Annotated in this window: 55 protein-coding genes and 1 pseudogene (2 of these 56 cut by a window edge); 16 read left to right on the forward strand and 40 right to left on the reverse strand. The window is 64.7% G+C overall.

From position 1 onward, the window contains the following. A protein-coding gene (locus AC1ROB_RS21655) for an RMD1 family protein (protein WP_492972992.1) crosses the window boundary here: on the reverse strand, positions 1-80 show its 5' portion. It extends 727 nt beyond the left edge of the window; 80 of the gene's 807 nt are visible here — the first part of the coding sequence; it begins with the start codon at positions 78-80; the stop codon falls past the left edge of the window. A gap of 154 nt (positions 81-234) precedes the next feature. Continuing rightward, entirely contained in the window at positions 235-2,124 is a 1,890-nt protein-coding gene (locus AC1ROB_RS21660; RefSeq protein WP_492972991.1) for an ABC transporter ATP-binding protein/permease, read from the reverse strand. A gap of 403 nt (positions 2,125-2,527) precedes the next feature. On the opposite strand from AC1ROB_RS21660, the gene AC1ROB_RS21665 reads away from it, so the two are divergent. Further along, complete coding sequence (locus tag AC1ROB_RS21665) at positions 2,528-4,183, forward strand: ABC transporter substrate-binding protein (RefSeq protein ID WP_492972990.1); 1,656 nt, start codon at positions 2,528-2,530, stop codon at positions 4,181-4,183. A gap of 6 nt (positions 4,184-4,189) precedes the next feature. Here the strand turns inward: AC1ROB_RS21665 and AC1ROB_RS21670 are convergent, their stop codons facing one another. From AC1ROB_RS21670 to AC1ROB_RS21730, 13 genes are all read right to left on the reverse strand, one after another. Then, on the reverse strand, positions 4,190-5,290 hold the full coding sequence (locus AC1ROB_RS21670) for a DUF1513 domain-containing protein (protein WP_492972988.1): 1,101 nt from the start codon (positions 5,288-5,290) through the stop codon (positions 4,190-4,192). A 1-nt stretch (position 5,291) separates the two neighbouring features. Further along, on the reverse strand, positions 5,292-6,374 hold the full coding sequence (locus AC1ROB_RS21675) for an imelysin family protein (protein ID WP_492972987.1): 1,083 nt from the start codon (positions 6,372-6,374) through the stop codon (positions 5,292-5,294). A 14-nt stretch (positions 6,375-6,388) separates the two neighbouring features. Further along, positions 6,389-7,735: a di-heme oxidoreductase family protein gene (locus tag AC1ROB_RS21680; protein ID WP_493031560.1), complete on the reverse strand. Its 1,347-nt coding sequence runs from the start codon at positions 7,733-7,735 to the stop codon at positions 6,389-6,391. A 49-nt stretch (positions 7,736-7,784) separates the two neighbouring features. After that, positions 7,785-9,056 carry an imelysin family protein gene (locus AC1ROB_RS21685; protein ID WP_492972985.1) on the reverse strand — a complete coding sequence of 424 codons (1,272 nt, stop codon included), beginning with the start codon at positions 9,054-9,056 and terminating at the stop codon, positions 7,785-7,787. A gap of 31 nt (positions 9,057-9,087) precedes the next feature. Continuing rightward, positions 9,088-9,834, reverse strand: coding sequence for an energy transducer TonB family protein (locus AC1ROB_RS21690; protein WP_492972984.1), 747 nt, complete (start codon positions 9,832-9,834; stop codon positions 9,088-9,090). 5 nt (positions 9,835-9,839) lie between these two features. Further along, entirely contained in the window at positions 9,840-10,313 is a 474-nt protein-coding gene (gene tolR / locus AC1ROB_RS21695; protein ID WP_492972983.1) for a protein TolR, read from the reverse strand. Positions 10,314-10,325: 12 nt separating this feature from the next. Next, positions 10,326-11,006, reverse strand: a complete 681-nt coding sequence (locus AC1ROB_RS21700) for a MotA/TolQ/ExbB proton channel family protein (RefSeq protein ID WP_492972982.1) — start codon at positions 11,004-11,006, stop codon at positions 10,326-10,328. 134 nt (positions 11,007-11,140) lie between these two features. Then, complete coding sequence (locus AC1ROB_RS21705) at positions 11,141-12,118, reverse strand: mitochondrial fission ELM1 family protein (protein WP_492972981.1); 978 nt, start codon at positions 12,116-12,118, stop codon at positions 11,141-11,143. Next, the gene (locus AC1ROB_RS21710; protein WP_492972980.1) at positions 12,112-12,867 is read right to left on the reverse strand and encodes an MBL fold metallo-hydrolase; all 756 of its coding nucleotides are present in this window, start codon (positions 12,865-12,867) and stop codon (positions 12,112-12,114) included. Before AC1ROB_RS21710 ends, AC1ROB_RS21705 begins: the two co-directional genes overlap by 7 nt. Positions 12,868-12,874: 7 nt before the next feature. Further along, on the reverse strand, positions 12,875-13,678 hold the full coding sequence (locus AC1ROB_RS21715; protein WP_492973284.1) for a TatD family hydrolase: 804 nt from the start codon (positions 13,676-13,678) through the stop codon (positions 12,875-12,877). Positions 13,679-13,685: 7 nt separating this feature from the next. Then, positions 13,686-15,242 (reverse strand): methionine--tRNA ligase, encoded by a 1,557-nt coding sequence (metG, locus tag AC1ROB_RS21720; RefSeq protein ID WP_492972979.1) that lies wholly within the window; start codon positions 15,240-15,242, stop codon positions 13,686-13,688. Between the two features lie 66 nt (positions 15,243-15,308). Further along, positions 15,309-17,087: a tetratricopeptide repeat protein gene (locus AC1ROB_RS21725; protein WP_492972978.1), complete on the reverse strand. Its 1,779-nt coding sequence runs from the start codon at positions 17,085-17,087 to the stop codon at positions 15,309-15,311. A 20-nt stretch (positions 17,088-17,107) separates the two neighbouring features. After that, positions 17,108-17,653, reverse strand: coding sequence for a hypothetical protein (locus AC1ROB_RS21730; protein ID WP_492972977.1), 546 nt, complete (start codon positions 17,651-17,653; stop codon positions 17,108-17,110). An 83-nt stretch (positions 17,654-17,736) separates the two neighbouring features. On the opposite strand from AC1ROB_RS21730, the gene AC1ROB_RS21735 reads away from it, so the two are divergent. From AC1ROB_RS21735 to chrA, 6 genes are all read left to right on the forward strand, one after another. After that, entirely contained in the window at positions 17,737-18,756 is a 1,020-nt protein-coding gene (locus tag AC1ROB_RS21735; protein WP_492973283.1) for an aspartate carbamoyltransferase catalytic subunit, read from the forward strand. Positions 18,757-18,765: 9 nt separating this feature from the next. Further along, on the forward strand, positions 18,766-20,070 hold the full coding sequence (gene pyrC, locus AC1ROB_RS21740; protein WP_492972976.1) for a dihydroorotase: 1,305 nt from the start codon (positions 18,766-18,768) through the stop codon (positions 20,068-20,070). A 5-nt stretch (positions 20,071-20,075) separates the two neighbouring features. Then, positions 20,076-20,714, forward strand: a complete 639-nt coding sequence (gene plsY, locus AC1ROB_RS21745) for a glycerol-3-phosphate 1-O-acyltransferase PlsY (protein WP_492972975.1) — start codon at positions 20,076-20,078, stop codon at positions 20,712-20,714. Then, positions 20,689-21,798 carry a DNA-processing protein DprA gene (dprA, locus tag AC1ROB_RS21750; RefSeq protein ID WP_492972974.1) on the forward strand — a complete coding sequence of 370 codons (1,110 nt, stop codon included), beginning with the start codon at positions 20,689-20,691 and terminating at the stop codon, positions 21,796-21,798. The genes plsY and dprA overlap by 26 nt, the downstream gene beginning before the upstream one ends. Positions 21,799-21,939: 141 nt before the next feature. Further along, positions 21,940-22,743, forward strand: coding sequence for a chromate resistance protein ChrB domain-containing protein (locus AC1ROB_RS21755; RefSeq protein WP_492972973.1), 804 nt, complete (start codon positions 21,940-21,942; stop codon positions 22,741-22,743). 16 nt (positions 22,744-22,759) lie between these two features. Next, a complete protein-coding gene (gene chrA, locus AC1ROB_RS21760; protein WP_492972972.1) occupies positions 22,760-24,109 on the forward strand; it encodes a chromate efflux transporter in 1,350 nt (449 codons plus the stop codon). Positions 24,110-24,156: 47 nt separating this feature from the next. Here the strand turns inward: chrA and AC1ROB_RS21765 are convergent, their stop codons facing one another. Continuing rightward, the gene (locus AC1ROB_RS21765; protein ID WP_492972971.1) at positions 24,157-25,590 is read right to left on the reverse strand and encodes an NAD-dependent succinate-semialdehyde dehydrogenase; all 1,434 of its coding nucleotides are present in this window, start codon (positions 25,588-25,590) and stop codon (positions 24,157-24,159) included. A gap of 142 nt (positions 25,591-25,732) precedes the next feature. On the opposite strand from AC1ROB_RS21765, the gene AC1ROB_RS21770 reads away from it, so the two are divergent. Further along, complete coding sequence (locus tag AC1ROB_RS21770) at positions 25,733-26,656, forward strand: ATP-binding protein (protein WP_492972970.1); 924 nt, start codon at positions 25,733-25,735, stop codon at positions 26,654-26,656. Positions 26,657-26,659: 3 nt separating this feature from the next. Here AC1ROB_RS21770 and AC1ROB_RS21775 read toward each other — a convergent pair whose 3' ends face one another. From AC1ROB_RS21775 to argS, 15 genes and pseudogenes are all read right to left on the reverse strand, one after another. Beyond that, positions 26,660-27,850, reverse strand: a complete 1,191-nt coding sequence (locus AC1ROB_RS21775) for a peptidoglycan DD-metalloendopeptidase family protein (protein ID WP_492972969.1) — start codon at positions 27,848-27,850, stop codon at positions 26,660-26,662. A gap of 57 nt (positions 27,851-27,907) precedes the next feature. Further along, positions 27,908-28,558 carry a protein-L-isoaspartate(D-aspartate) O-methyltransferase gene (locus tag AC1ROB_RS21780; protein ID WP_492972968.1) on the reverse strand — a complete coding sequence of 217 codons (651 nt, stop codon included), beginning with the start codon at positions 28,556-28,558 and terminating at the stop codon, positions 27,908-27,910. Positions 28,559-28,562: 4 nt separating this feature from the next. Beyond that, positions 28,563-29,318, reverse strand: a complete 756-nt coding sequence (surE, locus tag AC1ROB_RS21785; protein WP_492972967.1) for a 5'/3'-nucleotidase SurE — start codon at positions 29,316-29,318, stop codon at positions 28,563-28,565. Continuing rightward, the gene (serS, locus tag AC1ROB_RS21790) at positions 29,318-30,049 is read right to left on the reverse strand and encodes a serine--tRNA ligase (protein WP_493031568.1); all 732 of its coding nucleotides are present in this window, start codon (positions 30,047-30,049) and stop codon (positions 29,318-29,320) included. The genes surE and serS overlap by 1 nt, the downstream gene beginning before the upstream one ends. A 9-nt stretch (positions 30,050-30,058) precedes the next feature. Continuing rightward, positions 30,059-30,724: pseudogene (locus tag AC1ROB_RS21795) on the reverse strand (serine--tRNA ligase); the annotation flags it as partial. Positions 30,725-30,736: 12 nt separating this feature from the next. Beyond that, on the reverse strand, positions 30,737-31,597 hold the full coding sequence (gene tatC, locus AC1ROB_RS21800) for a twin-arginine translocase subunit TatC (protein ID WP_492972966.1): 861 nt from the start codon (positions 31,595-31,597) through the stop codon (positions 30,737-30,739). Further along, complete coding sequence (gene tatB / locus AC1ROB_RS21805) at positions 31,594-32,031, reverse strand: Sec-independent protein translocase protein TatB (RefSeq protein WP_492972965.1); 438 nt, start codon at positions 32,029-32,031, stop codon at positions 31,594-31,596. Before tatB ends, tatC begins: the two co-directional genes overlap by 4 nt. A 57-nt stretch (positions 32,032-32,088) precedes the next feature. Further along, complete coding sequence (locus AC1ROB_RS21810; RefSeq protein ID WP_492972964.1) at positions 32,089-32,352, reverse strand: twin-arginine translocase TatA/TatE family subunit; 264 nt, start codon at positions 32,350-32,352, stop codon at positions 32,089-32,091. A gap of 130 nt (positions 32,353-32,482) precedes the next feature. Beyond that, complete coding sequence (locus AC1ROB_RS21815; protein WP_492972963.1) at positions 32,483-33,550, reverse strand: ABC transporter ATP-binding protein; 1,068 nt, start codon at positions 33,548-33,550, stop codon at positions 32,483-32,485. Next, positions 33,543-34,619 (reverse strand): SMC-Scp complex subunit ScpB, encoded by a 1,077-nt coding sequence (gene scpB, locus AC1ROB_RS21820; protein WP_492972962.1) that lies wholly within the window; start codon positions 34,617-34,619, stop codon positions 33,543-33,545. The genes AC1ROB_RS21815 and scpB overlap by 8 nt, the downstream gene beginning before the upstream one ends. A 6-nt stretch (positions 34,620-34,625) precedes the next feature. After that, entirely contained in the window at positions 34,626-35,501 is an 876-nt protein-coding gene (locus AC1ROB_RS21825) for a segregation and condensation protein A (RefSeq protein ID WP_492972961.1), read from the reverse strand. Positions 35,502-35,546: 45 nt separating this feature from the next. Further along, positions 35,547-36,242: a site-2 protease family protein gene (locus AC1ROB_RS21830; protein ID WP_492972960.1), complete on the reverse strand. Its 696-nt coding sequence runs from the start codon at positions 36,240-36,242 to the stop codon at positions 35,547-35,549. Next, the gene (gene nagZ, locus AC1ROB_RS21835; protein ID WP_492972959.1) at positions 36,239-37,297 is read right to left on the reverse strand and encodes a beta-N-acetylhexosaminidase; all 1,059 of its coding nucleotides are present in this window, start codon (positions 37,295-37,297) and stop codon (positions 36,239-36,241) included. The genes AC1ROB_RS21830 and nagZ overlap by 4 nt, the downstream gene beginning before the upstream one ends. Continuing rightward, positions 37,284-38,150, reverse strand: coding sequence for an SPOR domain-containing protein (locus AC1ROB_RS21840; protein WP_492972958.1), 867 nt, complete (start codon positions 38,148-38,150; stop codon positions 37,284-37,286). Before AC1ROB_RS21840 ends, nagZ begins: the two co-directional genes overlap by 14 nt. Positions 38,151-38,153: 3 nt before the next feature. Then, entirely contained in the window at positions 38,154-39,893 is a 1,740-nt protein-coding gene (argS, locus tag AC1ROB_RS21845; protein ID WP_492972957.1) for an arginine--tRNA ligase, read from the reverse strand. Between the two features lie 185 nt (positions 39,894-40,078). Here argS and erpA point away from each other — a divergent pair, with 185 nt between their 5' ends. The 3 genes from erpA to AC1ROB_RS21860 are packed head-to-tail and all read left to right on the forward strand — an operon-like array spanning position 40,079 to position 41,679. Next, on the forward strand, positions 40,079-40,462 hold the full coding sequence (gene erpA / locus AC1ROB_RS21850; protein WP_492972955.1) for an iron-sulfur cluster insertion protein ErpA: 384 nt from the start codon (positions 40,079-40,081) through the stop codon (positions 40,460-40,462). Between the two features lie 46 nt (positions 40,463-40,508). Continuing rightward, positions 40,509-41,282, forward strand: a complete 774-nt coding sequence (gene xth, locus AC1ROB_RS21855; RefSeq protein ID WP_492972954.1) for an exodeoxyribonuclease III — start codon at positions 40,509-40,511, stop codon at positions 41,280-41,282. Continuing rightward, complete coding sequence (locus AC1ROB_RS21860) at positions 41,275-41,679, forward strand: response regulator (protein WP_492972953.1); 405 nt, start codon at positions 41,275-41,277, stop codon at positions 41,677-41,679. The genes xth and AC1ROB_RS21860 overlap by 8 nt, the downstream gene beginning before the upstream one ends. Before the next feature lie 4 nt (positions 41,680-41,683). Here the strand turns inward: AC1ROB_RS21860 and AC1ROB_RS21865 are convergent, their stop codons facing one another. From AC1ROB_RS21865 to AC1ROB_RS21875, 3 genes are all read right to left on the reverse strand, one after another. Further along, positions 41,684-42,304 (reverse strand): DsbA family protein, encoded by a 621-nt coding sequence (locus tag AC1ROB_RS21865; RefSeq protein WP_492972952.1) that lies wholly within the window; start codon positions 42,302-42,304, stop codon positions 41,684-41,686. 2 nt (positions 42,305-42,306) lie between these two features. Continuing rightward, positions 42,307-43,800 carry a cyclic nucleotide-binding domain-containing protein gene (locus AC1ROB_RS21870; RefSeq protein ID WP_492972951.1) on the reverse strand — a complete coding sequence of 498 codons (1,494 nt, stop codon included), beginning with the start codon at positions 43,798-43,800 and terminating at the stop codon, positions 42,307-42,309. Positions 43,801-43,935: 135 nt separating this feature from the next. Continuing rightward, positions 43,936-44,343, reverse strand: a complete 408-nt coding sequence (locus tag AC1ROB_RS21875; RefSeq protein WP_492972950.1) for a DUF427 domain-containing protein — start codon at positions 44,341-44,343, stop codon at positions 43,936-43,938. Between the two features lie 147 nt (positions 44,344-44,490). Between AC1ROB_RS21875 and AC1ROB_RS21880 the strand changes: the two genes are divergently transcribed. From AC1ROB_RS21880 to AC1ROB_RS21900, 5 genes are all read left to right on the forward strand, one after another. Beyond that, the gene (locus AC1ROB_RS21880; RefSeq protein WP_492972949.1) at positions 44,491-45,969 is read left to right on the forward strand and encodes an FAD-binding protein; all 1,479 of its coding nucleotides are present in this window, start codon (positions 44,491-44,493) and stop codon (positions 45,967-45,969) included. Between the two features lie 11 nt (positions 45,970-45,980). Beyond that, positions 45,981-46,403 carry a hypothetical protein gene (locus AC1ROB_RS21885; RefSeq protein WP_492972948.1) on the forward strand — a complete coding sequence of 141 codons (423 nt, stop codon included), beginning with the start codon at positions 45,981-45,983 and terminating at the stop codon, positions 46,401-46,403. After that, entirely contained in the window at positions 46,400-47,494 is a 1,095-nt protein-coding gene (locus AC1ROB_RS21890; RefSeq protein WP_492972947.1) for a hypothetical protein, read from the forward strand. Before AC1ROB_RS21885 ends, AC1ROB_RS21890 begins: the two co-directional genes overlap by 4 nt. Further along, entirely contained in the window at positions 47,478-47,834 is a 357-nt protein-coding gene (locus AC1ROB_RS21895; protein WP_492972946.1) for a hypothetical protein, read from the forward strand. Before AC1ROB_RS21890 ends, AC1ROB_RS21895 begins: the two co-directional genes overlap by 17 nt. A 223-nt stretch (positions 47,835-48,057) precedes the next feature. Beyond that, positions 48,058-48,855 carry an outer membrane protein gene (locus tag AC1ROB_RS21900; RefSeq protein WP_492972945.1) on the forward strand — a complete coding sequence of 266 codons (798 nt, stop codon included), beginning with the start codon at positions 48,058-48,060 and terminating at the stop codon, positions 48,853-48,855. A gap of 403 nt (positions 48,856-49,258) precedes the next feature. Here the strand turns inward: AC1ROB_RS21900 and AC1ROB_RS21905 are convergent, their stop codons facing one another. The 6 genes from AC1ROB_RS21905 to AC1ROB_RS21930 form a co-directional block, all read right to left on the reverse strand. Then, complete coding sequence (locus AC1ROB_RS21905) at positions 49,259-49,894, reverse strand: hypothetical protein (RefSeq protein ID WP_492972943.1); 636 nt, start codon at positions 49,892-49,894, stop codon at positions 49,259-49,261. Beyond that, positions 49,887-50,273: a hypothetical protein gene (locus tag AC1ROB_RS21910; RefSeq protein ID WP_492972942.1), complete on the reverse strand. Its 387-nt coding sequence runs from the start codon at positions 50,271-50,273 to the stop codon at positions 49,887-49,889. Before AC1ROB_RS21910 ends, AC1ROB_RS21905 begins: the two co-directional genes overlap by 8 nt. A 148-nt stretch (positions 50,274-50,421) precedes the next feature. Next, on the reverse strand, positions 50,422-51,948 hold the full coding sequence (locus AC1ROB_RS21915; RefSeq protein WP_492972941.1) for a M81 family metallopeptidase: 1,527 nt from the start codon (positions 51,946-51,948) through the stop codon (positions 50,422-50,424). A 70-nt stretch (positions 51,949-52,018) separates the two neighbouring features. After that, on the reverse strand, positions 52,019-53,806 hold the full coding sequence (gene ilvD, locus AC1ROB_RS21920) for a dihydroxy-acid dehydratase (protein WP_492972940.1): 1,788 nt from the start codon (positions 53,804-53,806) through the stop codon (positions 52,019-52,021). Positions 53,807-53,860: 54 nt separating this feature from the next. Next, positions 53,861-54,736: a YihY/virulence factor BrkB family protein gene (locus AC1ROB_RS21925; protein ID WP_492972939.1), complete on the reverse strand. Its 876-nt coding sequence runs from the start codon at positions 54,734-54,736 to the stop codon at positions 53,861-53,863. After that, on the reverse strand, positions 54,733-56,117 hold the 3' portion of the coding sequence (locus tag AC1ROB_RS21930) for an AsmA family protein (RefSeq protein WP_492972938.1). 616 nt of this gene lie beyond the right edge of the window; the window shows 1,385 of its 2,001 coding nt (coding positions 617-2,001); its start codon lies beyond the right edge, outside the window; the stop codon is at positions 54,733-54,735. The genes AC1ROB_RS21925 and AC1ROB_RS21930 overlap by 4 nt, the downstream gene beginning before the upstream one ends.

Raw genomic sequence — 56,117 nt, forward strand, 5'->3', positions numbered from 1 at the left:
GTATCCAGGCGTTCGCCGAGCAGCAGCGCACGGACGGTGAGGCGCCGAGCGACAGGAAGGGTAGCTTGCGTATTCGTCACGGCGTCAGACCGGTTGGGATCGTGGGGTGTCCGACATTATATATGACACTGTCGGAGGTGCTTTATGGCCTGCACAGAGGAGGGCGACAAGCGTGCCGGGGCTTCCGCGCGTGTGACAGTTTGAAGTACGCATGTCGGGATACGTATCCAGCGCTTATTCTGCGCCATAGCCAGCCCGGATCCAGTTGAGCAACTGATCGACCCGGCTTTGCTGAACCGGATGCGGGGCCGTTTCGATTTCGGTATCGACGGCCAGGACTTCGCTCTGCACGGATATGATCCCGTCGGCAGAGCGATCCACAATCAGCCGTCGGGTGTAGAACTCGCCACCGCGCGGCCTTGGATCGGCTGCCAGGATGGTCGCACCGGGCAGCCGCTCGATCAGGCGCTGCATGATTTCCTGTTCTGCCGGTTCGTCGAGCGTCGATGCCGCACGGTCGAGCAGGATCCAGTCGGGTTGATGGAACATCAGTCGGGCAAAGCTCAGTCGCTGCAGCTCGGCATTGCTCAATGCCTGGCCCCAGTCATCTGTTTCATCAAGGCGCGGAATCAGGCGCTCGAGGCCGGCATCGATCAGGCTTTGCCCGATCGATGCATGATGGTCCGGATTATCGGCCTCGGGATAGGCGATGACATGCCGCAGGCTGCCGGGTGGAATATACGGCAACTCGGGCGAGACGAAAATCGAACCCTCCGGGAGTTCGAGACGGCCACTGCCCCAGGGCCAGACGCCGGCGATGACTTTGCTGAGCACGATGATCGTTCGCATGTCGCCAGACAGCAGGACCCGTTCGCCCGGCGCGATATCCAGATCGAAGGGCGTGGATATCTGGCGACCATCCGGCTCGCACAACGCCAGCCCGCGTGCCGTCAATCCGGGGCCAGCCGTGCGGATAACGTCGATACGCCTTGCGGGGGCGAGAGCGGAAGGCTGGGAAACGGCCTTCAGCCCGGCATGCAGGGCAAGCACGCGTTCCATCGAAGCGCGGAGTTCGGCCAGACGGGCAAAATTATCGACGGGCCATGACAATGCAGATGTTGCCTGCTGGAAGGCCTGTGCCGTCTGCATCAGTCCACCGAGCGTGATGGCACCGGCCAGGAAGCGCGGCGTTGTGATCAGTATAGGAAAAAAGACGGCCAGTGTGCTGTAGGCGGATGTGAACAGGATCAGACGCTGCAGTCCGGTTGTCTGGCTGCGCCAGGCTGCGGCCACCAGGCCGAAGAGTCCGGTGAGAGCGCGCCGCTCATCGGCTTCACTGCGCGCCAGCGCTATGGTCTCTGCATTGTCGCGGCCGTGAACCAGGGCATAACGGAAATCAGCCTCCACGGTCTGGCGCCACTCGGCGGAGTAAATCAGCCGGCGGCCGATATACATGGCCAGCAGGGATCCGGTGCCGGCATAAAGAAAGGCCAGCCAGACCATATGGCCGGGGACGGCGATCTCGATGCCGTTCAAAGGGATGGCGATGACGCCTGACAGGCCCCAGAGGATGCCGACAAAGCTGAACAGCAATAGAGTGCAGTATAACAGAGAGTGGGTCAGGTCGACCGCAGCTTCGGTAGCAATACGGATATCCTCGGCGATCCGTCCATCGGGGTTGGTGAGCGTGCCGCCGGCCACATTGAGACGGAACTGGTTGCCGTCTTTCATCCATTCGCCGATCAGCCGGGTGGTGAGCCACTGGCGCCACTCCAGTTGCTGGACGCGTTTGACGTGAAGGTGCAGCGTGTTGACCAGCATTATGCCCAGTACGATGGCGGCGAAGATGCCGAGCTCCGCGAGGAAGCCTTTGCCGGACCGGCGTTCCAGGGCGTCGAACAGATCCGCGCTCCACAGATTGAGGCGGACAGCCAGCAGGACCTGCAGGATGGCAAAGACCAGGATGGCTCCGGTCAGGCTGCAGGCGCGCAAGCCGGTGGGGCCGCGCCAGTAAGGCGCAGAGAGCCGCAGGAAGGCCTTGAGAGTGGGTATGGCCCGGGCGGCAGGCATCGCCAGGACGGCTGGCGGATCGACGGCCGTCACGCCGTCCGACCGGCGAGACATGCTCTGCTGGCAGACCCAGACATTGAAGTGGCCTCATGTGAAGGGAATGCAGCCAGCATAGCTTGGCCGGGACCCGGGACGAAGCCCGCCGGGAAGGTATCCGTCCGTTGTCACATAATGCAACCCTTAAATCGGATAATGTATATTATGGAAAATATAGATTATTGGTTTTCGGCAGAAAACGGCTCCAGGACGCTCAAACCACGCCGCATTGGTTCGGCTATAGGTTCGCTCACTCTCGCCATTTTGCGTGCTGCCGCATGCCCTCTGCTTGGGCATGTCCGGCCATACCGCAGCATCTGGAGCGATGTATACGCCGAATTCCGCCCATGGCGCACTCTTTGCAATTTCAGGGCTGTCGCGCGCGGCATTCATCGCCGCGACCCATTTCCTGGAGAACCCCATGAGCCTCCCCAAGACCCTCCCGCAGACCTCCTGGCGGCGTTCGGTCATCCGGACCGTCGCCACGGCGACCCTCGGTCTGACCCTGCTGGCCGGCACGGCCCTCAGCTCCGGCACCACCGCCCAGGCCCAGAGCGTGATCCGGTACGGCATCTCGATGGCCGATATCCCGCTCACCGCCGGCCAGCCCAACAATGGCGCCGGCGGCTACCAGTTCACCGGCCACACCATTTATGACCCCCTGGTGGCGGTCGAGCTGAACATCTCCGACCGTCTGGGCAAGCTGACGCCCGGCCTGGCCGAAAGCTGGAAGGTCGACCCGACCGACCCGAAGAAATGGCTGTTCACCCTGCGCAAGGGCGTCAAATTCCATGACGGCTCGGAATTCACCGCCGATGCCGTGGTCTGGAACCTGGAAAAGGTGCTGAACGACAAGTCGCCCTGGTACGACATCAAGCAGGCATCCCAGGTCCGCCCGCGCATTCCGTCGGTCGCCAGCTGGCGCAAGGTCGACGACTACACCGTCGAGATCACCACCAAGACCCCGGATGCGCTGTTCCTGTGGCAGCTGTCATGGTTCCTGATCTCCAGCCCGGCCCAGTATGACAAGGTCGGCAAGGACTGGGACAAGTTCGCCGCCACACCCTCGGGCACCGGACCGTTCAAGCTGAGCCGGCTGGTGCCGCGCGAACTGGCTGAACTGAGCAAAAACCCCGACTACTGGAACAAGACGCGCATCGCCAAGGCCGACAAGATTGTGCTGGTGCCGATCCCGGAAGCCTCGGCGCGCACGGCCGCGCTGCTGTCGGGCCAGGTCGACATCATCGAGACGCCGGCGCCCGATGCGGTGCCGCAGCTGAAAAAAGCCAACATGAAGATCGTGCAGAATGTCACGCCGCATGTCTGGCCCTATCACTTCAGCCTGCTGCCGGGATCGCCCTGGGCCGATATCCGCGTGCGCAAGGCCGCTAATCTGGCGATCAACCGCGACGAGGTTGTCGCGCTGCTGAACGGCCTGGCCATGCCCGCCAAGGGCCAGGTCGATCCGACCAGCCCGTGGTTCGGCAAGCCGACCTTCGACATCAAGTACGATCAGGCGGCGGCCAAGAAGCTGATGGCCGAAGCCGGCTATTCGAAAGAAAAGCCGCTGAAGGCCACAGTGGTGATCGCAACGGGCGGCACTGGCCAGATGCTGTCGCTGCCGATGAACGAATATGTGCAGCAGGCGCTGGGCGAGATCGGCATCCAGCTTGAATTCAAGGTGGTCGAACTGGAAACGCTGTACACCCACTGGCGCAGCGGCGTGAAGTCGGACATCAACCAGGGCATCACGGCGATCAACCTGGCGTATGTGACCTCAGACCCCTTCTACGCCTTCGTGCGTTTCCTGCACAGCAAGTATACCTCGCCGAATGGCGTGAACTGGGGCTATTACGACAACCCCAAGGTTGATGCGCTGATCGAGGAAGCGCGCGCCACCTACGACATCTCGAAGCAGGATGCCATCATGGCGAAGCTGCACGAGATTTATGTCGACGAGGCGCATTACCTCTGGGTCGTGCATGACACCAATCCGCATGCCATGAACCCGAAGGTGAAGAGCTTCGTGCAGGCCCAGCACTGGTTCCAGGACCTGACGACCGTGGGTCTCGATTAAGACGCCTTAGGCGGCAACCACCATGTGGTTGTCCCACTGAAGCCTGCTGCGGGCGGCCAGATCCTCGATCGGGCCGCCCGTTTGCAGTTTATACAGCCGGCCAAGTCCATTCGAGGCCAGGAATCCGGCCGAGACTTGCGGCGCGATACCGCAGACATCACGCGCCTCGCCCACCTGCACCATGGCTTCGCGCTCCATATCCCAAACCAGCACGCGGTTGCCGCGCGGGCTGCTGACTGCCAGATAGCGCCTGCTGCTGTCCATCGTGGCCGATCCGCAATACTGCTGCAGGGCGGTCCGCTGCTCCTCCGGCATCGGCAGAAAGCGCAAAGCCTTGGCGCCAGCCGGCGCATCATGCAGGGCAACCAGCGGCACGTCGTCGTCTTCAGGCCCTTCATACTGCATGGCGATGGCCACGCGGCCGCGGCGGTCGATGGCGATATGGCGGATGCTGAGCTGGTGCAATTCCGTCTCAGGCCGGATCAGCGCCGCAAGGCTGCCATCGCGGCTGTCGATATAGGCCAGCGACGGATCCATTTCGGCGATGTTCAGCTTCAGCCGCGGCATGTCGGACCGCATCAGGATGCCGCCATTGGCGACCACCAGGGTGCGGCCATCGGGCATCAATTTCACCTCATGGGGATCGAGGCCATGGGTGCGGTATTCACCGACGCGGGCCCAGTTCTCGCGTGGCGCATAAATGCCGAGCACGCCCTCGCCTGTCGATGCAATCACCTCGGTGGCGAACAGCAGCCGGCCATCGCCGGTGAAGGCGCCATGGCCACAGAAACTGCGATCATCGGCGGCTGGGATCATGCGTCCGGTCTCGCCGCTCAGCGGATCGAAGGCGAAAGCGAAGTCGCCCGGCCGGCGCGAGAAGGCGACGGCAATGCGGCCATCGGGGCTGCGGGCGAAGCTGTGACCGCGCTGCGGCAACGGCCGGCGATACCGGATGTTGCCCTCGGCATCGAAAGCGGCAAAACCGAAACCGCCCTTCTCGCCATAGGCATTCAGATACAGGCGTTCCGGTGTGGCGGCACGCAAGGAGACGGGCAGCAGGGCTACCGCACCGAAAAGCGATAAGGCCGTGCGCCGGGTGATGCTCATCTCAGTCGCCATCCAGCGCATTGAAGCCGACCGGGATATCGAGGGCCGGCGGCAGCTTGTCGCCCAGCAGTTTTTTCAGCGCCAGTGTTTCGGCGGCCAGCCTCTCGGCCTGCGGTCGTGCCGCCTTGTCCTGCACGGCGGTTTCCAGCGGCAGTTTCAGGGCAGCGGCCGCCGCCAGCGACCGGGAGAAGGCCTCACGGATTGCGGCATCGAGCGCCTTGTCAGCCACGGCGGGCGCGAAGCCGGTCTGGTAGAGGTCGCGGGCCGCCTCCAGATCGCGCTGGATGTTGCGCAGCGAGCGCTCGCTGCGCCAGGATTCCGCCAGCCGCGGCCGCGCATCGTTCAGCGATCCGCCGAGCGGCCGGGCCAGCTTGTGGTCCGAGGCCAGTTCGACGGCCAGATACAGGGCCTTGAACAGTTCGAGCGTGGCTTCCTGTTCTTCGCGATAGGGCGCGTCGGCGGCTTTGGTATCCAGCATCACGGTGGCAAAGGCGTTTGTGCCGCCCTCGCGCCAGGCGTTGCGGGTTTCCTGCGCCATGCGCGACAGGTTGATGGCGATGGCTTCCACATAGCGGCAGCGATAGGCGGCATCCGTGCCGGCTTTCAGCTTGTTGGCATCTTCTCCGAAGAGCAGGCGCTCCAGCGCCGGCAGGCCCTGGGTGGCAACACTGCCCTTGGCCAGCAGGTCGACATCGACGGAACCGGCGGCATGCCTGGAAAGAAGTTCGGCCATCTGCTTGCCGATGGTGTTACGGGGATCGGGCCAGAAGGCGAACCGCTGGCTGCGGAAGAACCAGTCCGCCGGCCCGAAGCGCACATGCTGGATATCCTGCCAGGCATCCATGGTGGTGCCGAAGGCGGCCTGCAGTTCCGCAACCGGCTTGGCTGCCGGTGCGGCGCAATAGGATTTTGCCGCAGTCTCCAGTGCGGCCGTCGCTGTTACCAGGGCGTCATACCGCGGCAGGATATGCTTCTCGACAGAAGCGCGGTTGAGCGCGGCATAGGTCGCGGGCTCGACGGCATGGCCGGGAGACGCCATGAGACCGAACAGCAGGGCGAAGATCGGGGCGGCAATGAAACGCATGATGTGACTCCGGACTAAAGCGAATTGATGAAGGCAAGCAGATCGGCGCGTTCGCTGCCACTCATGCGCTGGACCCGGGCGCGCGCCGCTTCGGCTTCGCCGCCATGCCACAGGATCGCCTCAAGGGCACCGCGGGCGCGACCGTCATGCAGCATGAAGTCATGCCCGCTGACGGTTTTGGTCAGGCCCAGTCCCCAGAGCGGCGGTGTGCGCCAGTGCCGGCCGCTGGCCCTGCCCTCCGGCCGTTCGTCGGCCAGCCCCTCGCCCATATCGTGCAGCAGCAGGTCGGTATAGGGATGGATGGTCTGTTCTGAGAGTTCCGGGCGGGCCGGATCGCTGCCGGTGGTGAAGCTCGGTGTATGGCAACCGCTGCAGCCGGCCGCAGCGAACAGCGTCCTGCCGCGCAGCACGGCGGGATCTGCGGCATTACGGCGCGGCGGCACCGCGAGATGGCTAGCATAGAAGCCGACCAGATCGAACATCTTGCGCGGCACTTCCACCTGTTCGCGCGCGTCCTCACCGACCGGCATGGCCCGGCAATCCTTCTGCGCAGTCGTACAATCCCCATGGGAGCTGCGCACCAGATGCGTCGAAAGGCCGAGATCGGTGGCGAAAGCCTCCGCCACCTGGTCGGCCACCGTCGGCATCCCGGCCTTCCAGCCGAAGCGCCCCAGCATGACACGGCCTTCAGACGGGCTGAACACCTGATTGGGAATGCCGGCGATGCCGTCGCCGTTGCTGTCTTCCGGATCGGCCTGTTTCAGGATTGCGGCTTCCGGGATCAGCTCCAGCAGACCCAGCCCGATCATGGGCGGCGCCACCCGGGGCGACATCATCGCCTGCGGATGCAGCGGACCGTAATTGAGATCGGCGATGCCATAGTGCGGCTTGCGCAGGATCACGGTCTCGCCGCCGGCCAGTGTAATGGTCTGTGCGCTGTAGCGCACCGTCATGCGGCCTTCGGCCAGCAGGCCCTGCACCGAGAAGGGCTGCAACTGGTAGCCATAGACCGGTTCCGGTGTGGCGTTGCGCAGCAGGTCGTGCAATGCGCGATGATTGGCTTCCGTTTGCGGCGGGATGCTCAGCCGCAGCACCATCGACTGGGCCGCTGCGCCCGACACCAGCGGTTGGCCGCGTCCGTCACGGATATGACAGGACTGGCAGCTGCGCGCGTTATAGAGCGGTCCGAGCCCGTCGGAGGATTTCGTCGAGCTGGGCGACGGTACCCACAGCTTGCGGAAGATACCGTCGCCGATCTTGAAATCGAGCTGCCGCTCGAAACTCAGATTACCGGAGGGCTGCGAAAACGCCGTCGCGTCCAGCCGCCGGCCGGTGGCCGCACCGCCTGGCGGCTCATCCACCGCCAGCGCGGGCGCTCCTGTTGCCAGCAGCGCCAGTGCGACGGAAAAACTATTTCTTGCCGACCTTGTCAGGCGCATCGAGGCTGTCCGATCCTTCGAACGTCACCTTCAGCTTCAGCGCCGCAACCACGCGCTCCAGCGTCTTGGTCTGGTCGGTCAGGCGATCGATGGCGGCCTGCACCACGGCATTGCCATCGGCATTGCCCTCACCGATCATCTGGTCATAGGCCTCCTTGGTTTCGGCGCGCTGCTTGATCGCGGTCATCGCGTCGAAGGTCGCCTTGAGCTTGGCGCGCATCTCTGTATCGAGATCCGCCGACGCGGTCCGCACCAGCTGGGTCAGCGCCGGACCTTTGACCACGCTGCCATTCACGCGGGTATACTCGCCGCCATAAACGGCCAGCATGCCGACCACGTTGTAGTAATGCGAGTTATGGGTGTTGTCCGAGAAGCAGTCATGCTCCTCTTCCGGATCATGCAGCAGCAGGCCGAGCTTCATCCGCTCGCCGGCCAGTTCGCCATAGGACAGGCTGCCGATGCCGGTCAGCATGGCGCTGATGCCATTGTCCATGCCCTTCGCGGTGAGCACCTTGCGTGCGGCGCCCTCGGCGCCCCACTGCTTCACGATGAAGGCAAGGTCGTCGACCAGCATCTGGGTCGCGACTGTCAGATACTGGCCGCGGCGGTCGCAGTTGCCGTTGGTGCAGCCCTGTTTGGCATAGTCGGTCCAGGGCCGGTTGCCGGCGCCCGGTCCGGTGCCATTCAGATCCTGCCCCCAGAGCAGGAATTCGATGGCGTGATAGCCGGTCGCCACATTGGCTTCGACACCGCCCACTTCATGCAGTTTGCGCAGCAGCTTCCAGTCGATGACACGCGCATCCAGCGTCTTGCCACCGAACTTGAGCGTCTTGTTGGCGATCACATTGGCGGTATAGAGCGGGTTCTCATCCGACTCCGCGCCATACTTGCCGGCATCGACATAATCGATGAGGCCTTCGTCCAGCGGCCAGGCATTCACCTTGCCTTCCCACTCATCGACAACCGGGTTGCCGAAGCGGAAGACTTCCGACTGCTGGTAGGGCACACGGGCGGCAATCCATGCCGTACGGGCGGCCTTCAGGGTCGCTTCGGAGGGTTTCGCCACCAGGGCCGCGACAGCCTTGTGCAGGTTGCGCGCCGTGCTGAGCGAGTCTTCATACATCGCCTGCGCAATATCGCCGTAGGTCTTGATGGCCGCGGCCTTGGCCTTGTCCTGTGCGCCGGCCTGCTGGCCAACCAGCAGGCTCAGCATCACGGCGATAGTCGCGATCAGTCGCTTCATCGGTCTTCCCCGGAATTTATATGTCTTTGTCTTACTTCAAGAAGAACTGTACCGGCACCACGATATCCAGGCTCGACTTGTTGAGGCTGGCCGGGATCGGCGGCAATGGCGAAGCCTTGACGATCAGTCGCTCGACAGCCTCGTCCAGCATCTCGTGACCCGAACTGCGTTCGATCTTGTGCCGAACGACCCGGCCCTGGTCATCGATGGTGAAGCGCAGATGCGTCACGCCTTCCATGCGGCGCAGCTGGGCGCGACGCGGATATTCCTTGTTGCGCTCCAGATAAGCCAGCAGGGTGGCATAGTAATTGGCCTCGGCATCCGGGTTGGTTGCGACGCGCGGCGCGGAAACGGCCGGTGCCGGTGGCGCGACCGGTGCGGCAGCCACCTGCTGCGGGGCCGGTTCGGCTGCCGCTGCCGGCGGCGTCTCGACCGCAGGCTTGGGCGGCTCCGGTTTCGGTGGCTGCGGCTTGGGCTTCTGCACCACCACCGGCTTGGGCTTGGGCGGCGGTACCGGCTCCACGTCGGGCTCGGTGCTGTTGGAGGTGATCAGCTCGGGTTCTTTTTCCGGCGGCGGTGGCGGGGGCACATGCTCCACCACCGGCTGCGGCACGGCCTCGACCGGCGGCGCGCTGGCCAGCAGCAGCACTTCAATGCCCTGGAATTTTTCCTCGGCCTGGATCGGCTTCTGCCACAGCGGCAGGCCGAAGAACAGCAGAGCGATCGCGGCCAGATGCGCGCCGATCGATACCGTCCAGGAGGAAATCTTTGCCCGCATTGCCATCACCGTGCCGGTGCAACGGCCTGGGTTTTCTGCGTGGCGCCTTCGGCAACAAGCGAAATCTTGCCGAAGCCGGCCTGCCCGACCAGGCTCATCAGATCCATGATCTTGCCGTATTCCAGAGTCTTGTCGCCACGCACATAGACCACGGTATCCGGCTCGCTGCCGCGCAACTCCTGCAGGCGGGCAATCAGCCTGTCCTCTTCCACCGGATCCTTGCGGATAAACAGCTTGCCGTCCTTGTCGATGCTGACCACCAGCGGTTCCTTCGGCGGCGTCACCTTGGTGGCTGTCGTCTTGGGCAGCTGCAGCGGCACGCCGACCATCATCAGCGGCGCCGCCACCATGAAGATGATCAGCAGCACCAGCATGACATCGACGAACGGCGTCACGTTGATGTCGGACATCGGCTTGTAGCCGTCGAAACCGTCATTGCTGTAATCGCTGCCGCCGGTGCCGATGGGAGAGATTGCCATGATGCGTGATCCTTACTGACCGGCCTCTGCATGCGGGCGCGCCGCATGAGGCTGGACAGACGTACGCGAGAACTGGCGGGCTGCCTCGTTGATGGCATTGTTGAAGCGCGCGGCCAGACGGCCGAGATCGGTGCTGAACTTGTTGTAGAGCACGACGGCGGGAATGGCGGCAACCAGACCCAGCGCGGTGGCGAACAGCGCTTCGGCGATGCCGGGCGCGACGACCGCCAGGCTGGTATCGTTGGAGCCGGCGATCGCCGTGAAGCTGTTCATGATGCCCCAGACGGTGCCGAACAGACCGATGAAGGGCGCCGCCGAGCCGACCGTGGCGAGGAATGGCAAACCGGGTTCCAGCTGGCGCAGCTGCTGCGCCATGGCTTGACGCATCACCATCTCGAGGCGAACGCGGAATTCATAGCGGCTTTCACCGGGGTCGATGCCGTCGCGCTTCTCGCGCGCCGCAGCGGCGAGGATCGCGCCCTGGATGCCCTCGCCCGGCTTGGCCAGCATCACATCGGCTTTCACAGCGGCTTCGAAGGCGCGGGCGGCGCGGCGGGCGCGGCCGAAGCTGACCACTTTCTCGGCCACGATGGCCCAGCACGCCACCGAGCTGATCACCAGGATTCCCATCACGCCCTGAACAATCGGATCGGCATGCAGGACCAGCGCCATGAAGGAGAGGTCATGGTTCATCGAAAACACTCCATTTTGCCGCATCGTTGGCGGCGCACGTCTGAGAGGCGGTCTCAACTAATAATGAGAACCGCTCGCAAAATAAAGCGCTTAGACGCCGATTGTTATATTATAGCGTCAAATTGACGCAGAAATCAGTCCCAGCCGAACCGCCGGCGCACATCGCGCGCGATATGGTCCATGTCGTCCAGGCGGCCGTTTTCCCACTGCATCAGGCGACCGTCGAACCACTGGATCAGGCCCTGGCTCAGCAGGCTCTCGAAAAAGGCGTCGAACCGCTTCGACTGTCCGGGCAGACGGGCCACCAGGACGGGCTTACCGGTGGAGCAGGCTTCCGAGATCATCGACACGGAATCGCAGGTCACCACGATGACATCGGCCAGCGCCAGGAAGCCGAAATACGGGTTCGGCCCCTTCCCGTCCCATAAGGCCGCCGGCAGGCTGGCCAGGCCGCCGCGCAGGATATTGGTCTCGGCCTCTCCGGTGCGCCGCGAGATGCTGGTCAGCAGGCCGCAGCCCGAACGCTCGACCATATTGCGCAGCTGGGCGACAAAACCCTGCATCCATTCTTCGTCGAGCGTGTAGTAGCGGTTGTTGCCGCCGATCAGCACCGCGACGCGCGGCCTGGGCAGATGATCGTATTCCTGGCGGATCGCCTCGGCGCCGCTGTCGAGCTTGAACCGCGTCACCCGGTGCAGCGCACCCTTGGAGGTCATCACATTCAGGCCGCGTATCCGATCATGCTCCGGTACGATCAGCAGGTCCCAGTATGCGGGAGAAGATTTTGGATCCTGGATATGGATCAGCACCGTGCGGCCGCCGCTGGCCTGCTTGACCGCCAGCGCCCAGAGCGCCGACTTGCGGCCGCAGGTGATCAGCACATCGGGCCAGGGCTGGCCGCCAAAGGCCGCCATGCTTTCCGGCGTCATCGCCTTGAGGCTGGCAAACGCCGGCAGCATCGGCGACCAGGTGTAAGGCCAGCGATACTCGACCTCGAAACTCTGCGGCAGGGCGAAGCCGCCGCCATTGAACAGGGCTTCCGCCAGACCGAGCGCCTGGCTCATCATGCCGACAGCGCCCTTCTGCGACACCGCCCAGATCGACTTCAGCATTCGATCACCATGCCGTCATAGGCCGGTTCGACGCCGGCCGGCAGTTCCGCCTTCAGCCTGTTGTAATCGAGCTCGAAATTCAGGTTGGTCAGGATCGCACGCTCGGGTTTGAGACGGTCGATCCAGCCCAGCGTCTGTTCCAGATGGCTGTGGGTCGGATGCGGCTTGTAGCGCAGCGCATCGACAATCCAGACCTTCACGCCGGCAAGCGTCTCGAACGCTGCGTCATCAAGGCCGACGACATCGTTCGAATAGGCCAGATCGCCAAACCGGAAGCCCAGCGAATGAATCTTGCCATGATCCTGGCGGAACGGCTGCACGGTGATCGCGCCGACGGTGAACGGCCCGTCGATCAGGCGCGGCTCGATGATGGGCGGATAGCCGTCGCTCATGGCCTCGAAGCAGTAGCCGAATTTCTTGCGCAGGCGCTGATGGGTGAAATCATCGGCATAGCCGATCACGCGCTCACCCGATGTATAGGCCAGAATGCGCAGATCGTCGGCGCCATGAGTCTGGTCGGCATGATCGTGGGTCCAGGCCACGGCCGTCACCGAGGTGAGACCGTTGGCCAGAAACTGGTTGCGCAAATCCGGGCTGGTATCGATCAGCAGGCGGGTGCCGCCCTGCTCCACCACGATGGATCCGCGGCTGCGGCGGTTCTTCGGCTCGGCCGGATCGCAGTCGCCCCAGGCGCCATCGATGCGCGGAACGCCGGTGGAAGTGCCGCAACCAAGAATAATGGCGCGCATCGAGTCCTCAGGCAGCCCGGCGGTCGCCGACCGCATCGCGCGGCACCTTGTCGAACAGGCGCAGGAAATTCGCCGTCGTCGTATCGGTGATCTCGGCCACGCCGACGCCCTTCAGCTTGGCGAGGAAGGCGGCCGTATGGGCTACGAACGACGGCTCGTTACGCTTGCCGCGCATCGGCACCGGCGCCAGATAGGGCGCATCGGTTTCCACCAGCAGGTTCTGCATCGGCAGCGCCAGCGCGGACTCCTGCACGGCCTTGGCCTTGTTGAAGGTCAGGATGCCGGAGAAGGACACCATCATGTCATGCTTCACGGCCTGCTCGGCCAGCGGCTGACCGGACGAGAAGCAGTGCAGCAGGCCCTTGAATTTGCCCTTGGCCATTTCGGCATCCAGGATTGCGGCGGTGTCGTCATCCGCATCTCGGGTATGGATCACCACCGGCAGTCCGGTCTCGCGCGCAGCCTGGATATGAGCCAGGAAGCAGGTCTTCTGGGCTTCGCGATCGCTGTGTTCGTAGAAATAGTCCAGCCCGGTCTCGCCGATGCCGACGACCTTCGGATGCTGGGTCAGCGCGATCAGTTTCGCCGCGGCGACATCCACATGGTCGTCGGCCTCATGCGGGTGAATCCCGACTGTGCAGTAGACATCGGGATAGGCTTCCGCCACCGCCAGCACGCGGTCGAACTGGTCCAGCCGCGTCGAGATGGTCAGCATCAGGCCGACGCCGGCCTGGCGCGCCCGCGCGATGATGGCATCGCGCTCCTCGGCGAAATCCGGGAAGTCCAGATGGCAGTGACTGTCGATCAGCAACGCCATCTCAGGCGCCTTCTTTCGCGGCTTCCACATGACGGGGAAACACGCCCTGCGGCACCGGCAGCGGCGTGCCGGCGCGCAGGCGGCCGGGTTCGCCCAGATGCGCGAAGCTGCGCGCGGCTTCCGAGACGCCGAGCTGGTCCAGCATTTTCGCCGCCGACTGCGGCATGAAGGGCTGCGACAGGATGGCGAGCTGGCGGATCGCCTCCAGCAGGGTCCACAGCACCGTCTGCATGCGCGCGGGATCAGTCTTGCGCAGCGTCCAGGGCGCTTCGACATCGATATACTTGTTGGCGGCATCGACCAGGTCGAACCATTGCTGGATGGCAATATGGATCGCCTGCTCGTCCAGCGACGCGCGCAACTGCCCGATCAGGCTGTCGGCCTGGGCCAGCAGGGCCTCGTCGGCGTCGTTCAGCGGACCCGGCGTCGGCACCGAGGCATTGGTGTTCTTGGCGCAGAATGACAGCGTGCGCTGCGCCAGGTTGCCGAAACCGTTGGCGAGTTCGGAATTGATGCGGTTCATGATCGCGGCGCGGCGGAAATCGCCATCATTGCCGAACGGCACTTCGCGCATCAGGAAATAGCGGGTCTGGTCGAGGCCGTATTCCTCGATCAGCTGCAACGGATCGATGACGTTGCCCAGCGACTTGGAGATCTTCTGGCCTTCGTTGGTCCACCAACCATGGGCGAAGACGCGCTTCTGCACCGGAATATCGGCGGCCATCAGGAAGGCCGGCCAGTAGACGGCGTGGAACCGCAGAATGTCCTTGCCGACCATATGCAGGTCGGCCGGCCAGTAGCGGTTGTATTTCTCGCTCTCGGTATTCGGATAGCCGGCGGCTGTGATGTAATTGGTCAGGGCGTCGAGCCAGACATACATCACATGGGCTTCGTCGCCCGGCACCGGAATGCCCCATTTGAAAGTGGTGCGCGAGACCGAGAGATCCTTCAGGCCGCCTTTCACGAAGCTCATCACCTCGTTGCGGCGGCTGCTCGGCAGGATGAAGCCGGGATTGTCTTCATAGAATTTCAGCAGCCGGTCGGTCCAGGCCGACAGCTTGAAGAAATACGACGGCTCCTTCACCCACTCCACCGGCGCGCCCGACGGCGCCAGTTTCTGGCCGTTCGGACCGTCGACGAGTTCGTCTTCCTGGTAGAAGGCCTCGTCACGCACGGCATACCAGCCGGCGTAATCCCCCAGATAGATATTCCCGGAGGCAACAAGCTTTTGCCACAACGCCTGCACAGCGGTCACATGCCGCGGCTCGGTGGTGCGGATGAAGTCGTCGTTGGAGAAATTCATCGCCTTCGCGAGATCGCGGAAGGTCTGGCTCACGGTATCGCAGAAGGATTTCGGATCGGTGCCGGCAACTTCGGCCGACTTCTCCACCTTCTGGCCATGCTCATCCGTGCCGGTCAGGAACATCACGTCAAAGCCATCGAGCCGCTTGAAGCGCGCCAGCACATCGCAGGCCAGCGAGGTGTAGGCATGCCCGATATGCGGCTTGTCGTTGACGTAATAGATCGGCGTGGTGATGTAATAGCTTTTGCGGGTCATGGGCTTGAAAGTAGGGTCTGGCCCCGGCAGATGCCAGCGGCGGGCCTTTTGCTAACACCGCAGGCGCTATTTTTCCAGCGATTCCAGCCCTCTGACGGCATCCAGCAATGCGGTTTCGCTCGTCTGGCCCCGCTGCATGCGGGAAATCCGCATCGACGGGTACCAGGGCGTCCGCTCCGTGCCGGCCATGAGGTAGAAAAACAGGCTCTTGCCGGCGGGCGCCAGCACCTGCACCGGGCGCCCCAAACTGCCCGCCAGATGCGCCGTGATATTGGAAACCGTCAGTGTGGCATCCAGCGCGGCGATCTGGTCGGTCAGGGCTGCAAGGTCGTTGCGGGCATCCACTGTGGCGTCATGGATATAGCGATCGCCGAACAGGGCGCGCAGGCCGGCCTGTTCGTCTGCGGTGACATCATATTGCAGGCAGACGAACCGCGTGCCGGCCAAGGCCGCCAGCGGTGCCAGATCGGCAATGGCAATGGACTTGGCGGTGCCGAGTGCGGGATTGGCGCTGCGCCAGGACAGGCCGATCAGGAGATCTGTGCTGCCATTCTGATATTTCCGCCGGAAGCCGGTCATGCGCGCTGCATCGGATTGCAGCACCGGCAGGCCCGGCGGCGGTCCCTGTGCCAGATCGCCCAGCGACAGATGCCCGTCGAAGGTACGCTTGAGCAACGCCGGATCAGCCGTTTTGCCTTCCGGCATGAACTCGATCTGCGGGAAGCGTCGCTGCAGCAACGGGATCAGGCGCGGATCGGTTTCCAGCGTGACAATGGCGCCGGCATCGAGCAGCGCGGACAGGTATTGCAGGAACAGCAAACGGTCGCCCAACCCCTGCTCGCCCCAGACCAGCAAACGTTTGCCAGACGGATCGCCCTCATTCCACTGCGGCCAGGGCCAGCTGCGGCGCGGCAGCGGCGGTTCGGCCTTGCGCCAGCGCCAGCGATAGGCCGGCCAGCCAGCCGTGAAATCGCCATCGGCCAGTGCGGCGAGCGCATGGTTCCACTGGGTCTCGGCATCGTGGGGCCGGCGCGACAGGGCGGCCCGATAGGCCGCCAGCGCATCGGCCAGTTCGCCCATCGCATGCTTGGCCTGGGCGAAGCCGGCCAGGGCATCGGGATGTCCCTGGCTGAGACGGATGGCGCGCTCCAGCAGCGGCAGTGCCGCTTCGGTCTGGCCAAGCTCGCGCAGCGCCGCACCCTTGTTGATCAGGGCGGGCGGGTAATCGGGGCGCAGCTGCAAGGCGCGGTCGAAATGCGGCAATGCCCCGGCGTGATCGCCCGCCAGCGCCAGCAGGTTGCCCAGGTTGTTGTGGCATTCCGGCGCCTGCGGCGCGAAACCCACGGCGCGTTCGGCGGCATCGCGGGCGCCGGGCAGATCGCCCATCGCCTGCAGGCAGGTGGCCAGATTGAGCCAGGCCCCGGCATGGCCGGGCTTGCGCGTCAGCAGCTCGCGATACCCGCCGGCCGCCAGATCCCACAGACCGCCCAGCCGATGCACTTCCGACCAGGCAAACAGCGCGTCGTCGTCCTTCGGCGCCAGCCGTCGTGCGGTTTCGGCAGCCAGACGGGCCGCCTCCAGGTCGCCGCTGGCCAGCAGGGCCTCGGTATAGCTCAGCCAGAGTCCGAGCTGGTTCGGGGCACGGTCGAGCGCATGGCGCAACAGCACCGGCGCTTCACCCGCCCGCCCGCTCTGCACCAGCAGGCGGCCCAGCAGGTTATAGGCATCGAGCGCGTCGGGTGCAGAGGCCAGCACGGCGCGATAATGCCGCTCGGCATTCGGCAGGTCGCCCTGGCGATGTGCTTCCAGTCCGGCCTGCAGCTGCTGCAGAAGCGCTGCGTCCATCGGGGCCGCTGCTCCGGCGGTCATGTCTCGAAGCGGAAGTCTGGAACGTCGATGCAGCGTTCCAGCAGGCGCTTCAGCCGCTCCTGGACCTCCAGGCAAAGCTCGGGCATGGCATCCGGGACCAGCTGCTGCGGCACGTCGGACAGGCCATCGCGGCTGAACTCGACCAACACGTCCTGCTGCATCAGGAATACGGCCTGGGCAAAGAAGTTGAGCATCTCGCGCCGCTCCAGCAGCATCAGATAGGCGCCCATGGCTTTCAGCAGGGCATGGAAGGCGCGCACTTTCACCGCGGTCACTTCATAGACGATCGGTTCGCGCGTCGCCGGCGGCATATTCTCCAGCTTGCTCTCGATCACATCGCAGAAGGACAGGAACTCCTGCACGCGACGGAAGCCGTCGGCGTAATCCGAGAACGACAGCATCGTGGCCATTTCGAACATATTGGTGGTGATGGCCGCCACGTCGTTGGCACGGCCATTCAGCACCTGCAGCAGACGCACCGCCTGGCTGGCAGCAGAGTCCACGGTTGCAAGGTCGATCTGATTCTGCCGATAGTCCTGCATAATGATCGCCAGCAGAGCATAAATTGGTTAATGGTTTGATTGCTCTGCAACGCCGATTTCGCTAGAGTGCGTTTTTAATGTCTATGAGTCGCGCCACCCAATCCGCCGAATCCGGCCTCCGGCCGTCGGTTTCTTTTCCCCATCGCCATCTCCTTGGAATTGAAGGGCTTTCTGCCCAGGATATCCAGATTCTGCTGGATCAGTCCGACCGCTATGTCGATCTGAACCGGGCGGTGGAGAAGAAACAGTCCAGCCTGCGCGGCCGGACCATCATTAACCTGTTCTTCGAAAACTCCACCCGCACCCGCACCTCCTTCGAACTGGCGGGCAAGCGACTCGGCGGCGACGTCATCAACATGTCGGTCGCCACCTCGTCGGTGAAAAAGGGCGAGACCCTGATCGACACCGCGATCACCCTGAATGCCATGCACCCGGATCTGCTGGTCGTGCGGCACCAGGATTCGGGCGCAGTCGCCCTGCTGGCCCAGAAGGTCGGCTGCAGCGTCATCAACGGCGGCGACGGCAGTCATGAACATCCGACCCAGGCCCTGCTCGACGCGCTGACCATCCGCCGCCGCAAGGGCCGGCTGGAAGGCCTGTCTGTCGCCATCTGTGGCGACATCCTGCACAGCCGGGTGGCGCGCTCGAACATCCACCTGCTGAATACTATGGGCGCCCGTGTGCGCCTGATCGCCCCGCCCACATTGCTACCAGCCTTTGCCGAGCGGCTCGGCGTCGAAGTCTTCCACGACATGCGCAAGGGCCTGACCGACGTCGACATCGTGATGATGCTGCGTCTGCAGATGGAGCGCTTTCACGGCTCCTTCGTGCCGTCCACGCGGGAATACTTCCACTTTTACGGCCTCGACCACGAGAAGCTGGCCTTCGCCAAGCCCGATGCCCTGATCATGCATCCCGGCCCGATGAATCGCGGCATCGAGATCGATACCGAGGTGGCCGACGACATTCACCGCAGCGTCATCCACGAGCAGGTCGAGATGGGCGTCGCCGTCCGCATGGCCTGCCTGGAGCTGCTGGCCCAGCATCTGCCGAACTGGCGTCACAGCACGCCGCCGGATCTTGCAGATAAAACGGGCTCGTAAAGAAAACCCATGCCTCGTCGTCGTAAACTCTACACCAACGCGCGCCTGCTCGACCCGGCCTCGGGTCTCGATGTCAAAGGCGCATTGCTCACCGAGGGCGACCGCATCGTCGATCTCGGCCCCAAGCTCGCCAGCGGCAACTTCGCCGGCGATACCGAGCAGATCGACTGCCAAGGACATTGCCTTTCACCGGGCCTGATCGACATGCATGTCTGGCTGCGCGAACCCGGCGCCGAGCATCAGGAAACCATCGCCACCGGCGCCCGTGCCGCAGCCGCCGGCGGCGTCACCACCATGGTGGCGATGCCCAATACCGATCCGGTGATCGACGAAGTGGCGCTGGTGGAATTCATCGCCCGCCGCGGCACGGATACCGCCGTGGTGCGGATCCTGCCGGCCGCCGCCATCACCAAGGGCACCCGGGGCGAGGAACTGACCGAACTTGGCTTGCTGGCCCAGGCCGGCGCGGTTGCCTTCACCGATGGCGAGAAGTCGATCGCCTCGCCGCGCCTGATGCGCCGGGCGCTGTCCTACGCCACCGTCTTCGATCTGCTGCTGATGCAGCATTGCGAAGATCCGTCGCTGGCTAAGGGCGGCGTGATGAACGAGGGCGAGATCGCCGCCCGCCTCGGCCTGTCCGGCATCCCGGCCATGGCCGAGACCATCATGCTGGAACGCGACATCCGCCTGCTGGAAATGACCAACGGCCGCTTGCATGCCTCGCATCTCTCGACGCAGGACTCGCTGGATGCCGTGCGTCGCGCCAAGGCTCGCGGCCTGCGCATCACTGCCGGCGCCGCTCCGCATAACTTCTCGCTCAACGAATTCGATGTCGGCGACTATCGCACCTTCGCCAAGGTGAAGCCGCCGCTACGCGTCGAAAGCGACCGCAAGGCCGTGGTCGAGGCCATCGCGGACGGCACCATCGATGTGATCTCCTCGGCGCATGCACCGCAGGATCCGGAAAGCAAACGCCTGCCATTTGCCCAGGCCGAATTCGGCATGATCGGGCTGGAGACGCTGCTGGCGCTGACGCTGGGCCTGTACCACGATGGCTCGGTGCCGCTGCTGAAGCTGCTGGCCTGCCTCACCTGCAATCCGGCCAGGCTGCTCAAGCTGGACAGCGGTCGTCTCGCGCCCGGCGCACCGGCCGACCTGCTGGTCTTCGATCCCGATACGCCCTGGCGCGTCGATGAAAAGAAATTCCGCTCGAAGGCAAAGAATTCCGCCTATGACGGCCGCCGCGTTCAGGGCCATGCGCTGCGCACGGTGGTTGCCGGCGAGACGGTCTTCCAGCGCAAGCGCGAAAGCTGATCGCCATGGATGCGGCCTTCTGGACCTTCGATCTGCCCTACTACATTGCTGCCGTCGTCTTCGGCTACATGCTCGGCTCGATCCCCTTCGGCCTGGTGGTGACGAAGATGAGCGGGCTGGGCGATATCCGCAGCATCGGCTCGGGCAATATCGGTGCCACCAATGTGCTGCGCACCGGCCGCAAGGATCTGGCGGCCGCCACGCTGATTCTTGATGGCGGAAAAGGCACCGTCGCTGCACTGCTGGGCGCGTATTACGGCCCCGACATCATGCTGCTGGCGGCCTTCGCCGCCTTCATCGGTCATCTGTTTCCGATCTGGCTGCGCTTCAATGGCGGCAAGGGTGTCGCCACCTATCTTGGCGTCATGCTCGGCGTCGCCTGGCCGGTCGGTGTCTTCGCCTGCGCGTGCTGGCTGATTGTTGCCCTGATCACCAGGCTGTCGTCGCTGTCGGCGCTGGTCACCGCTGTCGCAACGCCGGTCGTCGCCTGGATTTATGTCAGCCCGGAAGCCGGCATCATGGGGTTCGCCATGGCGTTCCTCGTCTTCATTCGCCACCATCAGAATATCGCCCGCCTGCTCAAGGGCGAGGAACCCAAGATCGGCAAGAAGAAGCCCGATGGCAGCGGGTCGCCTCCTCAGTGAGCCTGAGAAACGCGACTGGCTGCGGCTGATCCGCAGCGCGCATCTGGGACCGATCACCTTCCACAACATACTCCGGTATTACGGCAGCGCCGCCAAAGCCATCGAGAAGCTGCCCGAGATGGCGCAGCGCGGCGGCGCGCGGCGCAAGATCACCCTTGCCGACGAAAAGACCGTCACGCAGGAACTGAAGGCGCTGAAAACCTGCGGCGCCATCCTGCTGGCCTGGGGCGAGCCGGGCTATCCCGTCGGCCTGATGCAGCTGGAGGACGCGCCGCCGCTGCTGGCGGTGAAAGGCGATCCGCTGATCACGCAGCAGCCCGGCATCGCCATTGTCGGTGCACGGAACGCCTCGGCCATCGGCCAGCGCTTCACCCGCGACATCGCCGCCGACCTCAGCCGCCACGGCTTCTGCATTCTGTCGGGTCTCGCGCGCGGCATCGACCGGGCCGCCCATGACGGCGCGCTGTCGGCCGGCGGCAGTACGGCAGCCTTTATCGGCACCGGCATCGACGTGGTGTTTCCGCCCGAGAATGCCGCGCTGCATGAGCAGATCGCCGCCCAGGGTGCGATCTTTGCCGAGATGCCGCCGGGCACCCCGCCACTGGCGCAGAATTTCCCGCGTCGCAACCGCCTGATCAGCGGGGCATCATTGGGTGTGCTGGTGATCGAGGCGGCGCTGAAATCCGGTTCGCTGATCACCGCGCGCATGGCGGCCGAACAGGGCCGCGAGGTGATGGCGGTGCCGGGCTCGCCGCTCGATCCGCGCTGCCATGGCAGCAACGACCTGATCCGCCAGGGCGCCACCCTGGTCGAGCGCATCGATGACATCCTGGCCGTGCTGGCGCCGCAGCAAAGCGCGCTGCCTGTTGCAGCAAAGCCGGATCGCGTCGCACCGATTGGCGATGACGATCTCGGCCGCGCCCATGCCGAACTTGATCGTTTGCTCTCGCCCTCGCCGGTGCTGGTCGACGATCTGGTCCGGCTCAGCGGCTTGGCCACGGCCATCGTGCAGATGGTGCTGACCGAAAAGGAACTGGCCGGCAGCCTGCTGCGCCATCCCGGCGGCAAGGTCTCGTCGGCCTGAAAAAATCCGCTTGCCTTTCCGCCGGCCCGGCGGTAGGTCTCCGGTTACGGGGACAATGCGGTCTCCCCGACTGAGATACTCCGGTATCCAAGCGCCGCTCCTGATCGTCACGCTAAAACCGCGCGTGGCAGGAGTAGCAAGATGAATACCAGCACCTTTCCCTCCATCTCCGTTGTCGACCTGGCGCGCGCGCAATCCGCCGGGCGTTTCCCGTATCTGATCGATCTGCGGCGCGAGGAACGCTATGCCGAAGCGGCGGATACGATCCGCGGTGCGCGGCGGCGGCGGCCCGAACAGATCGGCCTCTGGGCGCAGGCCCTGCCGCGCGATCAGGAGATTGTCGTGGCCTGCGTGCATGGCCATGAGGTCAGCCAGGAGGCCTGCACCGAGCTGCAGCGGCGCGGCTATCGCGCCCGCTATCTGGTCGATGGCATCGAGGGCTGGCGTGCCGCCGGTGGACCGCTGCAGGCGAAGCCGCCGGTGGAGGCCAGCCGCTGGATCACCCGCGAACGGCCGAAGATCGACCGCATCGCCTGCCCTTGGCTGGTACGGCGCTTCATCGATGCTGATGCACGCTTCCTCTATGTGCCGGCCGACCAGGTCTTCGCCCGCGCCGAAGCGTGGCAGGCCACGCCCTATGACATTCCCGGTGCGACCTACAGCCATGACGGCGAGCTTTGCAGCTTCGATACCTTCATCGCGAAGCATGCCCTGGGCGGCGATCCGGCCCTGATGCGGCTGGCCACCATCGTGCGGGCGGCCGATACCGGTCATCCGGAACTGGCGCCGCAGGCGCCTGGCCTGCTGGCCATCTCGCTCGGGCTCTCGGCCATGTTGCAGGATGATGACACCATGCTGGAGCGCGGCATACTGATCTACGATGCCCTGTATGCCTGGTGCGCCAGCGCCGCAGGCGAACAACACGGCTGGCCGCCGGCGGCGTAAGCGGGTAGAAAAAACCATGGATACGATTCCGCAAAAGACCGGGCCATCTTTCGGCGAGGCCTTTAAAACCTGGGCCAAGATCGGCCTGCTCAGCTTCGGCGGCCCGGCCGGGCAGATCGCCATGATGCATCGCATCGTGGTCGACGAGAAAAAGTGGGTCAGCGAGCCGCAGTTCCTGCATGCGCTGAACTTCTGCATGCTGCTGCCTGGCCCCGAAGCGCAGCAGACCGCCACCTATATCGGCTGGCTGCTGCATCGCTGGAAGGGCGGCCTTGCCGCCGGCCTGCTGTTCATCCTGCCCGGCCTTGCCGTCATCCTCGCCTTGAGCACCATCTACGTGCTGTGGCGCGAGGTGCCGGTCATCAGCGGCTTGTTCTTCGGCCTGCAGGCGGCCGTGCTGGCCATCGTGTTTGAGGCGATGCAGCGCATTGCCAAACGCGCGATCAAGACGCGCTTCCTGCTCGGCCTCAGTGCGGCCGCTTTCATCGGGCTGTTCGTCTTGCAGATTCCTTTCCCACTGGTCGTGCTCGGCGCCGGCCTGGTCGGCTGGCGCATCGGCCAGGCGCGACCCGACTGGATTGACGTGCAGATGAAGCATGATGACGATGTGCTGCCCAGCGTGGCGCCGAGCTGGCAGCGCAACATCGGCATCCTCGCCCTCTTCGCGCTGCTCTGGGCCGTACCGGTGCTGTACAGCTTCGCCGTCTTCGGTCCCGATCACGTCTTCAGCCAGGTCGGTGTGTTCTTCAGCAAGATGGCGGTGGTCACCTTCGGCGGCGCCTACGCAGTGCTCGCCTATGTCGGCCAGCAGGCGGTGGAAGGTTTCGGCTGGCTCGGTCCCGACGAGATGCTGCATGGCCTCGGCCTGGCCGAGACCACGCCCGGTCCGCTGATCCTGGTACTCACCTTCGTCGGCTATATCGCCGGCTTCCGCTTCGGCGGCCTCGATCCGCTGCTCGGCGGCCTGGCAGGCGGCCTGCTCGCCACCTGGGTCACCTTCGTGCCCTGCTTCCTATGGATATTCCTCTGCGCGCCCTATGTGGAACGTATCCGCCATGTGCAGGCCTTCAGCCATGCACTGGCGGCGATCACGGCGGCCGTCGTCGGCGTGATCCTCAATCTCGCAGTCTGGTTCAGCCTGCACACACTGTTCCGCGAGATGCAGCCGGTATCCTGGTCTGGTATAACCTGGGATCTGCCGGTGCTCGCCAGCCTCGATCCCTGGATGGCCGCACTCTCAGCCGCAGCGCTGATCGCGGTCTTCCGCTTTCATCTTGCGTTAGGCTGGCTACTTAGTGGGGCCGCTATTGCCGGTATAGCGATATACTTCATTCGCTCTACCGTTCAGCTCTCTATTTCATTCTAAAAAAAGGGGGCCGAAGCCCCCTTTTCCGTCTCGTCTCGCGCAGTGGCTTAGAGGCCGACCTGCGTGATGAACTTGGTGTTCAGGTAGGACTCGATGGCTTCCGAGCCGCCTTCCGAACCGTAGCCCGAATCCTTGATGCCGCCGAACGGCACTTCCGGCAGGGCCAGGCCATGATGGTTGATCGACACCATGCCGGACTCGAACGCCGCACCGATGGCAGCCGCCGTCTTGGCCGACTTGGTGTAGGCATAGGCCGCCAGGCCGAAGGGCAGACGGTTGGCCTCTTCCACCACCGCATCGAAGTTCGAGAAGGGCACGATCGGCGCCAGCGGGCCGAAAGGCTCCTCGTTCATGATGCGCATGTCGTTGTTCATGTTGGTCAGCACGGTGGGCTCGAAGAAGTTGCCCTTGTTGCCGATGCGCTTGCCGCCGGTTTCCACCTTGGCGCCCTTCGACACGGCGTCGGCGACAAACATCTCCATCGCCTGCACGCGGCGGTCATTGGCCAGCGGACCCATGCGGGTGTCCTTGTCCATGCCGTCGCCCACTTTCAGCGACTTGGCAAAGGCCGTGAAGCCCTCGACGAACTGGCCGTAGACCTTCTCATGCACCAGGAAACGGGTCGGCGACACGCAGACCTGGCCGGCATTGCGGAACTTGTTGGCCGACAGCACCTTGATGGCGGTATCGACATCGGCGTCTTCAAAGACGATGGCCGGCGCATGGCCGCCCAGCTCCATGGTGATGCGCTTCATATGCGCACCGGCCAGCATGGCGAGATGCTTGCCCACCGGGGTCGAGCCGGTGAAGGTGATCTTGCGGATCACCGGATGCGGGATCAGGTATTCCGAGATTTCCGACGGCACGCCGTAGACGAGCTGGATCGCGCCGGCCGGCACGCCGGCATCGACATAGGCCTGAACCAGCGCGGCGCAGGCGGCCGGGGTCTCTTCCGGGCCCTTCAGGATGATCGAGCAGCCGGCAGCCAAGGCAGCCGAGCATTTGCGCACTGCCTGGTTGATCGGGAAATTCCACGGGGTGAAGGCGGCGACCGGACCGACCGGCTCCTTGATCACCAGCTGGTACACGCCCTCGGCGCGCGGCGGCACGATGCGGCCATAGGTGCGGCGGGCTTCCTCGGCGAACCAGTCCATGATGTCGCCGGCGAGCATCGTCTCGCCCTTGGCTTCGATGAAGGGCTTGCCCTGCTCCATCGACATGATCTTGCCGATCTCGTCGGAGCGACTGCGGATGATGTCGGCGGCCTTGCGCAGCACCTTGTAACGGTCGAAGGGCGAAACCTTCTTCCAGGCCTTGAAGCCCTTGTCGGCAGCGGCCAGTGCGCGGTCGAGGTCGGCCTTGTCGGCATGGGCGACCTTGCCGATCTCTTCGCCGGTGGCCGGGTTCAGAACCGGCTGGCTCTTGCCGCTCGCACCCTTGCCCCAGGCGCCGTCGATATAAAGCTGCACTTCGGGATACATATGACCTCCACAATATAAGCTGAGCTTGGTCGATTTCGGGGCCGGATTATGGCGCAAACACAACGGCCCCGCTACCGGTTGCGCCCCGGCTCCGGCATCCCCAGAATGGCCGCCTCATCACTCGTCTTTTCAAAGTACAAGCATGCCCAAGAAGCCCGCAAAAACGCCCGCCAGGGCTGCCAAAGTCCCGGCTGCCGATAACCACAGCGAAACCACCGTCCTGCTGCGTATCGCTGCGGCGCTGGAACGACTGGCGCCGCCGCAGGCCCCGGTCTTCGATGACAAGACCGCCGACGCCTTTGTCTGGCATGCGGATCCCGCGCCCGGCTGGCTAGCGCCGGTGCCCAGCATCAACGCCGTGCCGATCCGTCTGCTGCAGGGCGTGGAGCGCGTGCGCGACATCCTGCTCGACAACACCCAGCGCTTCGCTAAGGGCCTGCCGGCCAACAACGCCCTGCTCTGGGGCGCGCGCGGCATGGGCAAGTCCTCGCTGGTCAAGGCCGTGCATGGCGCGATCAATGCCGAAAAGGCGCATGCGCTGGCGCTGGTGGAAATCCACCGCGAGGACATACCATCCCTGCCCGCGCTGCTGACCCTGCTGCGCGAGTCAAAGCGCCGCTTTGTGCTGTTCTGTGACGATCTGTCTTTCGATGCGGAAGACCAGCATTACAAGTCGCTGAAAGCCGTGCTGGACGGCGGCATCGAGGGCCGGCCCGATAACGTGATCCTCTATGCGACCTCGAACCGCCGCCATCTGCTGCCGCGCGACATGATGGAGAACGAGAAGTCGACCGCGATCAATCCGCATGAAGCCGTGGAAGAGAAAGTGTCGCTGTCGGATCGCTTCGGCCTCTGGCTCGGTTTCCATTCCTGCAGCCAGGAGGATTTCTTCGCCATGCTGGACGGCTATTGCGCCGCCTATGGCCTGAAAATCGACCAGAAGCAGCTGCGCGCCGAAGCGGTGGAATGGTCGATGACGCGCGGTGCGCGGTCTGGCCGCGTCGCCTGGCAGTTCATCCAGGATCTCGCCGGCCGTCTCGGCAAGCCGCTGAAAGCCCCGAAGTAGGGTTTACGCGACCGACAGGAATTTGGCGGGATCGACCGCCTGGGTGCCGCGGCGGATTTCGAAATGCAGCTGCGGCTGGCCGACGCCGCCGGTGCTGCCGACCGTGCCGATGGCCTGGCCCTTGGTCACCTTCTGGCCCTTCTTGACCAGCGCCCGGTCGAGATGGGCATAAGCGGTCATCCAGCCATCGGCATGACGCACCAGCAGCAGGTTGCCGAAGCCCTTCAGTTCCGAACCGGCATAGACCACCACGCCATTCTCGGCCGCGATCACCGGCGCACCGGCGCGCGCGGCGATGTTGATGCCGTCGTTATGCAGCCCGTCGGGCGTCGGGCCGAAACCGGCCAGCACACGACCGCGCACCGGCCATGAGAAGGTGCGGCCGGCACGCGGCGGCAGCACGGTATCCTGTTGTGGGTCGGCCACAGGTGGAGCTGTCAGCGGCGGCGGTGTCGGCGCGGCGGCCACCTGCGGCGCCGGGACTGGTGCCTGTGCCGGTGCAGTCTCGGCCGGCGGCACGGCCGTGCCGCGCGCGGGAACATTGGCTTCCGGCAAAGGTGCCGGCGCCTGCGGCTCGCTCGCCGGCTGTTGCGGTACCGGCGGAAGATTCGATGTTGCGCCAGGCGGCGGCAGGGCCTCGACCTGGAAACCGCGTGGCGCCGGTGTCTGCGGTGCGGTCGGACTTTCCGGTGCGGGCGCGGCCGCCGTGGTCGCGGCATAGCCGGTCTGCGATGGCAGCCGCAGGCTCTGGCCCACGCTGATCGTATAGGGCGGCTGCAGGTCGTTGGCCTGCGCCATGGCATAGACATCGGCGCCATGGCTGCGCGAAATGCTGTACAGCGTCTCGCCGCGCTGCACCGTATGGAACTGTCCGGTCGGCAGGATGATCGTCCGGCCCGGCGTCAGTCCATAAGGCGGCTGCAGGCCGTTATCGTCGATGATGGCGCGCACCGGGCGGTTATACCGCCGTGCCAACCCGTAGACGGTATCGCCGTTCTGCACGACCACCGTCTCGCCTTGCCGGCTGCCGGATGGCGTCTGGGCTGTCGAGGGTGCACCGGGCGCGGCGCTGCTGACCATACCGGACTGCGGGCCGCCGCGATGGCCGAAGCTGACCGGCGCCGGCTGCTGCACACCGCACGCGGTCAGCAGGCCGAGCAGTCCGATCAGACAGAATGCGCGAATCCGTATCATCGGCGGTGAGTCTAAGGCCCTTCCGGTTCTGCCACAATCTCAGGCAAATGGCCGGTTTTAAACCGGCGCAGCGGCTTCCCGGGCGATTCCCGGCAGCAGCGGCACGAACCGCACCGGCAGCAGCCGTTCCTCGCGCACCGCATCGCCGTCGCGGGTGTAGCGGATCACGTCCTGTTCGGTGGCGTTCACGGCCACCGGCGCTACCATGATGCCGCCCTGTGGCGAAAGCTGGGCGATCAGCCCGTCCGGACGGCTGTCGGCGGCTGCGGTCACCAGGATACGGTCGAACGGCGCCTGCTCCGGCCAGCCCTTGTTGCCATCGCCCAGCTTCGTGGTGACATTGGTGATCTTGAGATCGGCCAGGCGCTTTTCCGCCGTGGTCAGCAGCGAGCGGTAACGTTCGACGGTATAGACGCGCCGGCACAGCCGGGTCAGCACCGCGGTCTGGTAGCCAGAGCCGGTGCCGATTTCCAGCACCTTCATGCGGTCGCCGATCTGCAGCGCCTCGGTCATATAGGCGACCACATAGGGCTGGCTGATCGTCTGCCCCTGGGTGATCGGCAGGGCGATATTGTCATAGGCATGCTTGAGGAATTGTTCGGCGACAAACAGCTCGCGCGGCACCCGCTCCAGCGCGGCCAGTACACGGGTATCGTTGATGCCCTGCTTGCGCAGTTCCATCAACAGCTGGATGACGCGCGTGTCCACCGGTTTACTTCAGCGCGGCTTTCAGCGCCCGCATACTATCGGTATGGGTCAGGTCGAGCTGCAGCGGCGTGACCGAGATCGCGCCATTTTCGGTGGCGCCCAGATCGGTCTGGCGCTTGGCCTTGTTCTTCATGCGGCGGAAACCGATCCAGTAATACGGCACGCCGCGCGCATCGACGCGGGCATCCAGCAGCAGGTCGGTCAGGTCGCGCTTGCCCTGCTTCACGACTTCGACGCCGGTGACCGATTCCGCCACCACATCGGGGAAGTTGATGTTGATCAGCGTGTCCTTGGGCCAGCCGGATTTCAGCAGCTTCTTGATGACGCGCGGCGCGTGATATTCGGCGGTGGCCCATTTCACCGGATGGCCATGCTGGAAACACTGGCTCAGCGCGATCGACGGCACCCCGAGCAGCGAACCTTCCATGGCCACGGCAACCGTGCCCGAATAGGTGACGTCCTCGCCCAGGTTGGCACCGCGGTTGACGCCCGACAGCAGCAGGTCGGGCTTCTTGTCCTTGAACAGTTCGTGCATCGCCATCATGACGCAGTCGGTCGGCGTGCCGCGCACCGCATATTTGCGCGCGTTGATCTTGCGCAGTCGCAGCGGCAGGGTGAGCGTCAGCGAATGCGAAGCGCCGGACTGCTCGTATTCCGGGGCGACCACCCAGACATCTTTGGACAGCGACTTCGCCACCTTCTCCAGGATTTTCAGGCCCGGCGCATGAATGCCGTCGTCATTGGAGACCAGGATGCGCATTACGGGGAAACCTTTTCGATCTTGGTCAGGCCGCCCATATAGGGCTTGAGCGCGTCCGGCACGGCGATGCTGCCGTCCTCGTTCTGGTAGTTCTCCATCACCGCGATCATGGTGCGGCCGACCGCCAGGCCCGAGCCGTTCAGCGTATGGACGAAGCGGGTCTGTTTCTCGCCCGGCGCACGGCAGCGCGCATTCATGCGCCGCGCCTGCCAGTCGCCGCAATTGGAGCAGGAGGAAATCTCGCGATACTGGTCCTGGCCCGGCAGCCAGACTTCCAGGTCGTAGGTCTTGCGCGCGCCGCCGCCCATATCGCCGGCGCAGAGCAGCATGGTGCGGAACGGCAGCTCCAGCTTTTTCAGCACGGTCTCGGCAGCGCCGGTCATGCGCTCATGCTCTTCGACGGATTTTTCCGGCGTGACGATGCTGACCAGCTCCACCTTGTTGAACTGGTGCTGGCGGATCATGCCGCGGGTGTCGCGGCCGGCCGCCCCGGCTTCCGAGCGGAAACAGGCGGTCAGTGCCGTGAAGCGCCAGGGCAGTTCGCTCTCGTCGATAATCAGATCGCGCGCCAGATTGGTCAGCGGCACTTCCGCGGTCGGGATGAGCCAAAGCCGGCCTTTATTATTATGAAGTGCTGCATCCATGCTTTGTCGAAAATCATCGTTCGCTTCAGCAGTAGATTTAAATGTTTTCTTGCGATGCTCTTCAAATGCCGCATGGAAAACATTCATTCCATTGAAGGTGGCAAATAAATCATTTCCAAACTTCGGCAGCTGGCCAGTGCCAAAGGCCGAGGCGTCATTGACCATCAGCGGCGGCTGCATTTCGGTATAGCCGAATTCGGTGGTGTGCAGATCCAGCATGAACTGGCCAAGGGCCCGCTCCAGCTTTGCCAGCTGCGACTTCAGCACGGTAAAACGCGCCCCGGCCAGCTTCACGCCGGCGGCAAAGTCCATATAGCCGAGCGCCTCGCCGAGGTCGAAATGCTCTTTCGGCTTGAAGCTGTAGTTGCGCGGCGCGCCGGTGCGGCGCTGCTCGACATTGGCCTTCTCGTCCTGACCCTCCGGCACGTCATCGGCCGGCAGGTTCGGAATCCGCGACAGGGCATCGGTCAGCGCTTCTTCCTGGGCCTTCTGCTCGGCTTCCAACTGGCCCAGGCGCTCTTTCAGAGCCGCCACCTCGGCCATCAGTTCGGCCGCGCGGGCCTCATCCTTCCGGCCCTTGGCAGCGCCGATCTCCTTGGACAGCGTGTTGCGCTTGCCCTGCAGCTCGTCGAATTCCATCTGGGCCGCGCGGCGTTTGCGGTCCAGCTCGATCAGCGCGGCCGATTGCGGCGCCACGCCACGGCGGGCAATCGCGCGGTCGAAAGCTTCCGGATTGTCCCGGATCAGTTTGATGTCATGCATGACGCGTTACCTTCAGGGTGCCGGCGGGCGGATACCGTCATCCGTGACCGGCTCATCCTTTTCGTCTTTCTCGGCTTCGGCCTTTTCGGCGGCCTCGCGTTTGGCGCGGTCCTTTTCGATCCAGCGCACCATCCAGATCGAGATTTCGTAGAGCAGGATCAGCGGCACGGCGAGGCCGACCTGGCTGATCACATCCGGCGGCGTCACGATTGCCGAGAAGACGAACATGCCGACGATGGCATAGCGCCGCTTGGCCGCCAGTCCCGCAGAGGTGGCGATGCCGACCTTGCCCAGCAGAGTGAGCAGCACCGGTAGTTCGAAGGCGATACCGAACGCGAAGATCAGGGTCATCACCAGCGACAGGTATTCGCTGACCTTGGTTTCGAGCTGGATCGGGATGCTGCCGTCGCCGCCGGGGCTTTCGAAGCCGATGAAGAACTTCAGCGCCACCGGCATGATGAAGTAGTAGACGAAGCTGCCGCCGATGGCGAACAGCACCGGCGTGGCGACGAGAAACGGCATGAAGGCGTTTCGTTCGTTCTTGTAGAGGCCGGGCGCCACGAAAATCCAGACCTGTGCGGCGATCACCGGGAAGCTGACCAGCATCGCCGCCCAGAAGGACAGCCGGATATAGGTGAAGAAGGCTTCCTGCGGCGCCGTGAAGATCATGCGCCGGCCTTCGGTGCCGGCTGCCTCGATCAGCGGATGCATCAGCAGGGCATAGATCTGCGGCGCAAAGAAATAGCAGACGGCAAAGGCGATGAAGATGGCGCCGACCGCCCACATCAGGCGGTTGCGCAGCTCGATCAGGTGATCGAGCAGCGGCATGCGGGAGGCCTCAACCTCGTCTTCCGGCTTGGTGGTCTCGCTCACGCCTTGGTCTCGGTCTTCTCGGGGGCCGGCGTCTCTGCCGCGGGCGCCGGCTCAACCGGTTTTGCCTCGGGGCCCGGATCGGCGATCTTGGTGACGGTGTCGGACTCGGCTTTCAGGGGATCCGATGTGGCATCGATGATCGCCTGGTTATGCTCCTGGAACTGCTTTTCCAGCGAACCGTCCGGATCGAAGGTCTTCTTGACCTCGGACTCGATGGAGAAATCGGTGACCGACTTGGCAGCCTTGCGAAGCTCATCCAGCTCGGACTCGCGCACCATGTCGTCGATGCCGCTCTGGAACTCGCGCGCCATCGACCGCGCCTTGGCGGTCCACTGTCCCACCGTGCGCAGCACTTTGGGCAGGTCTTTGGGCCCGATGACGACCAGAGCCACCACCGCGATTACACCCAGTTCCGACCAGGCAATGTCGAACATCGCCGCCTAAGCCATCCGTGCTGTTGCTGCGCCCGTCTTTGAGACGGTCGCCATTGCTTAATGCTGCGCGGTCTTGTCGGCCGGCGTACCGCCAGGAACGCCACTTGGCGGCGTCGCGCCGCCCGGCGTGGTCTGCTGGTTGATGACCGGCGGCTGACCGGCGGCGGCCTCGTCGGGGGCGCCCTCTTCCTTCATCCCCTTGCGGAAATTCTTGATGCCCGAAGCCAGATCGCCGGCGACCTTCGGCAGCTTGCCGGCGCCGAAGATGATCAGGATCACCAGCAGGACGATCAGCCAGTGCCAGAAACTGAAGCTACCCATACCCATATCTCCTTCAACGCGGGACCCGCCGGAACCGGCCGGAAGGCCTGACGCCGCAGCGCTGCACTATGGCAGAGATGGCGCGGCCAAGGCAATCTTCCGCCCCCCAACTTTGTGCTGCGCCAACCGCCTAAGCGGCAGGAAAAACAAAGCAGAAATCCGGATTAAGGCCGAAATGCAGCACCGTGCCAGTACCGGGCAGCGGACCAGCCGGCAGGCGGGCGGCCAGACGCAATCCGGTCCCGTTGCCGATTTCCAGCCGGCGGTAGGCGCCCAGCGCCGTGGCGCGTTCCACCGTGAAGGCAATCCCGCTGCCATCGGTCCGTTCCTGCAGCGCCTCGGGCCGGAACATCAGCATGGCGGCGCTGCCATCGGCCAGGCGCGCGGAGGCCGGCAGCCGACCGAAGGGCGTCTCCACCGCTGCGCCGGAAACCCGCACCGGAATTTCATTGGTCTCGCTTAAGAATCGCGCGGTAAACGGCGTCGCCGGCGTCGCATAAACCTGGGCCGGGGTATCCAGCTGCTCGATGCGGCCGTCCTGCATGATGGCGATGCGGTCGCCCATACGCATGGCTTCTTCGGGATCGTGCGTCACCAGCAGGGTCGCCGTGCCGGCCTGTTTCAGCACCGACACGGTTTCGTCACGAATCTGGTCGCGCAGGCGACTGTCCAGGCTGGAAAACGGTTCGTCCAGCAGCATCACGCTGGGCTCCGGCGCCATGGCGCGGGCCAGCGCCACGCGCTGCTGCTCGCCGCCGGACAGGCGATGCGGATAGCTGTCGAGATGCTGGGTCAGGCCGAGCCGGCCGGCCCAGGTCCTGATCCGGCTGTCGCGTTCGGCAGCCTCCACATGACCGAGGCCGAAGCCGATATTCTGCGCGACGCTTAAGTGTGGAAACAGCGCGTGGTCCTGGAACACCATGCCGACATGGCGCTGTTCGGTCGGGATGCTGACGCCGGCGCCGGCCACGCGCCGCGCGCCGATGCGCACTTCACCGCTTTGCAGGTCTTCCAGACCCGCTGCAAGGCGCAGCGTGGTCGACTTGCCGCAGCCCGACGGGCCGAGCAGGCCGAGGATTTCGCCCGGCGCCACCTGGAAACTGATATCGCTGACGGCGCGGCGGGCGCCGTAATCGTGGCTCACCCCGATCAGATCGAGGCCGCCGGCCGATGCTGCACCTTGCGGCGCGTCACGCATCGTCGGATGCGCCCGCCTTGTCCTTGGCTGTCTTGGCGTCGGCATCCTCGTCGATCAGCGGCTCGAGGAATTCGCGGCCATCGTCATCTTCGCCCAGCGGATCTTCGCCGGCATCGCCATCCAGGCTTTCGCCCGGCATCGGAATGCCGCCAGAGGCCGGCAGGGCTTCCAGCAGGCCGGAGGCGCGCAGTTCTTCGATACCCGGCAGCGCATCGGCGCTTTCCAGGCCAAAATGCAGCAGGAACTCGTCGGTGATGCCATAGGTGACCGGCCGGCCCGGCACGCGACGGCGGCCGCGCACCTTGACCCAGTCGATCTCCATCAGCAGGTCCAGTGTGCCCTTGCTCAGGGACACGCCGCGAATGTCTTCGATCTCGGCGCGGGTGCAGGGCTGGTGATAGGCGATGATCGCCAGAGTCTCCATGGCGGCGCGCGACAGCTTGCGCTGCACCTGGCGATGCTCTTCCAGCATATGCTGCAGATCGGGCGCGGTCATGAAGGACCAGCGGCCGGCGACCTTGTTCAGCACCACGCCGCGCGGGCGGTAGACGTCCTGCAGGGCCGCGAGAACGGCAGGCACACGGGTGCCCTTGGGCAGGCGCTTGCGCAGGGTCGCTTCGTCCAGCGGCTCGGCGGCGGCGAACAGCAGGGCCTCGGCGATCCGAATGGCGGTGGCGAAGGCGATTTCACGCTCCTCGTCCGTCATCTCCGGGCCTTCGTCCTCGCCCTCCTCGCCTTCGACGGCCGCCGCCTTGGGCTTGCGCGTGCGGGCCGGCTTCGGTGCTACGACAGCTTCGGCGTCGCTGCCCTCTTCCTCGTCTTCGTCATCATCGTCGTCTTCGTCATCCGACTCATCATCGTCATCGTCGGAATCGTCGTCATCATCATCGTCGTCGTCGTCGTCATCGTCGAAGTCGTCATCCTCGTCGTCTTCGTCCGGCTTCGACGCAGCCGCAGCCTGTTCTGCCGCCTCGTCGTCCTCGACGGCAGCATCCACGGCGGCCTCGGCGGCCATCAGTTCGGGTTCGTCATCCAGCCGCTCGTTGGCCGGCAGTTCGGTATTGGACATCACGTCTTACTCTTCCGGATTGGCCGACGCGGCCGGCATGTTGCCCTGGCCGCGACGGATGTAGATGGGACCGAAGGTCTGCACCTGCTTCAGTTCGATCAGGCCCTGCTTGGCCATTTCGAGGCTGGCGTTGAAGGTGGAGGCCAGTGCCGATTTCACGGTGAACGGATCGTCGGAATCGACCGGCAGGAAGCTCTGCAGCGTGGCCCAGTCGGGGATCTGGCCCAGCATGCTGCGCAGGCGGGCCAGCGCCTCTTCCACCGAGACGATGCGGCGCCGTGCCATCTTCATGGTCAGCACTTCGCTCGAACCCTTGGAGGCGCGGAACTCGGCATAGGCCTTGAGCAGCTCGTAGAGCGTGGCGTTGTAGACCGACTTGCGGATCACGCGCACGCCTTCGGGCTGGCCGCGCAGGAACATGGCCAGGCCGACCTGGTCGCGCTTGGTCAGGTCCTCGACCGCCTTGCGCATGGCTTCCAGCTTCTGCAACTGGAAGGCCAGGCGGGCGGCCATGTCGGCGCCGGACGGCTCGCCTTCCTTCTCCGGCTCAGGCAGCAGCAGGCGGGATTTCAGGTAGGCCAGCCAGGCCGCCATGACCAGGTAGTCGGCGGCAACCTCGATGCGCACCTTGCGCAGCTCGGCGATGAATTTCAGATACTGCTCGGCCAGCGCCAGGATGGAAATCTTGCGCAGGTCCACCTTCTGGTCGCGGGCCAGCGCCAGCAGCACGTCCAGCGGACCTTCGAAACTGTCGAGACTGAGGACCAGCTGTTCCCCCAGCCGCAGGCCCTCGGCCAGGCCGTCACGCTGCCCGGTATCGAAGGTCTCCCCGCCGGCAGGACCATCCTGTACGGGCGCGGGGGTATCGGCGGCTTCGGTCACGGTCACGCATCCCCAGGGACAGAAAAATCAAACAGGGCCGCGGTGTTAGCCGCCGTGCCCGGACAACGCAAGCAGGATGTCCCCCAGGCTGACCACAATCGGCATGATCAGCTCAGATAACGGGTTCCAGTTGCTGCCGAATTCCCGCGCCGCCAAGGGTATGACGAACACCAGAATCAGCAGCAGAACCATGCCATAGCGCTCCAGCCGGGCCAAGGGACGCGCCAGCGGCAGCGGCAGCAAACCGACCGCCACCCGGCCGCCATCCAGCGGCGGTAAAGGCAGCATGTTAAATACACATAATATCAGATTGATAAGAATGGCATTATTGAGATTATTGGCAACCCATTCGCTGACGCCGCCGCCGCCCTCCGGCACCAGATGGAACAGCAGCATGGCGATAAAGGCCTGGATCAGGTTCACACCCGGCCCGGCTATCGCCACCAGCGCCATGTCGCGGCGCGGCGACGGCAGCGCCCAGAAGTCGACCGGCACCGGTTTGGCCCAGCCGAACAGGAACGGCGCCTTGAACAGCAGCAGCATGGCCGGCACCACCACGGTGCCCATGGGGTCGACATGGCGCAGCGGGTTCAGGCTCAGCCGCCCGGCCTTCTGTGCCGTATCGTCGCCCAGCCGGTACGCGACGAAGCCATGGGCCGCCTCGTGCAGGGTGATGGCCAGCAGCGCCGGCAGGATCCAGACCGACGCCGTATACAGGATCGCGGCGATACTCTCGCTCACACCCGATCTTCCATCGTACCGGCCTGCTCCATCAGGCTGTGGTAGCGCGCCCGCTCCTCGGCCGTGAACGGCTTGGGCGCCGGCAGGGCCAGGCGGGCATTGCGCACCCGCTCGGCCGCCTGCGCGGTCATCGCCGGCAGCGCCGTGAACAGCGCCTGCATCTCGGCGAGATTCCCCGAGCAGTGCAGCACCAGGTCGCAGCCGGCCTGCAGCGAGGCAACGCCGGTTTCCGCCGGTGTGCCCTTCAGCGCCTTCATCGTGAGGTCGTCAGAGATCAGCACGCCGTCGAAGCCGATCTGACCGCGGATGATCTCGGCGATCACCTTGGCCGAAAGCGTCGCCGGCCGGTCGGGATCGAGCGCGCTGTAGACGATATGCGCGGTCATCGCCCAGGGCGCGTGCTTCAGCGCCACGAAGGGCTGGAAATCGCTCATCTCAAGGATGGTGCGTTCGGTATCGACAATCGGCAGATCGAGATGGCTGTCGGTATGCGAGCGGCCATGGCCGGGAATATGCTTGATCACCGGCAGCACGCCGGCATCGGCCAGACCGCGCATCACGGCTTCGGCAATGGCTGTCACGGTCTTGGCCTCGCGGCCATAGGCGCGATCGCCGATCACGTCATGGGCGCCTTCGATCGGCAGGTCGGCGACCGGCGCGCAGTCAACGTCGATGCCCAGCTCGGCCAGGATACTGCCGATCCAGCGATAGTTCAGATAGGCCGCCTCTTCCGCCGCCTGGCTGTCGCGGGCGTAAAGCTGGCCAAACACGCTGCCGCGCGGGAACAGCGGCCAGTGCGGCGCCTTCAGGCGTGCGACGCGGCCGCCTTCCTGATCGATCAGCACCGGCGCGAAGGCATTGCCGACCACGCCGCGGAAATCATTGATCAGCGCTTTCACCTGCGCCGGGTTGTCGATGTTGCGGGCAAACAGGATCAGGCCCAGCGGCTTGCGCACGCCGAACAGCACGCGCTCTTCCGCCGTCAGCTGCTGGCCGGCGCAGCCGACCACCACCGGGGCATAGGCGCGCCATTCGATATCCTTAGCGTCCGACAACGATGCAGCCCTGGTTCTTGGCCGACAGCGCCGCGCAGGCGGCGGTGGCAGCGGCGCGATCCTTCAGCGGGCCGGCCTGCAGGCGGATGAAGGTGCCCTTGTCGGCGATCTCCACCTTCTCGTAGGACGGCTGCAGGCTGCCGAGTTCGGCAGGGAATTTCTTCTGCAGTGCATTCCAGGTGGCGGTCGCCGCCGGCTGGTCCTTCAGCGAGGCCAACTGGATGCGGGCCGAACCACCGGGTGTGGCCGTGACGGTTGGCGTGGCGGCCGGTGTCGCAGCTGGCGTCGATGCGGCCGGAGCCGGTGCTGCCGGCGCAGCAGCCGTGCGCGGCGCCACCGGCTGCGGCTGGCCAGGCGTAGCCTGCGGGATCACCGGCGTCGGGCTCGGCGCATCGGTACGGTTCGGCGGCGTGGTGGCAGAGGGAGCCTGGCCCGGCACGGCACTGGGCGCCGGCCGCGTCGGTACGGTCACCGACGGCGATGCGCTGCCGGGCTGTGTCGGCGCGGCAGCCGGACGTTCCGGCGGCGGCAGCAGCTTTTCGGTCTGGTTGCCGGTCGCGGTCTGGCTGCCGCCCGGCAGGCGTTCGTAAATCTGCTTGTCCTGGTTCGGCACCTGCAGGCCGCCGGGATTTTCCGGCGCGACTTTCGTCGGCCCCTGATCGGCGCGGATCAGCGGCGGCGCACCGCTGGCGCCGCGCTTCACGCCCTGGTCATAGGCGAACCAGATGCCGATACCGAAGGCGACAACTGCGCCCAGAGCAATACCGGCCGTGATCAGGCGCTTGGGGTTGCGCGCCGGCATGTCTTCGCCGGGCACCGGGCGGGCGCTGCGTTCACCGCGGAAATCGCTCATGTCTCACCTCATCTCTTCGACGGGCGTCACGCCCATCACCGACAGACCCGAGGCGATCACCAGGGCGACGGCGCGCAGAAGCGCCAGCCGCGCGCGGGTCAGCGCAACATCCTCGGGCAACAGGAACCGTACAGACGTGTCGTCGCGGCCGACATTCCACAGGCCATGGAATCCGGCGGCAACCTCTTGCAGGAAAAACGCCACGCGATGCGGCTCATGGGCTTCGGCTGCAGACTCCACCAGGCGCGGCCAGGCGGCCAGCAGCTTGATCAGCGCCAGTTCGGCCGGATGCGACAGGCGGGTGAAATCGGCGGCCGTGAGCGCGGCATCGGCCGTGTCGATCTCTGCCACTTCGGTTTTTGCGTTGCGCAGCACCGAGCAGATACGCGCATGGGCATACTGCACATAGAAGACCGGATTGTCTTTCGACTGCTCGGTCACCTTCTTGAAATCGAAATCCAGCTGCGCGTCATTCTTGCGCGTCAGCATGATGAAGCGCACGACATCCTTGCCCACTTCATCGACCACGTCGCGCAGGGTGACGAAGGTGCCGGCCCGCTTGGACATGCGCACCGGCTGGCCGTCGTCCAGCAGGTTGACCATCTGCACCAGCTTGACGTCCAGCTCGGCCTCGTTGTTCGACAGCGCCTTGACGGCCGCCTTCATGCGCTTGACATAGCCGCCATGATCGGCACCCCAGACATCGATCATCTGGCTGAAGCCGCGGCGATACTTGTCGTCGTGATAGGCGATATCGGCGCCGAAATAGGTCCAGCTGCCATCGGACTTCTTTAGCGGACGATCCGTGTCATCGCCGAATTCAGAGGCCTTGAACAGCGCCTGCGGCCGCGCTTCGTAATCGTCGGGCAGTTTGCCCTTGGGCGGTTCCAGCACGCCGGTATAGATCAGGTCGCGCTGGTGCAGGCGATCAAACGCCGTCTGCACCGCGCCGCTCTCATGCAGCGCCTTCTCCGATGTGAAAACGGCGTGATGGATGTTCAGCGCGGCGAGATCCTCGCGCACCATGATCATCATCGCGTCGGTGGCTTCCTTGCGGAACAGCGACAGCCAGTCGGCTTCGTCGGCCTTCTGGAAGGTGTCGCCGTATTTGCTGGCCAGCGCCTCGCCCAGCGGCTTCAGGTAGTCGCCGGGATACAGGCCGTCCGGGATGGTGATGCTTTCGCCCAGCGCCTCGCGGTAGCGCAGATGGGTCGAGCGCGCCAGCACATCCACCTGAGCGCCGGCGTCGTTGATGTAATATTCGCGGGTGACGTCATAGCCGGCCTTGTCGAGCAGCGCAGCCAGCGCATCGCCGAACACCGCGCCGCGGCAATGGCCCACATGCATGGGCCCGGTCGGGTTGGCCGACACGTATTCGACATTCACCTTGGTCTCGGCGCCCAGCTTGGAGTCGCCGTAATCGAGACCCAGCTTGAGGATGGTGCCGATCTGCGCCTGCCAGGCGGCCGGCTTGAGCCGCAGGTTGATGAAGCCCGGGCCGGCGATCTCGACCGCCTCGACGGTGTCGATGGCTTCCAGCAGCGGCTTCAGCTTTTCGGCGAGCGCACGCGGCGCCATCCCGGCCGGCTTGGCGATCACCATGGCTACGTTGGTGGCGAGGTCGCCATGGGCCGGATCGCGCGGCGGCTCGACGGCGACCGCCTTCAGCGGCAGATCACCCGGCAGGTTCAGACCTTCGACGGCCTGGATCACCGCGCGGCGGAATTCGGCAAAAACATTCATTTCGGCAAGGCTTTTCTCAAAAACATATGAATCGTGGCGGAAACTAACCATATGATTGCCGCGTCGCAATGTACGCACGACCGGGCGAATCGGAGCCGAAATTGACTTCCGCGCTTAAGCCCCTAAATTACTGGGACAATGTGGCGAATTATTGGTAAACCAAGCGTAAATATCCCCCAGAGACCATGACCGAGATCGCAACCCAGACCGCTTCTTCCGCCGCCCCGGCTATCCTCAGCCCGGAGGGCGTGAGCCTGTCCGCATCGGCCGCCCGCCGCATCCTCAAGGTGGCCGAAGCCGAGGGCAACCCGGCGCTCGGCCTGCGCATCAGCGTCTCGGGCGGCGGCTGCTCGGGTTTCCAGTACAGCTTCACGCTGGATGAGACGCCGACCGCCGATGACGTGGTGATCGCCCGCGACGGCGCCCGCCTGCTGATCGACACCGTGTCGCTGGATTACATCAAGGGCTCGGAGGTCGATTTCGTCGAGGACCTGTCCGGCGCCGGCTTCCAGATCCGAAATCCGCTGGCCGCCAGCAGCTGCGGCTGCGGTAACTCCTTCTCGATCTGACCGGCCGGGGCTGGCCGGCCCGCGCCTCATCGCCGATACTCCGGCCATGAGAATCACCACCTGGAACGTCAATTCGATCAAGGCGCGGCTGCCCAACGTGCTGGCCTGGACCACGGCCAACAAACCCGACGTGCTGCTGTTCCAGGAAATCAAATGCCAGGATCCGGATTTCCCGCGCATGGAATTCGAGGCGCTGGGCTATCACGTCCATACCCACGGCCAGAAAAGCTATAACGGCGTCGCGCTGCTGAGCCTGGCCAAACCCGATGCCGTGCGCACGCGGTTGATGGGCGACGATGCCGACGAGCAGGCCCGCTATATCGAGGCCGATATTGCCGGCACCACCATCTGCGGCCTCTATCTGCCCAACGGCAATCCGCGGCCCGGCGAGAAGTATGACTACAAGCTGCGCTGGATGGCGCGACTGCGCCAGCGCGCTGTGGCGCTGCTCGGCGCCGACACGCCCTTCCTGATGGCCGGCGATTACAACATCTGCCCGGCCGATGCCGATGTGTACGACCCGGCCGGCTGGGCCGAGGATGCGCTCTGCTACATCGACAGCCGCCGCGCCTGGCGCGCCCTGCTCAATCTCGGCCTCACCGAGGCCTGGCGCGCGCTGCATCCGGCCACGGTGGAATACAGCTTCTGGGATTACCAGGCCGGCGCCTGGCCGAAGAACAACGGCCTGCGCATCGACCATTTCCTGCTCTCGCCCGCCCTGGCCGACCGGCTGGTCGCCTGCGAGATCGATCCCGAGCCGCGTGGCCGCGAAAAAGCGTCCGACCACACGCCGGTCACCTGCGAGATATCGGATGCCTGACCAGAAGCCGCTCGGTTTCGCCGACCTGCAGGTGCTGCTGGCCGAGGACGAGGCCTTCACCCGCAAGCTGGCGGTCTCGGCACTCAACCGCATGGGCGTGACCAAGATCGTCACCGTCAGCGACGGCCTGGAAGCGCTGAAGACCATCACGGCCGCCCAGGCGCCCTTCGACCTGATCATCTCCGACTGGAACATGCCGAACATGACCGGTCTGGATCTGCTGCGCCTGGTGCGCGACGAGCATCCGGCGATGCCCTTCCTGATGCTGACCGGCAATGCCGGCATCGAGATGGTGAAGGCGGCGCGCACGCATAATGTGAACGCCTATGTGGTCAAGCCCTTCTCGGTCGACCAGCTCAAGAGCAAGATCGCCGCCATCCTGAATATCCGCAGCTGAATAGTCAGCCAGCCTTAGCCAGATCGCCCAGCCGTTCGCGGGCCTGATACAGATACTCCGACGGCACCACCGTCCAGCCGTCGCCGCTGTCCTGCAGCAGCGTTGGCACGCCGCGCCCGCCGGCACGGCCAAGCATCATCGCGCCTTCGCCCGCCCATTGCTGTGCGGCCGGCAAAGCCGCCGTATTGGCGATATCGCCGTCAATGCCATGACGAACGGCAAGGCCGGCGAGCACCGCCGCATCGGTCACGTCGCGACCATCGACATAGCGCGCCGTCTGGATATCGGCCAGCAGGTCGAGGCTGCGGCCAGGCGTCTGCTGCTCGGCCAGGAACAGCGCCAGCGTCGCCGGGCCGCTGTCGATTACGCCGTCGGGGTCGCCGATCACCCGGTCGAAATACGCCTCGCTGAACACCTGCCCGGTGAGGGCGGCGATGCGGCTGTCGGCGGGCCGGATATGATCGCGCATGCGATCCAGCGGCACGGCCTGATCCCAGGCGAACATCCCGACCGGCAGGGCCCGCACCGTCACACCGGGCAGCCCGCGCAGAATGCGGATCGCCGGCGCGGCGCCATAGCACCAGCCGCAGAGCGGGTCGAACAGATAGGTGAAGCGGCGGGCCATCGTCAGAAGCCGAAGAAGCTGCGCATGCGGGCGAAGATTTCCGCCGCGCCGTTGCGCACGGCGGCGGCATGGTCGGCCGCACCGAGCGCCGCCAGCGCCGCCGCATTGGCGACCTGGCGTTCGGCGACGATACGGCCCAGGCTTTCCGCCAGGTCCGGCCGCTCGCGCAGCAGCGGTGCCAGGTCTTCCGCTTCCACCACCCAGACCGTGCTGGCATGCAGCGCGGTGACGCGGGCGGCGCGCGGCTCGTTGGTCAGCAGCGCCATCTCGCCGAAACAGTCGCCGCCGCCAAGGCGGGCCAGCACGGCGCGATCGGCGCCGGGCAGCGCCACGCTGACCTCCAGCGCGCCGCGCTCGACGATATAGAGCTTGGCATCGGTATCGCCCTGCTCCACCACGACGCGGCCGGCCGGCACGCGTTCGGAGTGCATGCACCGGGCCAGACGCAGGCGCTGCGCAGCGTCGAGATCGGCGAACAGCAGCACCAGGCCGAGCAGCCGTTCGGCCTGCGCCACCGGGTCGTTGCCGGCCGGATCGACCTTGTGCCATGGCGCCAGGCCGAGCGTGTCGAGCGCCTGCCAGATGCCGGCGGCCACCTCGTGGCGCAGCAGGTCGGCATGGGGAAAATCCTCGATCCAGTAGGCGAGATCGTAGGCGAGCTGGCCGTCGCGGAATTCGCGGATGGTGGCTTCCGGCGGCGGCACCGGCAGCACGCGGCTGCATTTCAGCGCGCCGGCCTCCAGGATCGCCTTCACCTCCGTCGGCGCGATGCGGGCGTCGACGGCAAGCGTCAGCGACTGGCGCTGGTGGCGGTTGGGATGGTTGAAGTTGACGATCTGGGCGGCGGCCATCTTGCTGTTGGGCAGCACGATGATGTTGCCGCGCGGCGACAGCAGATGGGTGGCGCGCCAGTTCATCTCGGTCACTTCGCCGAGCACGCCGTTATCGACCTGGATCCAGTCGCCCACGCGATAGGGCCGCTGCATGTTGATGGCGACGCCGGAGAACACATCGGCCAGCGTGCTCTGCAGGGCGAAGCCCATCACCACGGCAAACACGCCGGACGCCGCGAGCAGCCCGGCGATCGACTCCTCGAAGATCGCCGACACGATGCCCAGCCCGGTGAACAGGATGACCAGGGCGCGGGCCAGGTCGATCATCAGCTTGGGCACGATGACGCCGCGATGGGCGAGCGCCGACCACACGAAGCGCTCCAGCGTGACGATCATCAGGGCCGCCAGCAGGATCCACCAGACCGCGCCGACCATGCGCACCAGCGGCTTGCCGATCACCGCCAGCACCGGCAGGTTGCCGGCCGCGGTCAGGCCCGGCAGCACCAGCCAGATGGCCGAGGCAAAGACCAGCAGTTCGGCGAACAGCGCCATGCGCCGCAGGTCGCTGACCACCAGGCGCCGGCGCAGCAGCAGCAGGCCGACCCACAGGGCCGCCAGCGCCGCCAGGGCGATTTCATCGGTGAGCGTGAAAGAGGCCGGCACGGGCTACTCCGGGGGAAACAGATGCTCCTGTTTAACGCAGGGCGACGGTGCGGGCCAGATGCACCGCCCCGTCCATCATCACACGCCCCCCAGATCGTCGCCCTCGGGCTCGTCCCGAGGGTGACGGTGGTGTTTCTACGCTGCGGTCACTTCGATACCGTCGACGCGCTCGGGATAGAAGGCGACCAGCCCGGCAATCGCCGCCACCGCCGGATAGGCGGCCTCGTAGGACCAGACGGCATTCCCGGCGCGGCGACCGTCGACGGCGAGCGAGAAATACGACGCCGCGCCCTTGTAGGGGCAATAGCTGTTATGGGCGCTGGGGAGATAGGCCTCCCAGGCCGTATCCTCGCGCGGGATGTAATAGACCGCCGGATAGCTGGCTTCCTTCAGCTTCACGGCGCGCCGGCTGTCGGCCACCGCGCGGCCGTTATAGAACACCTGCACCCGGCCGGCGAAAGGCGTCACGGTGATCGGATGATCCGGGCCGGGCAGTTTCATGTTGGTAATGCGGGCGAGCGGGTCCTCATGGAACTGGGACATGGCAATGACCTCTGGATTCGGTGATAATGAGTTAGAACACACACTCTATACCGCAACCTCCAAGCTACACTTTTTATGGAAATCTTCTTGCCTGCTTTACCCGGATAGAAGATGATTATCGGCAGTTAATCGCCTTTAGGGGGAGTTATGGCGGCGGGGTTGAGGGGGGTTACCAGGCGCAAATTACTTGCGACTGTGGGTTCTACTGCTGCCTCTACTGCCGCCTTCAATCTGATACCGGGGATCGCCCGCGCGATTCCCGCTCCGGCGATCACCGTCAACGATGCCAGTCGCCTTAATCCGGTGCGCATCACACGCCATCTACTCGTCGGCCAAAACAGTGAGAGCCAGATGCTGGCCGACTTGCGCAATGCGCTGCGCACGGCGGCAGCCGAGAACCGGCCGCTGTCGCTTGGCTGCGCAAGACACTCCATGGGCGGCCAAAGTCTTTATCCTGACAGCACAACCGTCACCTTCGCCTCAGAATCTTGCGTTGTCGATAGCGCGCAGAAATGCTTTGTCGCCCGTGGCGGTACACGGTGGTGGAATATCATCAGCACGCTTGATCCGCTCGGATTCTCACCAAAGGTCATGCAGTCAAACCATGATTTCGGCGTTGCCGGCACGCTCTCGGTCAACGCGCATGGCTGGCCTGCGCCTCATGGACCGAGCGGCGTCACTGCACGCTCACTGCGACTTATGCTGGCCGATGGGACGCTGCTGACCTGCAGTCCGACAGAAAATGCAGATCTGTTCAGTCTCGTCATCGGCGGCTACGGACTGTTTGGTATCATTGTGGATGCCGAACTGGAAATAGTCGACAACCAGATGCTGCAGCCGCGCTACGAGGTCGTATCACCAAAAGAATTCGGTGAGCGTGTCATGCGCTATGTTGCCAGTGATCCTGCGCTGCGCATGGTCTATGGCCGGCTTGCCGTGGATCGTCGGCATTTCCTGGACGAGGCGCTATTGGTGACGTATCGCCCGCTACCTACACCGCCCGGCGGTTTACCCAAGGCCGGTCATGCTGGCATTCTTTCGGCCGCTGCGCGTGAAATTTTCCGAGCCCAGGTGGGATCAGAAAGCATCAAAAAAACGCGCTGGTATGCTGAGACGGTTCTGGCTCCGTCACTGATATCTGGTGCAGCGACGCGCAACACGCTATTAAATGAGCCTGTTTCCACGCTGGCTGGCCGTGATCGTTCGCGCACGGACATCCTGCACGAATATTTCCTGCCACCGGAACGGCTCGGTGATTTCCTCGCCGCTTGCCAGGCCGTAATCGGGCGTTCGCGGCAGGAACTGCTGAATGTCACCCTGCGCTATGTCGGCAGGGATACGGTCTCCCGCCTCGTCTATGCGCCGGAACCACGCATCGCTGCCGTGATGCTGTTTGCACAATCCATGACTCCCGAGGCCGAACGTGACATGCGCGTTATGACCGAAGGCCTGATCGACAGCGCACTCGAACTGGGCGGCAACTTCTATATGCCTTATCGCCTGCATGCACGCCGCGACCAGGTTCACCGCGGTTACCAGATGTTGGGCGATGTGATCGCTCGCAAGCGGTATTATGATCCCGAAACACGGTTCCGCAACATCATGTGGGACACCTATTTCGTCTGAGGGTGTACAACATGAAACTTCCGCTTCGCCTTATTGCTGCTGCCTATGCTGTTTTTCTCGGCATTGTATCTGCGTTGAATTACATTCCTGGCGTTGTTGATGCGGGTGGCCTGGTATTAGGAATCTTCGAACTCGATATATACGACGATGCACTGCATCTGGCTTCGGCACTGTGGGCGGCCGGTGCCGCTGCTCTGTCATATCGCGCAAGCCGGCTGTATCTTTATATCTTCGGTTTCTCCTATCTGATCGATGGCCTGACGGGTTTGGCCTTCGGATCGGGTTATCTCGACCTCGCGATCATCAGTTATGGCGTCCGCGATTATCCACTGGTCTTCAAGCTGCTTGCCAACTTGCCCCATATCAGCCTTGGCGGTTTCGGCATTCTGGCCGCTTGGTTTGACGACCGCGCCGCGGCGCGCCAGCCGGCATGAAACGCTACCGTCTGCGCCGCTGGTTTGCCGTCGCTGCCATCGGCGCAGGCATTCTTCTCTTGCTCATCGTGACACCGATCGCAGTGACGGAAACGGCATGCCGTCCATCGGCAATGCAGGCAGAGGCCGGTGGCGGCATCCTGCAAGCACCATGGCGGCGGCGGTTGGCCGACAGCTACCTGTCTTTCCCGGAATGGCAGATCGCCTATGCATATGAGGATTTCGCCACTGTCCTGGCTGGGCATGACGAATATGCCTTCGACTATAGCCGCAGCATCGCCGAATACTGGCGTAGCCTGTGCACCATCACCAAGATCGCCTATGCTTACCCCGGCGATCATGCCGACATGAAAATCCTGCTCTACACGATCGGGGTCAGCTTCACCGCCGAATTTGCGATCAAGGCAGCCTATGAGGAAACCGTTGGCCGGCTGGTGGCCCTGGTGCGCGGGGATACGCCATCGCCGGAAGACCGGTTGGCGAAGACCGTCGCCGCTGACTACTCCGCCTTCCTGGAGCAGAACCCGTGGTATGATTATTCCTTCGCTGCTCGCGTACAGGAGCTCTGGGCGCTACCCGGTCCGCACCCCAGTCTGCTGCGAATGCTGGAGCGGCGGCTCGCCCTTACCTTGGAATGGGGCGCAAAGGCCCTCTATGCAACACTGATCGAACAGGCCTCCGATGCCGCGCTGGGCGAGTCAGACCTGACGATCCGGAGCGTGATCTCTGGCATGGAAGCCGGCAGCGCCGCGCAGATTGCCGGCTTGGTCGTGGTACAAGAGTTGGATGATGGACGCCTTGTCATCGAGACGCCACGATACCGCGCCTTCACACGCCTTCTAGAGGCCATCGCTCGGCAGGGCGGTGAGATTGTCGAGATTGCCGGCAACCGCGCAATCTTCCTCACCGCGATCGCGGCCTCCCCTGTCACACCGGCCCCGCCTACGACGCGCGAGATCCTGCGCATTCCACTGCAGGGTACCGATGGCGCACAGCGCTTGGGCTTGGTGATGGAGATGCCACAGCTCGCCGACCTACTGCGGCAGGCGGACCGCTTCGGTCTGCGGATCGAACATGTCTACGATTACTGACCGCCGCCGGAGCGGGCCACGCACCGGTCTGGTCTGGGGCCTAGGCCTTGCTCTGCTCGGCTGGCTTGGCACGCTGTCGCTGGTGACGCTGTTGTTCGAGCCGACGGAGCGCGTCCTGCTGTTGGGTCCCGGGACGCAGGCTACTTTCGCCATCGCCGCCAGAGAGGGTTTGCCGGTTTCGGCGTCGGGCCCGGTCGTCGAGGCCGTGTTTATGCAACCAGGATTTACCCGGCGACTTTATGCATCCGGCGTCTGGCTGGTGCTGCCCGCGCCGAACGGCCGGACATGTTTGGGAACAGCAGCCGCGCGCCGCTTCAACGCTTCAGCACCTTTTTCATGAAGGTGAGAAAATGCCGGTGGCTGGCCAATCTTCCGATCTGAGCTGGGCCCGGCCATGACAGAACTGCGGTAGCCTCACGCCCCCGCCCACCGCCCCGCTTCGCGGCCTCCGGGCACAACCGTAAATTCTGACCAATTCTGACAGTATTCACCCTGGCATTGAAATCAGCCTGCCGGGCCGGTATTCCATGCCCGTGGGGATTAAATCCGTGGGGGAGTTTTCCATGCGCGTCCAGAAGGCCGGCCGTCTTGCCGGCGCCGTCATTGCTGTTTCCATTGCCGCCACCGCCACTGTCACGATGGCCGGGCCGGCCCATGCCGCCGATGCCCCGGTCGACTGGACCGGCCCGCATGTCGGCGTGAATGTCGGCTATTCGCTGGGCAACACGCTGTCGCGGGCGGAAGCCACCGGCACCGGCGGCATCGGCGCCTACTGGGCCTCGGGCGACGACCGCTATGTCGGCGGCACCGCGCGCCGCACGCCCGATCCCTATGGCATGAACGGCGGCATCGAGGCCGGCTACAAATACCAGATGGGCAGCATCGTGCCGGGCATCGATGCCGGCTTCGGCGTTTTCAAGATCCAGGACGGCTCCACCAACCGCCGCTCCTACATGGACCCGAACGCCTTCCATCGCGTGAACACCAAGGTGGAGACCGACTGGCTGGCCACGCTGCGGCCCAAGCTGGGCTTTGCCTATGACCGCTTCCTGCTGGATGGCGGCTTCGGCCTGGCGGTGAGCCGCGTGACTCTGTCGCAGAGCTTCAGCGATACGAACTCGTTCACCATGCGCAGTTCCACCCACGACACCCAGTTCGGCTGGACCGCCGGCGCCTCGCTCAGCTACGCGCTGACCAGCAACTGGTCGATCAAGGGCGAGTATATGTATATCGATCTTGGCAACGTGCAGACGACCGGCAACCTGGTGAATGCCGCCGGCACGTTCAACCGCAGCCAGATCCGCCAGAGCGTCGACCTCGAAGTGCACACCCTGCGCGCCGGCCTCACCTATAAGTTCTGACCGCAGCCGCGGTCTGGCAAGTTCTGACCGCAGCCGCAGACTGAACCGATCAGACGGCGCCGGAGCCATCCGGCGCCGTTTTTCGTGAGCGTGGCGTGGAGCGACGGATAGTAGATGCCCCCTTGAATCCGCCGCGCCGTTCCCTACATGTTCCGCGCGCAGGACAGCCTGCATACAACGCCAGGACCCACGGCCAGCGCTGGCAGAGTTTGGTCAACTTTGGTCCGGTTTGGCTCCGGAAGGCCAGGGATGGCTCCAGATGGCAAACTTTGGCGCAATCTGGTTCGCCATGTCAGCCCGACACGGCTTTTTCCCAATCGAATCAACGCCGGCCGGGGCAGTTTCAGCCCCGCGTCCGTCCGTTGGCGCCGCCCCTGGTTGTTTCCGGCGGTGATGCTGCCGCTTACGAGGTCGGCTTGCCGGCCGCTGCCGTCGCCGGAGCCGCCGGCGTCGTGCCGCCCGCCACCGGGGCGGCGGTGCCGCGCGCGGTCCATACCTCGCCCAGCCGGGTCAGGAATTTCTTGATGCTTTCGCGGATCGCGCCCTCGTTGGCCAGGCGCAGACGCTCGACGCCGATCAGCGAGCTGGAGAAGTCGGCGGTGAAAGGCGTCACCAGTTCCTCGTTCAGCAGCTCGGCCGAGGTGGCGCGCTCGGTGACGACATAGCGCACCTTCGGCGTCACCGTCATGTCGAAGCCGATCAGCGGCTGGCTCAGGGCGATCAGCGTGGCGTTGACGCTGTAGCGCGCCTTCGCGGCATCGCTGGCCAGCACGCCGTTGAATTCCAGCGAGCGCTCCAGCGCGTCCTTGAATTCCGGATTGTCGACCTGCGAGGTCCAGAGCGGGCTGGTGGTGGAGCCGCCGGTGATGCCGGCGACGGTGACGCTGCTCATCAGGTCCGGGTTGGCGCCCACCACCGGGGTGAGCACATTCGGCGCCGTCATCTGCGACACGCGGGCCGGCTGGGCGCAGGCGGCCAGCAGGGCCAGGGCGGCGATGGCAAGCGTGGCGCGGGTCAGGCGGCGGAATGCGTCAGTCATTGGTGCAGGCCTTCTGTTTGGCGATGGTCTCAAGATGGCTGGCGCGGGCGCTATAGGCGGCGACCTCGCGCTCGGCGGCATTGCCGGTGTCCATGTTCATCAGGGCCACCGGCATGAACAGCGCGCCGACCACGGCCTGGCGGTTGCGGTCGGACTGCTGCGCATGGTCGATGCCGTATTTGCCGATCATGCTGCGCGTGGCCGACAGCTCGCTGCGCAGCTGCTGGCAGTTCATCAGGTCGTCATGGGCCTGGGCGGTATCCACCGGGCGGGCCGGGCGCTGGGCGCAGCCGGCGGTCAGCAGCACGGCCGCGATCAGGCCGCAGAGTCCGGCCGCCTGGCGCAGATACGCCGGCCGCCGGTCGATAAGACCTGCCATGGTGACAACTCCCCCTTGATCCTGCCTCGCACGACCGCCGATACCCCCGGCGGTTTAACCCCGGCCCAGATTAGGAAGAAGTTTATGCAGCGATCAAGAGGTATGCGCGAGCTTTTCAGAAATACATCGCGTCTGGGTTGTCGTCCGGTCAGCCGCCATGGGCACGGCCCTTCGGGCTCAGCCGCATGCCCTTGCGCAGCTTCTTGTACGGCAGGGTCTCGGCCCGCTCGATGAAGGCGCCGGGGCTTTCCACATTCAGGATGTCATGGGCGATGTCGGTGAAGTCGCCGCGGAAATGCACCGTGCTTTTCACGCCCACGATCTGCCGCTCGCCCGGCTCGATGCCCAGATGCCGGTACATCTCCTTGTCGGCCGCCTGCACGCGGGCGCTGGCGATCACCAGGTCGACACCGTTGCACTGCAGGCGCGCCATCGGCCCCAGCGCCATGGTCGTGCCCTTGTAGAACGGCCCGGTGCAGAGGAATTTGCCCGAGCCGAGCTTCGCCACCTTGAACCGATTCCGGTAGGGCCGCGCGCCTTCGACATTGAGCAGCTTGCCGCCGACCGCCACCTCGATGTCGCTGCCCTCGCCGGCCTGGTGCGCCAGCTTCGCCACCTCGGGATCGTACAGCAGGCCGAGCGTCGCATCCGGCACATGCTCGGCAATCAGCGCGGCCAGCAGGCCTGTCGTGTCGCTGGTGGCGCCGGTGCCGGGATTGTCCTGCACATCGGCCAGCACGATGCTGCGGCGTGCACCGGCCTGGATCTGCCGCCGCGCCTCGGCAATTGCCTGCTCGGGCGTCAGCAGGTTCAGTTTGAACTCCGCCTCGCGCTCGGTGATGTGTCGCGCCAGATCGTCGGCGGCCTTGTCCGCCATCTGTTGCGTGTCGGCATAGGCGATCACGGCCGGGCCGCAATGATGGATGTCGGCCGGATGGAAGCCCGGGCCGAACGACAGGCTGCTGACGCCGCGATACTCGGCGCTGTGTTCCATGTCGGTCAGGTGATCGTAGATGCTTTTGCAGGGTTCGATGAAGGTACATTGCGCGGTCAGCGGGATCAGGAAGGGCAGCTGCCGCAGCGCCTTCGCCTGTTTCTTGCGCTCGCCGGTCAGCAGCTTTTCCAGGTGATGGGCGACGCGGGCGCCAGTCACCGCCATATCCAGATGCGGATAGGTGCGATAGGCGATCATCACGTCGGCATACTGCAGCATCTCCGGCGTGATGTTGACATGCAGGTCGAGGCTGACGCCGATCGGCATGTCAGGGCCGACCAGTGCGCGCACCCGGCGCAGCAGCTCGCCCTCGCCGTCTTCATGGGATTCGGTCACCATGGCGCCATGCAGGTCGAGATAGACCGCGTCGATGCGGCCCTTCAGTGCCGCGATGCCGTCGAGGATTTTCTTCGCCACATATTCGAAGGCCTCGGTGGAGACATAGGAGCTGGGCGCGGCCGCCGCCCAGACGATGGGATGCAGCTCCCACTGCTTCGGCTTCACGGCATGGATAAAGCCGCCGATAGGAATGTTCATCGGACCGAAGACATCGAAGATCGCCTTGCCCTCGGTCAGCGGTGGCCAGCCTTCGCCCTTGATGAACAGGTCGAGCGTGGCGCGGGTCGGCGCAAAGGTGTTGGTCTCGTGCTGGAAGCCGGCAATGGCAACGCGATAGGTCATTGTTTTTTGTCTCTTGCTGGGGGCTTTGAAACGAAGAAGGGCGCCCCGAGGGCGCCCTTCCGTAGTCTGTTCAGATGTCGGCGTATTCGGAGACTTCCTTGGCGCCGCCGGGATGGGTGACCGCGCCGTCATGGGCGTCGCCCACGGTCTGGGCGTATTTCCAGAGCGTGCCCGACTGGTAGTCGGTCTTGCGCGGCTTCCACTTCTTCTTGCGCGCGGCGAATTCCTTGGCCGAGACATCCACGCTCAGGATGCCCTTCACGGCGTCAATCGTGATGATATCGCCGTTCTTGATGAGGCCAATGGGACCGCCGACCGCTGCTTCCGGCCCGACATGGCCGATGCAGAAGCCGCGCGTGCCGCCAGAGAAGCGCCCGTCGGTGATCAGCGCCACCTTGTCGCCCGCGCCCTGGCCATAGAGCGCCGAGGTGGTGGACAGCATCTCGCGCATGCCAGGACCGCCCTTGGGGCCTTCGTAGCGGATGACAATGACATCGCCGTCCTTGTACTTCTTGGCCTGCACGGCAGCAAAGGCCAGTTCTTCACTGTCGAAGACGCGGGCCGGGCCCACATGCTTGAGCCGGCTCATGCCCGCCACCTTCACGATGGCGCCGCGCGGCGCGAGATTGCCCTTCAGGCCGACAACGCCGCCGGTCGGCGTGATCGGGTTGCTGATCGGGCGCACCACGTCCTGGTTCTTCGGGAAGGTGACGCCCTTCAGGTTCTGCTCGATGGTCTTGCCGGTGACGGTCAGGCAGTCGCCATGGATATAGCCGCCCTTCATCAACTCGTTCAGCACCACCTGCACGCCGCCGATCTCGTACATGTCCTTGGCCACATAGCGGCCGCCCGGCTTCAGGTCGGCGATATAGGGCGTCGACTTGAAAATCTTGGCCACGTCGTCGAGATCGAAGCGGATGCCAGCCTCATGGGCGATGGCGGGCAGATGCAGCGCGCCATTGGTCGAACCGCCGGTGGCGGCGACGACACGGGCGGCATTCTCCAGCGCCTTGCGGGTGACGATGTCGCGCGGACGGATGCCCAGCTTGATCAGCTCGACGATCTGCTTGCCCGAGGCTTCTGCATACTGGTCGCGGGTCTCATAGGGCGCCGGCGCGCCGGCCGAACCCGGCAGGGCGAGGCCGATGGCTTCCGAGACGCAGGCCATGGTGTTGGCGGTGAACTGGCCGCCGCAGCTGCCGGCCGAGGGGCAGGCCACGCATTCCAGCTCGTGCAGCTCCTTGTCGCTCATCTTGCCGGCGGCATGCTGGCCGACGCCTTCGAAGACGTCGACCACGGTAACGTCGCGACCGCGGAAACGGCCCGGCAGGATCGAGCCGCCATACATGAAGATCGAGGGCACGTTGAGGCGCACCATGGCCATCATCAGGCCGGGCAGCGACTTGTCGCAACCGGCCAGGCCGACGATGGCGTCATAACAATGGCCGCGCACGGTGAGTTCGGTGCTGTCGGCGATCACCTCGCGGCTGATCAGCGACGACTTCATGCCCTGGTGACCCATGGCGATGCCGTCGGTCACCGTGATGGTGGTGAATTCGCGCGGCGTGCCGCCGTTGGCCTTGACGCCTTTCTTCACGGCTTGCGCCTGGCGGCCCAGCGTGATGTTGCAGGGCGCGGCCTCGTTCCAGGTGGTGACGACGCCGACGAAAGGCTGGGCGATTTCCTTCTCGGTCAGGCCCATCGCGTAATAGTAGCTGCGATGCGGGGCGCGCTCGGGGCCGACCGTCACATGCCGGCTCGGCAGCTTGGCCTTGTCGAGTTTCGCGTTGGCCTTCCCGCCCGTCTTCTTCGCGCCCGAGTTTTTTGCCGGCGCGGCTTTCTTCTTCTTGGTCGCCATGATGCTGGTCCGTCCCTTGAGGCAAAATACAGGGTCCGGAGCATAGCCAGCGGGTCAGCGCTCGGCCAGAGCCTCAGCTGGCGCGGATGCGGCTTTTTTAGCCCTGCGGCGCAGCAAAGCCGCATTCAGTTCGGCGCCGAAAATGAAGAGGACTGCCGAGACATAAAAAAACACCAGGGTGACGATCACGCCGCCCAGACTGCCATAGGTGGCGCTGTAGCTGCCGAGTTCGGCCACATAGACCGAGAACAGGCTGGCGGCAGTGATCCACAGCAACGTGGTGGCGGCCACACCGGGCAGCAGATCGCGAAAATCCAGCCGCCGTCCGGGCAGCCAGCGGTGCAGCGCCAGCAGGCCGCCGAGCAGCACCAGGGCAGCCAGCGCATAGCGGATCAGACCAAAGGCCCAGCGGTCGGCCTCGCCCAGCGGGAACACCCAGAGCAGCGCCTTCCAGATCACCGGCCCGAGCACCACCAGTACGGACAGGATCAGGAAAACAAAGCCGCCGACGATGATCGCCCCGATGCTGCCCAGCTTGATCAGCCACCAGGGCCGCTCCTCTTCCAGGTCGTAGGCCGTGTTGAGCGCGATACGCAGGGCATCGATGCCGCTGGAGGCCACCCAGAGTGCGCCGAGCAGGCCCAGCGTCAGCAGACCGCCATCGCGGGTATCCAGAACTTCATGGATCACCGGCTCCAGCGTCTTGGCGACATCAGGCGGCAGCAGATGCAGCATGGTCTGCACCGAGGCGAGACTGCCGCTGACATTGCCGAGGAAACCGGCCAGCGAGGCGAGAAAGATCAGGAACGGAAAGATCGCCAGCAGTCCGGTATAGGCGATATGGCCGGCGATCTCGAAGGACAGACTGTTGTTCATGGCCCGCCCGGCTCCGAACAGCAGGCGGCCGATGCTCAGAAGCCGGGTGTTCATTGCGGCTTGCTGCCCTGCAGCAGGGCAACGCAGTCGCTGTCGCGTTCCAGGCCGGGCTCGATGAAGGCCAGGATCGAGGCCAGCGGAGTCAGCAGTATGCCCAGCGCGATGGCGCCGGCGCCGCGCGCCGCCAGCGTGCCCGCCTCCAGCCCGATGCTCGGACGACTGAAGGCGCCGCGTACCGTGATCGGCGTGCGGGCCGACAGCAGGCTGACATCCTTGGGATGCGCCTTCAGCGTCAGGCCAAGCAGTTCTTCGGTCAGGCTGATCGAACCTTCTCCGGTGACTGTGGTGTCGGTGGTATCCAGCACGAAGACGCGGGGTGTCATCAGGCCGCGTTCGACCCCGAAATCGGCCACGAAGCAGCGCAGCGGCACGGTCTTGTCGCCGCCGGCCCAGAAGGCCGCCGCCTCGGCCAGATCCAGACCGATCAGTTCCATGGCCAGGTTGGACAGCTGTCCGCCATTCATGGTCAGCCGTATATCGCCGTTGGCGCTGCCCAGCGACTTGCCCACCGTATCGCCATAGCCGGTCAGACGAATGCGGCCGTCGATCTGGCCGCTGCCGGTATCCTTCAGGCCGGCGGATTCCAGGAAACGCTCCAGACGGAAGCGGTTGAGCTTCACGTCATACTGGGTCAGCACGGCGTCGTTCCGAGCATCGATGCGGATATCGGCATCAACCAGGCCGCCGGCAACACCGAGCTTCAGCGGCCGCAGATGCAGCACGCTGTCCTGCAGCAGCAGATCGAGATCGACACCGCTGAGCGGCGTGTTCGGCGCCTCGATCTTGTCGCCGTGGAACTTCACCTTGGCATTCACCTGGCGGATCTGTTCGATGGCCAGCGGCGCATCCGGCAACACCTTGGGCGGCGGGCCTTTCGCCACCGGCTTTGCCGGCTCCTTGGCCTTGGCCGCAGTGGCCTGCTTCTCGCTCGTGGTGGCGGCAGCCGTATTCGGCGGGCGTTCCTCCTCGGGCTTCAGGCCGATCAGCGGGCCGATATCGCGATAGTCCAGCACCTTCGATTTCAGATCGGCTTCCAGATACAGCTTCTCGCCGCCGGTATCGATCTTGATGAGGCCGCCCAGATCGCTGTTGCCGACGCGGCCGGCCATATTCTCGATGCGCCAGACCGCACCGTCGCGATGCAACCGGCCTTTCAGATCGTAAGGCGGCGTCATCGGCAGCGGCACGCCGGTGATGATCTGCAGCTTGCCCAGGTCAGGGCCGCTCAGGGCCACTTCCAGATCCAGGCCCTCGAACTTGATCGGTTCGGCCAGGGTACCTGAGATGCGGCCACGGGTCTGGCCGACGGTCAGTTCGATGGTCAGCGGATAGGGTTCGTCATTCTCGCGCAGCGACAGGAGCGAGCCGCCGGTCA

This window comes from Ferrovibrio sp. GW821-FHT12F09, assembly GCF_058806775.1.

Coding starts and splice junctions, on each gene's coding strand:
- AC1ROB_RS21660 (WP_492972991.1), bottom strand. CDS start 2,124: ATGTCTCGCCGGTCGGACGGCGTGACGGCCGTCGATCCGCCAGCCGTC.
- AC1ROB_RS21665 (WP_492972990.1), top strand. CDS start 2,528: ATGAGCCTCCCCAAGACCCTCCCGCAGACCTCCTGGCGGCGTTCGGTC.
- AC1ROB_RS21670 (WP_492972988.1), bottom strand. CDS start 5,290: ATGAGCATCACCCGGCGCACGGCCTTATCGCTTTTCGGTGCGGTAGCC.
- AC1ROB_RS21675 (WP_492972987.1), bottom strand. CDS start 6,374: ATGCGTTTCATTGCCGCCCCGATCTTCGCCCTGCTGTTCGGTCTCATG.
- AC1ROB_RS21685 (WP_492972985.1), bottom strand. CDS start 9,056: ATGAAGCGACTGATCGCGACTATCGCCGTGATGCTGAGCCTGCTGGTT.
- AC1ROB_RS21690 (WP_492972984.1), bottom strand. CDS start 9,834: ATGCGGGCAAAGATTTCCTCCTGGACGGTATCGATCGGCGCGCATCTG.
- tolR (WP_492972983.1), bottom strand. CDS start 10,313: ATGGCAATCTCTCCCATCGGCACCGGCGGCAGCGATTACAGCAATGAC.
- AC1ROB_RS21700 (WP_492972982.1), bottom strand. CDS start 11,006: ATGAACCATGACCTCTCCTTCATGGCGCTGGTCCTGCATGCCGATCCG.
- AC1ROB_RS21705 (WP_492972981.1), bottom strand. CDS start 12,118: ATGCTGAAGTCGATCTGGGCGGTGTCGCAGAAGGGCGCTGTCGGCATG.
- AC1ROB_RS21710 (WP_492972980.1), bottom strand. CDS start 12,867: ATGCGCGCCATTATTCTTGGTTGCGGCACTTCCACCGGCGTTCCGCGC.
- metG (WP_492972979.1), bottom strand. CDS start 15,242: ATGACCCGCAAAAGCTATTACATCACCACGCCGATCTATTACGTCAAC.
- AC1ROB_RS21725 (WP_492972978.1), bottom strand. CDS start 17,087: ATGGACGCAGCGCTTCTGCAGCAGCTGCAGGCCGGACTGGAAGCACAT.
- AC1ROB_RS21730 (WP_492972977.1), bottom strand. CDS start 17,653: ATGCAGGACTATCGGCAGAATCAGATCGACCTTGCAACCGTGGACTCT.
- AC1ROB_RS21735 (WP_492973283.1), top strand. CDS start 17,737: ATGAGTCGCGCCACCCAATCCGCCGAATCCGGCCTCCGGCCGTCGGTT.
- pyrC (WP_492972976.1), top strand. CDS start 18,766: ATGCCTCGTCGTCGTAAACTCTACACCAACGCGCGCCTGCTCGACCCG.
- plsY (WP_492972975.1), top strand. CDS start 20,076: ATGGATGCGGCCTTCTGGACCTTCGATCTGCCCTACTACATTGCTGCC.
- dprA (WP_492972974.1), top strand. CDS start 20,689: ATGGCAGCGGGTCGCCTCCTCAGTGAGCCTGAGAAACGCGACTGGCTG.
- AC1ROB_RS21755 (WP_492972973.1), top strand. CDS start 21,940: ATGAATACCAGCACCTTTCCCTCCATCTCCGTTGTCGACCTGGCGCGC.
- chrA (WP_492972972.1), top strand. CDS start 22,760: ATGGATACGATTCCGCAAAAGACCGGGCCATCTTTCGGCGAGGCCTTT.
- AC1ROB_RS21765 (WP_492972971.1), bottom strand. CDS start 25,590: ATGTATCCCGAAGTGCAGCTTTATATCGACGGCGCCTGGGGCAAGGGT.
- AC1ROB_RS21770 (WP_492972970.1), top strand. CDS start 25,733: ATGCCCAAGAAGCCCGCAAAAACGCCCGCCAGGGCTGCCAAAGTCCCG.
- AC1ROB_RS21775 (WP_492972969.1), bottom strand. CDS start 27,850: ATGATACGGATTCGCGCATTCTGTCTGATCGGACTGCTCGGCCTGCTG.
- surE (WP_492972967.1), bottom strand. CDS start 29,318: ATGCGCATCCTGGTCTCCAATGACGACGGCATTCATGCGCCGGGCCTG.
- serS (WP_493031568.1), bottom strand. CDS start 30,049: ATGAATGTTTTCCATGCGGCATTTGAAGAGCATCGCAAGAAAACATTT.
- tatB (WP_492972965.1), bottom strand. CDS start 32,031: ATGTTCGACATTGCCTGGTCGGAACTGGGTGTAATCGCGGTGGTGGCT.
- AC1ROB_RS21810 (WP_492972964.1), bottom strand. CDS start 32,352: ATGGGTAGCTTCAGTTTCTGGCACTGGCTGATCGTCCTGCTGGTGATC.
- AC1ROB_RS21815 (WP_492972963.1), bottom strand. CDS start 33,550: ATGCGTGACGCGCCGCAAGGTGCAGCATCGGCCGGCGGCCTCGATCTG.
- scpB (WP_492972962.1), bottom strand. CDS start 34,619: ATGTCCAATACCGAACTGCCGGCCAACGAGCGGCTGGATGACGAACCC.
- AC1ROB_RS21840 (WP_492972958.1), bottom strand. CDS start 38,150: ATGAGCGATTTCCGCGGTGAACGCAGCGCCCGCCCGGTGCCCGGCGAA.
- argS (WP_492972957.1), bottom strand. CDS start 39,893: ATGAATGTTTTTGCCGAATTCCGCCGCGCGGTGATCCAGGCCGTCGAA.
- erpA (WP_492972955.1), top strand. CDS start 40,079: ATGACCGAGATCGCAACCCAGACCGCTTCTTCCGCCGCCCCGGCTATC.
- xth (WP_492972954.1), top strand. CDS start 40,509: ATGAGAATCACCACCTGGAACGTCAATTCGATCAAGGCGCGGCTGCCC.
- AC1ROB_RS21860 (WP_492972953.1), top strand. CDS start 41,275: ATGCCTGACCAGAAGCCGCTCGGTTTCGCCGACCTGCAGGTGCTGCTG.
- AC1ROB_RS21865 (WP_492972952.1), bottom strand. CDS start 42,304: ATGGCCCGCCGCTTCACCTATCTGTTCGACCCGCTCTGCGGCTGGTGC.
- AC1ROB_RS21875 (WP_492972950.1), bottom strand. CDS start 44,343: ATGTCCCAGTTCCATGAGGACCCGCTCGCCCGCATTACCAACATGAAA.
- AC1ROB_RS21880 (WP_492972949.1), top strand. CDS start 44,491: ATGGCGGCGGGGTTGAGGGGGGTTACCAGGCGCAAATTACTTGCGACT.
- AC1ROB_RS21885 (WP_492972948.1), top strand. CDS start 45,981: ATGAAACTTCCGCTTCGCCTTATTGCTGCTGCCTATGCTGTTTTTCTC.
- AC1ROB_RS21890 (WP_492972947.1), top strand. CDS start 46,400: ATGAAACGCTACCGTCTGCGCCGCTGGTTTGCCGTCGCTGCCATCGGC.
- AC1ROB_RS21895 (WP_492972946.1), top strand. CDS start 47,478: ATGTCTACGATTACTGACCGCCGCCGGAGCGGGCCACGCACCGGTCTG.
- AC1ROB_RS21900 (WP_492972945.1), top strand. CDS start 48,058: ATGCGCGTCCAGAAGGCCGGCCGTCTTGCCGGCGCCGTCATTGCTGTT.
- AC1ROB_RS21905 (WP_492972943.1), bottom strand. CDS start 49,894: ATGACTGACGCATTCCGCCGCCTGACCCGCGCCACGCTTGCCATCGCC.
- AC1ROB_RS21910 (WP_492972942.1), bottom strand. CDS start 50,273: ATGGCAGGTCTTATCGACCGGCGGCCGGCGTATCTGCGCCAGGCGGCC.
- AC1ROB_RS21915 (WP_492972941.1), bottom strand. CDS start 51,948: ATGACCTATCGCGTTGCCATTGCCGGCTTCCAGCACGAGACCAACACC.
- ilvD (WP_492972940.1), bottom strand. CDS start 53,806: ATGGCGACCAAGAAGAAGAAAGCCGCGCCGGCAAAAAACTCGGGCGCG.
- AC1ROB_RS21925 (WP_492972939.1), bottom strand. CDS start 54,736: ATGAACACCCGGCTTCTGAGCATCGGCCGCCTGCTGTTCGGAGCCGGG.